Genomic DNA, 57,671 nt, shown 5'->3' with positions numbered 1-57,671 from the left:
AGTGAGCAAATTTACGATCAGAATAAATCAAAACGAGCAGGCAGCGACGTTAAGAATAAAAGCGTCGTCAGGTAATGGCATCAAAAGAAAAGGCTTTAAAAAGATAGCCCTGAAATGCGGCAGCATGGGGTTTAGCAAACTGGAAGTAGGTGTCCTTTTCTACGCCTTCGACAATGATAAACTGGCAGTAGTCTTTAATTTGCGTCAGCGTCTCTTTCCAGAGTGGACGATTATGATGTTCCCAGAAAAAGTGCTTATCGATTTTAACCGCCTCATATAATCCCTCCTGCAAACAGGGAAAATGAGAAGATGCACTGCCAAAATCATCCAGCCATAAAGTGTAATTATTATATAACTTTCGCAGTAAGGGATTATTTAGCCCTTCAGCCAGACTGGGGAAGCTTTCTGAGACTTCGATGCGAAGAAAAGAGTGCGCTGTGGCGAGCTCGTAAATATCCCGTTCTTCCAGCAGCGCAAAAGCCATCTCTACATCTACATTGACAGAACACAGCAACTGGTGACTTTCAAAAAAATGTCTTTTTTGGTGAATTAAGCACAACTGCTCTCTCAGGAGCCTTATTTTTTGTTCTTTATTCATTTTACTTATATGTAAAAAAGGCGTCCCTGGTGCGGCAAATCGGGTTAAGACTTCAACGGCAATACGTTCGGATTTCAGGTTTACGATGGGTTCAGCAATGAACCGCCAGGCACGGTTATTATTATCAAGATTCTGGATTTCCATTCCCATGCTCTGATTAACGATGTTGAAGTGGATTGATTATTGATCGCCTTTAGCTATCAATCAAATGAATTTTAACGGATTAAACTATGATTAAACCTATCAAATCCCAAAAATCGATCGTTAAACCCTTGTTATTTAATGATGAATGGCAAACTATAAAACTCCATTTTTCCATGGACCGCATTTTTCGCCGGTCATCCCTGTTAGGCAATGTGTCCCGATTAATTCCTTTCAGAGTACAGGGGAAATGGGAACAGGGCTGGGTTCAATCGTCCCGGCGGCCTTAAGGCCAGCGTTAAACAGAAGAAATTGACAGACCGATGACAACCGGATGCCAGCCAAATGAAAAAAAGCGGGTTAAAAACCGCTTCCGGGAAATACAGAGGTCAACCCAAATATTGGCGACTTGAAATACCGCGGTCCAGACGATAATGTGTTCCGACTCCACCGTCATGTTATACAGAACGACCATGTCTCTTTCCTTTTTTAAACTTGAACCCCGGCACCTTAAAGAAATATATGAAATACGCTTTTCAGTAACGGAAAACCGGCTTCACGCGCATCAAATTCACTATTTACAGCGTGAGCAAGCGCTGGAGGATATATGTCAGGGCGGCGGCTGGATTTGCCAGGTCGGGGATGATTATGCAGGTTATGGATTGGGGATCTATGCGCCCGAACCGCTAATTGGCGGACTGTTTGTTAAACCTGAATATCAGAAACAGGGCATCGGGACGCACCTGCTGAACGCGATCGTCCAGTGGTTTAGCGATCGGGGCGCAGAGACGATTATGCTGACCACCGATCCCGGCTCGAACGCGGAGGGGTTTTATCAGGCAAATGGCTGGGTCGCAGAAGGGAGTGATGCGTTTGGGCAGCGGGTGATGCGTAAGCGCTTACCGCGTGGCTGATATGACGCAATCCGCCGCCAACGAAACAGCAGCGTTCCCGCCGCGTTGGAGAGAATGCGCACAGGATACACAGGATGCCCTGCTCATCCTGTGCGCGGTCAGCGTTGAAGCCAGAATTAGTGCGACTGTGGTTTAAACAGCTGCTGCACAAACTCCACATACGCAGGTCGCCAGACGTCCATCTCATGTCCCAGCCCCGGATACTGGGTGTAATGGAACTTCACACCCTGCTTTTCCAGTTCGGTTTTCAGCCCGGCAATGTCTTTGCCTGTCACGATATCTTTATCGCCCACCACCAGCGTAAAGTTTTTCAGCTGTTTATTCACGGTCTGCGGCTGGCTCAGCTGACGCGTCACGAACTCATTAGGCACTGTACTGGTGGTTACGCCGCTAAAACTGGCCAGCCAGGCAAAGTCGTTCAGGTGCGTCATGCCGGACACCAGCGCCTGATAACCGCCCTGGGATAGCCCGGCTATCGCCCTGTCAGCCGGTTTGCGACTCACGGTAAAGCGTTTTTCCACCAGCGGGATAATGTCCTGCATTAACTCTTTATCCGCAGCAGCGGCATTCAGCGGATAAAAGTCCTTGCGGCGATCGGCTGGCGGGAAGTTTTCGGGAATAGCCTGCACGATGTCGGTTTCGGTATCGGGCACCACCACCAGCATCGGCTTAATTTTGCCTTCTGCCAGCAGGTTATCCATGATCTGCGGCAGGCGGAGCTGAGAGATGGCCGACAGCCCGGTATCGCCAAAGCCATGGTAGAAGTAGAGCACCGGGAGCGGCTTGCTATCGGCCTTGTAACCCGGCGGTGCCCAGACAAACACCTGACGTTCAGACTTCAGGGCGGTGGAGTGATAGGTCAGGGTCAGCACATCGCCGTGTGGCACGTTGCGCTCATCCAGAATACTGCCCGGCACCAGAATCATACTGGTGTTCACCTGGCGCTGCGGTTTCGGGAAACGGCTGCCGGTATCCGGCGTGCGGAAACCGTCTACGTCAAAATAGTACTCATACAGGTTGGGCTTCATCGGCTCGCTGGTCCATGACCAGATCCCCGTGCTGTCCTTTTTCATGTCATGCGACTGCTGGCTCAGCGGCGTGGCGCCGGTCACCACGGCAACCTGCTTCGCGGCAGGGGCAAAAAGACGAAAGGTAATGGAGTGATCCGGATTCAGCGCCGTAATGTAGCGGCTTACCGGGATGCTGGTGTCTGGCGTTAACGGCAAAGGGGCGGCAATCAGTGCAGGTGCATATCCCGTGAGCAGGCTGCCTGCCAGGAATGAAAAACAGGCTAAAGTTCTTTTCATCGTGGGTTCCGGTTTTGTGTATGGCGAGGTAGTTATTGCATCTTTACGTTCAGGAAGAGAGCAAAGGGATACGCAAAAAACGCAGGGTGTGATGGGGTTCAAAAAATTCAGGCCCTCTCTGGCATGAAAAGTCCGTCGCTTTTTCTGCAACAGTCGCGCAACGACTCGCATTTTTTTATCCGCCCGCCTCGCATTCGCGTTATCGTCGCAGCATGAACACTTTTCCCCCTTGATAAGGACTGAGTATTGATGCGTAAACTTCCCTTCCTGCTGGTCACGCTGGGCCTTTTGATGTCGGTTACCTCTCAGGCGCAAGCTGAAGGCTGCCTGAAAGGCGCGCTGGTGGGCGGCGTAGCGGGTCATCTTAAACATCATGCGGTTGCCGGTGCCGTGGCGGGTTGCGCAGCAGGCCATTACCTGGCGAAGAAGCATAAAGAAGACGACAGCAAACAGAGTCACTAAACAATCAGGGCTGCCCGGTGAGAACGTGTGGCCAGCCCTTTATGCCAGCCGCCGCAGAGTGGTCGCGCTCAACTCAAACGGCGTCGGCGTGCAGACCGCCAGACTCAGGCCGCCCACCTGCAGCGCGCTGACCGACAACGTAGTCGGTGCCTTGCTGTCGATGCAGGCCATCTGCCAGGCACTTGCGCCACGCTGCTTGATGATCGCCTCTTTTAACGTCCAGATGCGCCAGAAGGCCGCTAACTGCTGATCCGGAGCTTCCGCCGCTATTTGCGCCTGTTCCTGCGCGCTGAACAGGTTTTCCGCCAGTCTGCGCCAGCCCGCTCTTGGACGCAGTACCTCAATATCGCAGCCGACGTCCCCTTCATCGCTGAGCAGCAGGGCAATATCGTCGCCGCTGTGGCTAAGGTTAAACCAGAGCCGCACATCGGTGGAAAAAGCCGGTTTGCCGTGCTGGCCAACGACAATCTCCGGCAAGGGCGAAATCACAGAGGCGAGCATGACGCGACCGGCAAGCCAGCCTGCGCGGCGGGCGCCCAATGGGGCACGATCTTTCAGCACAGACGCTGTCGGGCCAGCGCTGAGCGAGGAGATTTTACCCAGAAAGATCTGATACATATCAGTACCAGCGTTTGATGATGATGGAGGTGTTGATGCTCCCGGGAGCAATTGTACCAACCGGGGATTGCTTGCAGGCCAGTCGCTCAACATGCGTCATCCGGCATTTCAGCTCGCGGCAAATGAAACGTTTAACCTGAATAGCGGAAAGCCCCTTCCGGGCGATGAACACTTACTCGCCCGGAGGGATCTTTTTCTTGAAGGACAATCGACGGGCCTGCCATCCTGAAACCGCGTCACAGGCAACCGGCCGTGCCTTTTGCGGTGGTGAGCCATTTCAGGTGCTTTGATTTCAAGGCGGTACACTATGACAACCTCGACGCCTCGCCAACGGCACCACTCAGCGTGCTTTTTCCATTAAGCCGCCTTGCCACCCTGGACCGTGGTTGGACTTTCTATCCTGCCTACAGCGGCTTACGCACAAACAGGCCGTAGCTCAGCGCGCCCAGCATCAGGAGCGCTGCACCAAGCAAAAATACATTGGTGAATTTACCGGTGGTATCCAGAATAATGCCGGTAACGATCGGTGCCATTGCCGCCCCCAGGAAACCGCCAAAGTTCTGAATGGCGCCCAGCGAGGCCACCTGCGACTTCGGTGCGATGTCACTGGCCAGCGTCCAGAGCGCCCCCTGCGGCATCTGCGAGAAGAAATAACCCAGCGCCAGCAGGCCAATGGCCAGCGGGGTGCTGTTTACAAACGGAATCGGTGCCACGAAGCAGGCCGCCAGGGCCGCACCCGATACGATTGGCACCTTACGCGCGGTGATGGCTCTGACGCCCCGGCGCACCAGGTTGTCTGAAAGCATCCCACCCACCAGCACGCCCAGAATACCGGCCAGAAACGGAATGGAGGCAATCCAGCCGGTGGCTTTGAGGCTAAAGCCCAGCGATTTTTCCAGATAGCCCGGCAGCCAGGTCAGATAGACCCAGATCGTGAACATAATGGAGAAGTTGCCGATCACCATAAACCAGGTGGTGCTGTGTCGGAACAGCGCACGCCAGCGAACCTCGCCCTTCGCTTGCGGCACTGCGACGCTGGGTTGTCCGGCATGCAGCAGCGCATCTTCCCGGGCATTGGGATCGCGATAAAACTTCCACCACGCCAGCAGCAGGGGAAGCCCCATTACGCCGATCGCCACAAACATGCCGCGCCAGCCTAAGGTCAGCAACAGCACGGTCAGAATGGGCGGCGCAATGGCGTTGGCAATTTGCGAACCGGTATTAATAATCGCAGTGGGTAAACCGCGTTCACTGTCGCCAAACCAGCGATGGGTGATTTTAATTCCCGAGGTAAAGAACGGGGATTCGGACACGCCCAGCAGCATACGCAGACCGTAGAAATAGCTGTAGCTGTTGGCAAACGCCGTCAGCACGGTAAAGCCCGACCACAGCCCCAGCGCCCAGGAGAACATCTTTTTGGGGCCTAACTTGTCCACCAGCCAGCCTGCGGGCAGGTTAGCCAGCGCATAGGGCCAGAGAAACGCCGACAACAGCAACCCCATTTCGGTTTGCGAAAAGCCAAATTCCGCCGCAATGGTGGTGTTGGCAATACTCAGGTTGGCGCGGTCCAGGTAATTCACTATCGCCGCCAGCAACAGCAGCGTGACAATGCCCCAGCGCAGCTTCCCTTTCAGCGTGCCCTGCCCGCTCAACGTTGTTTCTGACATCGCCGCAGAGGGTTTCATGATGCCTCCCGCCCGGCAAACAGATCGAGATGGATTTTAATCACCGCTTTACGGATAGTCTGCGCCACCGGCGACGCACAGCCAGGGCGATGAATATCGTGAGGGAAAAACAGCGCAAACTGCCCCGGCGTCAGCGCGATGCTGTACTCATCCGTGATGTCCTGATAAAACACCACGTCATTTTCCTCCCGCCGGTCTTCCGCTATCACATGCTGCGGATGGGCACGCGTCACGCCGATGGTTTCGCGTCCGGCCAGCAGGTACTGAATATCGACATAGCGAAAATGGGATTCGGCCCGGCGGGCGCTGGCGGGCTCGGTCGCCATTTCCTGAAGCAGGCAGAACATCTGGTTGTCGGGCAGTAAATCGTATTTCCCCGTTTCCATCTGGCTGAAATCGCTGGCCGCTATCCAGCGAATCGCCTGGTCAACGATGGGATGAAACGCGTGACGCTCACGCGCCCAGTCAAGTTGATCGCATACAATCATGGTGTTTTCCCTTGTGGTAAAACGGTGCAGGAACAGACGGTGTCCGGTTTTTTTATGAAAGACGGTGTTGCCACAGCGCACTGCCATCACGAATCTGGTCAAGCAACACGCCAAGCCCCCAGAACTTCTCCAGCACGTTGTCCCGGTTAACGCGGCAGTGCTCGCTGGCGAAGGTGCCGAGGCGCTGGTGATAAATTTTGGCGTTTTTGGGATAGCCGAGGGTTTCGGTAACGGCGCTCAGCGACAGGAACAGCGACAGCTCATGGGCTTTTTCAGGCTGCTGGGCGCCCTGGTGATAAAGCCAGACGTAGAGGTTCGGATGAAAGTTCGTGAACACGCCGCTGAAGCCGCGCGAGCCCGCCTGAATGGCCGGCCACGCAATGGCCGCATTGGCGTTAATCACCGCCAGCGGCGTGCCTTCCGCCAGCCTGACGCGGCGTTGCACCGTGGGCAGATCGCAGCTCACGTCTTTCAGCACCACAAAGCGGCCGCTGTTGGCACAGAAGCTGAACTCGTCGTCGCTCAGCAGACGACGATACGGCGCCGGGCACTCGTAGAGCCCTAGCGGCAGCCCGGCAGGCAGCGCGTCCAGAATGTGATTCAGGTGAGCATAAAAGGTTTCGCTTCCCTGATTGTGCGGATCGAGGTGATTGGTCACCAGCACCAGCGCATCAATGCCCGTTCCGGCCATCGCCTGCAATTCCTGAGTCTGCTCGCTTAACCCATCGCTGATGTGGCCGGAGGCAATCACCGGCACCCGGCCCTGTACTTTCTCCACCACAAAACGCGCCAGCGCAACGCGCTCGTCCAGGCTGAGAGACTGCATTTCGCTGGACTGGCACACGGCGAACAGCGCATCCACGCCCTGCGCCAGATACCAGTCGATCAGGCGTGACAGGCCGGGGTAATCGATCTGATTCTCTGCGGTGAATGGGGTCAGCATGACGGGGACAATACCTTCAATCTTTTTCATGGTTTCTCCTGCCAGCGCCAGCGCGCGGCTGTTGCGTTACGTCGGATTATCGTTGGTTAAGTCGGGTGATGACCTGATGCCGCTTGGGCATATTGCTTGCGCCTTCCCGCTCTACGGCCAGGGACGCAAAGGCTGATGCCCATGTGGCGGCCTGCAGTAACGGCTGCCCCTGCGCCAGCGCGGCGGCCAGCGCGCCGTTAAAGGCATCGCCCGCGCCGGTGGTGTCCACGCTGAGCGCAGGAAAGGCGGGAATGACGTGACAATGCGGCGCGTCGAACAGCAGCGCGCAGCGCGCGCCCATGGTGATGATCACTCGCTGCGCCCCCTGCGCCACAATCGCCTGCGCCGCCTTACGCGCACTCGCCATGTCACAGATTTCAATGCCCGAGAGCCGCGAGGCCTCGGTTTCGTTGGGCGTCAGCACATCGATCATCGGCAGAACGTTCACAACCTCAGACGAGAACGGCGCCGGGTTCATGATGATGCGGACGCCCAGTGCGTGTGCCAGCCGGATAGCGCTGCGCGTGGCCTCGACGTTGTTTTCCAGCTGCAGTAACAACACATCCGCATCGGTAAGTTCATGGGTCAGCTCGGCAATTTCGGCATCCGTCAGGGTTTTATTGGCACCGGGGTAGATGGCAATCATGTTCTCGCCGTTTTCCTGCGAGACATAAATGATGGCGCTGCCTGTGGGTTCGGTATCCGTCTGGTATAAACGGAAAGAGTGAATGTCCGATGACGAAAGGTGATCAAACGCAAACTGGCTGAACCGATCGGTTCCGACCTTGGCAACAAAATGGACGCGCGCTCCGGCCCGGCTGGCGGCCATGGCCTGATTGGCCCCCTTGCCGCCGGGCCCGAGTGTGCTGCCTTGCGCCATCAGCGATTCACCACTTTGCGGAAAACGCGCCACCCTGGCGACGATATCAACATTGAATGCGCCAAGGATGCAGACTTTTCCCTGCCTGCTGGTGGTCTTTACGGTGGTTTTACGCGCCTGCAACCGCTTGAGTAAAACATCAAAATGGCCACTTTCGCTGATGAGCTTTTCCTGCAGATTACGGCGTTGCACTATGGCACCGCCGTAGCAGCGCTGAACCAGCCCCTGCTCTGCCAGCGCACGCAGATCGGTGCGAATCGTCTCCCGAGTAACACGCAACTGGCTCGCCAGCCCGTTAACGGTGACGCGTTCATGTTCGTCCAGCCATTGCAAAATTTGATTGCGTCGTTCTTCCAGAAACATCATCCCCCCTCCTGCCTGGCCGTTAAGCGTAAGGGAGCGCACGCAGCGTGAAAGTGATGCAGATCTCAGCACCTGGGGAAAAACGGAAGTAAACGGAAGTGAAGGGTTGTGTCGCTAAAGCGTTATCAAAGCGGGCAGTGTGATGGCTGAAAAGCAGAAAATGTGAGTCGTGAAGGGCGCGAAACAAAGGGTCTGTGGACGGTAAACGCGTGTTGAATGCGGATGATCATCTTCAGGAAAGGCGTGGCTTATCGCGCTGAGCATCTGTCGTGCGTCCCCGCCAGGCACCTGAGCGCGGGCTAACGTTTTCGCTTTCTGTATCCCCACGAGGCCAGGACAGCCAGCACGAGAGACAGTACGAACTTCACCACGATGAACGTAAACGAATAGCTGTTCATCGCCTCTTCGCCATCGCCTTCAATAGTGATATGGCTCATGAATAACGTGTTGATCCAGCTATCCGGGATCAGCACAAAAGCCGCCAGCAACACAATAATAAATATCGCAATTTTCATCTCACACCACACCGACTAAAATCTGGAATGCCGCGCACATCAAGGCGGCCATAAGCCATCAGATCTTTCCCGCCAGGCACTTTTATCTTAGGTATCCGCAGCAAAGCATTTCTGAGGGTTTGAAAATCCGATGAACTGTACAGCGTTACGCAGCCCCAAGAAACCCCGGTGCCGTCGCTGTTCAATGGGTGAAGCCGAAAGCTGCCCCGACGTGTGCCATTGACGTAAGCATGATCACTCATGGTTTCTGCGTTATATAAACCAAACCATTCGGAATGATGATTTCTGTACAAATGATACGCATCAATCACTTCTGCACGCAGTTGATTTAGCACGCTTCCTTTCGGGCGGTCGACTATCCAGTATGTGCCCGGCGGGATCGCGGCCTTTTCTCTATCTGAACAGTCAGGATTGTTGAGATAACGGTCAATTCCTGACAAAACATCAAATGAGCCGATGCCGTAACAGTCAAGCTTAACCCTTTTTCCGTCTGGCGAGAGACGAGCATAGTCCATCGTACAGATTTGCATCTCACATCCTTTGCGGGTGGCACAGGGTGAAAATAATACTGAATCCCTGTTCAACATCAAACGACGACCTTTTAAGATTCCTCTTATAAAGTTGCAACATCTTCCTTCACGCTCGTATTTTCATGAACGCTGAACATCGCCATCATTCCTGTTTTTTCAGCAGGAATAAACGCTCCGCACCGGCAGCGTAAACGAACAAAAGAGAAAAGCGTCTGAGTAAAAAATATTTATAAAAGCGCGATCTTATTTACGTTAAAAAAGACAGGCTGCCTTATTGACCATCAGGCATCCAACCCGCTGTGGTGATTAACATCACGTCTGAATCAGTCGAAATAAAAATCGCACCTCGCCTCTCAACCTGCAAGGGATATGCCCTTATGCACGCCAGCAAGTGGCTTCAGGCATAAAGATTTGGCTGCAACGTCTTAGTGTTAACCTGATTCCAGGCCATCTTGCCGCTATTTAATCGCTTTACCTGTGTGGGTTACGTTGATCACATTATTTACCAAAAGTGATTTTCACGGTATTAAATAATGCGCCTTATCACACCACGCGATTTCGTGTTTATTGCAAAATCGCTTACCTAATAATAACAAGGTGCAATCACGAGATTTACTAACACTCAATTAATTAACCTACCTCTGATTTAAAAATCATGTCACCTGTTTAGCAAAGTCATAAGGAAAAGGTAACAATGAGGGAGCAATCATGAAAACAATCAAACATTACCGATGGCACATGATATTACTGGTGTGCTTTATTACGATTATTAATTACCTCGATCGCACTGCGTTGGGCGTTGCCGCCCCGACAATTATGAAGGAGCTGGATATTACCAAGGAGCAATATTCCTGGGTCGTCAGCGCCTTTCAGCTGGCTTATACCATCGGCCAGCCCGTGATGGGTTATTTCATTGATACCATTGGCCTGAAGCTGGGCTTTTTTATCTGCGCCATCGTCTGGGGGCTGGCCACCTTAGCGCACTCACTGACGGGTTCCTGGCAGGGCCTGGCGTTTATGCGCGCCATCATGGGCTTTAGTGAAGCCTCGGCGATTCCGGCCGGGGTGAAAACCGCTGCCACCTGGTTTCCGGCCAGGGAACGCGGCATTGCCACCGGCGTCTTTAATATGGGCTCCTCTTTTGGTGCCATGCTGGCACCGCCGCTGATCGCCTGGTGCATACTGTTTCACAGCTGGCAGTTTGCGTTTCTGGTGGCCGGTGGCCTGGCTATTGTGGCGGCCTTTATCTGGTTCATCTTTTATAAAGATCCCAAAGAGGCCAAACGGCTGTCGGCGGAAGAGCGCGCCTATATTGAGGGCGGTCAGGAAAAACACCTTCATACCGAGCAGAAAGAGAAGACCTCTAAATTAGCCATCCTCAAACAGCGTAATTTCTGGGGCATTGGCCTCTCACGTTTTCTGGCCGATCCGGCCTGGGGCACCATCAATTTCTGGGTGCCGATCTTCTTTGTGGAAACCCTGCACTTCAGCCTGAAAGAGATTGCGATGTTTGTCTGGCTGCCGTTCCTGATGGCCGATCTGGGCTGCCTGGCAAGCGGCTTTGTGGCGAAGTTCCTGAACGATCGCGGCATCGGCCTGATCAATTCGCGCCGTCTTACCTTTACGCTCGGGGCGGTGCTGATGACCACCATCGGCCTGGTCAGCATTGTTCAAAACCCCTATGTCGCCGTGTTGCTGATCAGCATTGGTGGCTTCTCGCACCAGTTGCTTTCTACCGTGGCCGCCACGCTGGGCGCAGACCTGTTCAGGAAGGATGAGGTCGCGACTGCCGTCGGCATGGCTGGCGCCTGCGCCTGGTCCGGTCAGTTGATCTTTAACCTGTTTATTGGCGCGTTTGTCAGCATCATCGGCTTTGGTCCGTTCTTTGTTGCGCTGGCGGTGTTTGACCTTATCGGTGCGGCGGCTCTGTGGATTCTGATCAAAGAACCAAAGGAACCTGGAGAACCGGATGCCGGGTTAGCGGTATCGCAGTAGTGTTGTCGCGGAATGTGTCCCGGGGCACGTGAAGGGACGTGCCTCCTTTTTCAGCTTCAGGCGACCAGTACGACGCGTGAACATTCTCATCGTCGAAAGTGCGGGATTCAGTGCTGAACAGCGTTAATCACGTGGGGTCGAGCATTGCTGTGCACGTCCATCCAATACAAGCCGTTATGTATATTTTTTAAAATTATGTTAATACATGCTTATGCTTTCTGTTGGGGTTGGATAGATGTGGGATATGTCTTCATTCTTTGCAGCATTACTGGTTTACAGCATAGGGACGGCATCGCCTGGCCCGGGCAATCTTTCCATTGCCAATGCGGCGATGAACTATGGTCGTAAAGCTGGTCTGGTGCTGGCCACCGGTGTGATTTCAGGTTCGATTTGTTGGGGCCTGTTAACCGCCTTTGGCGTGTCCGCGATTTTGGTTTCTTCCCACGGTTTTATCGTCTGGTTAAAACTGCTCGGCGCGGCTTACCTGCTCTGGCTGGCCTCGAAAGCGTTGCGCAGTGCTTTTCGCCCTGGAGAACTTTCGGCACGACCAGCCCAGGCCCACGCGCGTTTACGCGGCTATTATTTGCAGGGTTTGGGATTGCACCTGACCAATCCCAAAGCCGCGTTAACCTGGTTCACCGTGACCAGCGTGGGCCTGACGAACTCTGCGCCACAGTGGCAGAGCTATGTTCTGGTTGCTACCTGCGCACTGACCGGGGTGATGATATTTAGCCTGTATGCGCTGATTTTTGCTTCGCAAATGGCGGAGACGTATCTCAATCGGGCACGACGCAGTTTCGATCTGATCTGTGCGGGGTTTTATGCGTTGGTGGCGGTGGGGTTTTTGGTGTCGCTAAGGTGAACATTGTTTTCGCTACAGACAATATTCTCTCTGAAAAAAAATTACTGATATTCTTATTTACTCAAGAGATGAATACATCTCCTTTTCTGAGCGAATAAATAATGCCCTAACCCTCCCTACTGTTCAGAGAGGGTCAGGCATTGAAGATCAACTATTTAATTTAACATCGGACAAAAATTCTAGGTGGCGATTTCTTCGGATAATGTATAACTGCAAAATACATCCTAATACTGCCACAGCACCTGCTGCAACTGCCAGCATCCAGACAGGAATTTCGAATAAAAGCATGACCCCGCCAAGCGCTGCACCAATAGCGCTTCCTAAATAAAGTGCAGATTCATTCAAAGCAACAGCTAAATTACCGTCGCCTGCAGTCATTCTGGAACTAATCAATTCGTTATTCTGAGGAACTTGTAAGGCCCAGCCAACAGCGCCCCAAAGCGCAACAGGAACCATAAGTAACCATTGATTCATTCCCGCCAGTAAAGGAAGTGACAGCAATGACAACGCTAATATCAGAAGAATAGCAAATGTCAGCACTGGCCCTTTAACTTTATCAACAACAGGGCCGACAAGAAAACTACCTACCACACCGCCCAAACCCCACACCCATAAATACGAAGTTAAGCTCAAGTCGATTGAAAAGTCAGAAGACTTTACCAGGGGTGCAATAAACGTATACATACCCAGACTCGAAATTGCCGCCAGCAAGGAAACTGTTAATATCGTCACTACATTGGCATCTCTGAGTATTGATAGCTTTTCTCCGAGCGTGCTTTTATGACCTGAGGGCAACGTTGGTAATTTTACTGCCAGGCCAATAAAAGAAATTACACCGAGCAAGCTGATTAACCAGAGCGCAGACTGCCAGCCAAAATGCTGCGCCAACAACAGACTCAATGGAACGCCCAGTACGACACCACTCGCCATGCCTCCCATGATTATCGCAATCGCTTTGCCTTGATTACTAGGGCCGGAAATCGATGCTGACGCTGAGATTCCCATGGCTAAATAAACCCCTGCCCCAATACCTGCTAATGCGCGAAACACCAAAAGCCATGTAAAACTTGTTGCTAATGCACTGCCTGCGTTTGCCAGAAAGAAAAGCATCAACGCAATGAGTAAATTTGATTTCTGCTTTGAGGAAGGCATTATTGCGACAAATATTGGTGAACCTAAGCCATAAGCAAGCGTAAAAGCAGTCACAAGTTGTGCAGCCATACTCACTGAGACAGAAAAAGATGTCTCAATCATAGGTATCAGGCCCGCTGTAACATAAGAAGCCATGCCAAGAGCAAATGCCCCTATCGCGATAAGATAAACGGATGATTGAGCGTTATTTTTCATCAATACTCCTTAAAAAATCCAAAAAAAAATAAAATCCCGTGCCATGAATACACGGGATAGGGTTATTTAAAAGCTCAATTCAACATTATATTCTTTTAACCAAGAGTTTAACCCTACAGCTAATTCCATTCCCATGCGGTCATACATAGGTGAGTTTTCTCCTAACGACAGAGTCAGCTTATCCTTAACACGTCTTTGATCCAGCAATGGTAAGACGGGTGAAGATTTGTCATTAAGTATTTCAGTTACGGAACTGCGAAGCGCCGCTTCATAGGCAGGATCCTGAGTTGACGGATAAGGGCTTTTAACGCGTTGAGAAATTGACTCTGGCACCAGGTCAAGAGTTGCAGCACGAAGAATACTTTTTTCTCTTCCATCAAAAGACTTCATTTCCCAAGGAATGTTAAATGCATACTGGACAAGTCTGTGGTCGCAGAAAGGTACGCGAACTTCTAATCCAACAGCCATACTCATTCGATCTTTACGATCCAATAATGTCTGGACAAATCTGGTCAGATTGACATAACTCATTTGTCGCATTCGTTGATCAATCGCGTTTTCACCAGCCAGTACGGGCGCTTCAGCAATGGCTTGCGAATAACTATCTTTCAGGAACTCATTCATATTCAATTTTGACAACAAAGAATCATTGAATAAGGTTTTCCCATCAAAATATTTACCAGTAACTGAAGTCAGCCAGGGATAAGTTTCTGCTTTAATTGCTTCCGGATCATGAAACCAACGATAGCCACCAAAGACTTCATCAGCCGATTCACCAGAAAGAGCTACTGTTGAATGCTTTCTGATTTCTTCAAATAAACGGTACAGAGAGGGCCACATATCGCCCCAGAAAGCTGGCGGTAAATCAAGCGCTCTGATGATATTTTGGCGTAATTCGGGATCAGCCATCTCTTTACTGTCAAGAATAATTTCACCATGCGAAGATTTGATCATGCGGACCAGATCTTTTACAAAAGGAGCATCAGGAGTGCCACGTACTGCGTCGCTCACAAAACCAGCGCCATGATCTGCGAAATCAAGAGAGAAAGAGCGAATGTTTTCTTTTCCCGCAGCAAGTAATTTTTTAGATGCCAGTGCAGTGATAATTGAAGAGTCAAGTCCTCCTGATAGCAAGCTGCAGAGTGGAACATCTGCGACGACTTGCCTTTCCACAATATCCTCAAGAAGATCGCGGGTATGCTGAATAGTCTGCTTAAGAGAATCAGTATGTTCTTGAGCTTCTAACTGCCAGTAACGATGCTTGCTACTTCCCGAACCTGTAAACTTGATCATTTCACCAGGTAGAACCTCGTACATACCGTCAAAAACGGCTTGCCCTGGGGTCTTGACCATTTCCAGAATTTCTCTTAAACCATCGGATGATACTTTTGAAGGGACCAATGGGTTTGCAAGCAGTGCCTTAGGTTCAGAACCAAATATTACTCCGTCGGCAGTTGGATAATAATAAAGAGGTTTTACTCCCATTCTGTCGCGTATGAGGGTTAAACTCTTCTCATTAATATCCCAGATAGCAAAAGCATAAATTCCGTTCAACTTATCGGCGAAGTCCAAACCCCACTCTAAATAAGATCGAAGAACAACTTCTGTATCACTATTTGAATTAAAAACATGTCCCTTTTGAGACAACTCGGCTCTAAGCTCGCGAAAGTTATAAACTTCGCCGCTGTATGTTATAGCCGCATGAGCACGATTATTACGATGCCCAGCCACCATAGGCTGCAATCCACCTTCTAAATCAATAATCGATAACCGGCGATGTCCTAATCCAACAGGGCCATCAATCCAAATACCTTCAGCATCAGGACCACGTTTAGCCATTGTGTCCGTCATTTTTTGAAGAATATCTTTTGACTCAGCTAAATTTCTTTCCCAAGACAACCATCCGCTAATACCACACATTTTTATCTCCAAATTTAAAAGTTAACCAAGAATTTCCAAATCGGCATCTTTAGGTTGAATAATACGTTCACCGTCACAAATATATTGTGAAATAGGGTATTTATTAAAACCCTCGGCAATTTTGTTTAAACTCCTCTGTAAGTTTATAGAGTCATTTAAACTCGCAAAATCTTGGGAAGGCAAAATACCAGAATTACAGAATAGTAATACGTCGCTACAAAGTGCACTTAACTTATAAATCGTCTCTAATCCTTTTGGAATAGTGTCTTTGTTAGTCTTATAGTCTAGTAAGATTTCCTCTCTACCAAACTTGTCTTTAGTCCAGACTTGTAAGTGGTCGTTATCCCATGCTGGTGTGTCATAAGTTATACGAGCATGTATAATTCTGGAGCATTGATCATGAAAAGAAAAATCAACTGTTCGCTGGCGCACTATGTTTACAAAACTGCTATATCCAGTTATTACAGCACTTCCCGTCGATGCGTTAATGAAAGCACTATCCATTACGGTGTTACCAGATATAGAAAAATCCGAGTTAACACCAGAAACGTCCCTAATTTCCAGTGGAGGGTTGTCAGGCCAGATCCACGAAACTAAGTCCAGAGCATGAATGACTTCACTTATGACTCCACAAGTAGGCCTGTAATCATTAATTCTGTCTTTACCCCAATAAAAATGACCTCTGATAAGCCGACATTCATTCTTAATTAAAAAGTCTTTTAAAACACGTGTTGCAGAAGAATAACGCTCAACAAGGTCTAAGGCAAAACCCTTCAAATTAGTCAATCCATCAATACTTTCAGCAAGAGGATCATATTGAGTCAATAAAGGCTTTTCAGCTATAACAAATCCAGTGTAACCACTGAGTTGTTTAAGAACACTTGCGTGACTTTCATCATTTACAGCTACAATCACTATTCCTGGTTTAAATGACAGTAATGCCTTTTTAAGATCTGCATAATAAGGTATATCCACATCCTTCACAGAGCGACTTACATAAGCAAAATCTACTGCTATATCTTCATGTTTTTTATTTAAATATTGAAATGCACGCCAGTATCTTTTACCGGCATAACCTAAACCAACAATGAGAACTTTCATATTAGTCATATATTAAGTAATAGGATTTTTCATTACATTGCTGAAAACCAAATTTATTGTATAAGGATTCAGCAACAACTGTTGATTGCAGTGATATTTTTTTCACTTCTGCTTCATTAAACCATTTCAATAAAACTTCTAATAATGAAATTGCAATCCCTTTGTTCCTCATTTCTTTTTTTACGACCATAGACTGAACCCAACCGCTGAAGCCATTAATACAGTCTATAGTCGGAGCACGAGAATCTATGACTCCAGTAATGCAACCCACTGCATTTCCACTTAATGAATCTTTTGCAATCAGAATAGCTACTCTACCGTCGTGCTCTATTTTTTTTTCGAGCCAAGATTTGTAAGCAAACTTCCATTTTTTTTGATCCAATTCATTCTTACATCCATAAATGCCATCTGAATTATCCAGTAACTCGCTGCGCAACATGATGAGTGAATCAATATCACTGATCGTTGCCTCTTCTATCACAAACTTGTTATCTGACATTTTAACCAACCTTTAATGGTTCTTCTGTCGGTTGTAGAGGAATTGATAGATATTGAAAAACCTCAACGATTGCTTCAGCAAGTCGAGCAATATGCGTTTCCGTATGTGCAGGCGTCGCATTAATTCTGAAGCGCTCAGTACCTACTGGAACGGATGGATAATTGATAGGCTGAATATAGATACCATGGAACTTCAGCAATCTTTCGGCGGCAGCTTTACACTTTTCTGCATTGCCAATCAATACAGGTAAAATATGCGTCTCGGAACAAGCCATTATTGGTATTCCAGCTTTCGAAAATGCGTCCCTCAGTGACTGAGTATTCGCATGAAGTTTTTCTCTTAATATGTCATTTTCCTTTATGAACTTTATACTTGCCAAGCTTCCCGCTGCAATACAAGGTGGTAACGATGTGGTGAAAATGAAACCTGTAGCGAATGATCTTATGGCATCGATCATTAAAGTACTTGCTGTGATATAGCCGCCAATAATACCAATAGCTTTCGCCATAGTGCCTTGAATGATATCGACTTGATCACTCACACCTAAATCTTCTGCGATGCCAGCACCTTTAGAGCCATACATACCAATTGCATGTACCTCATCCAGGAACGTCATGGCGTTATATTTTTTCGCAAGCGCAACTATTTCTTTTACAGGGGCAATATCACCGTCCATTGAATACACAGACTCAAAGATGACTAACTTTGGCTTCGCTTGTTCAAATTTACTTAAGATGTTTTCGAGATCTTCGATATCATTATGCTTAAATATCACACGTTCATTTTTAGTAGCCCTGATTCCATTTACGATTGATGCATGATTTAGTTCATCACTAATCACGACTAAATCAGGAAAAAGTCTCAGAAGGCATTGCAATGTGGCATCATTTGAGCCGAATCCCGTCGGAAATACTAAAGCAGCTTCCTTTTTATGCCAGTGTGCAAGTTCTTTTTCAAGGTGCTGATAAATCTCATGAGAACCTCCAATATTCCTTGATCCACCGGATCCCGCTCCATGGCTATCTATAGCAGCATGCATTGCCTGTCGCACAACAATGTTTTCTGACATTCCCAGATAATCATTGCTGCACCATACAATAACTTTTCTTTCATTGTCGGTGCTTAAAGTTGCAACAGGATATTCACCACATCTACGATTGAGATAAGTAAATGTTCTATATTGCCCACTTGACTTAAGGTTTATTAACTTCTCTTGCAATTTATCTTGATACATGAATGCTTCCCTTCATTGATATATTCTTTCAAGTGACTGTTTTTAATGAATTAAAAACAAACACTCAACTTGAGACATCCATTCTCATACATAAGATTAAGTGATACAATCTAATCGATTATGCTATTACTAAAGGTATCATCGTGAAAAAAACCAGCACTCCACCTCGCACTCGCCCTAAACTCGAAGAGTTTCTACGTTCCAAAAGAGCCACAATATCTCCTGAGGAGGTTGGGTTGACTGCGTCATCGAGACGTCGTACACCGGGATTGCGCCGTGAAGAGATCGCTGCTTTGGCTGGTGTGGGTGTCGTTTGGTATACCTGGCTGGAGCAGGGAAGAGATATAAGTGTTTCCACGTCATTTTTAGACAATTTATCTAAGGTCTTAAAGCTTGATAGTACAGAAAGGAATTATTTATATCTTTTAGCTCAGCAGAGACTACCTGCAGAATTAGGAAAAACCTCAAGCACTGTGCCACCTCTGATATTAAGGTTATTGAAGGATTTGAGTTACAGACCTACTTATGTTCTTAATTTGCGCTGGGACATTCTTGCCTGGAATAAAGCTGCAGAAGCATTATTCAATTTTAGCTCTCATGCCGAGCAAGACAGGAATTTTCTTTGGCTACTTTTTAACGATGAACTTTACAGAAAATTGATGCAACCATTTGATGATCAACTTGTGCAAATGGTAAATAGTTTTCGAAGAGACTATGCGAAGTCTCCATATGATCATGAAATTAATGCACTTATCGAACGCCTTAATGAAAGCTCACTACTTTTTAGAGAGCTTTGGCAATCACATGATATTTATGGACCATGCAGTGGAATCAGAGATTTTTATATAAAAGATATTGGGCCTGCAAAATTTGATCATTATTCCCTAATTGTTGATGATCAGAAAAATATTCGTATGGTTTACTACGCTGTGCAAGATGCGAATATTGATGATAAATTTAACAACTGGATTAATCGCCGCTGTAAAACACAAATATTCGCCTGATGCTATGAGTCGTGAAATTGTTAGCTAAAAATACGGTTATCTTTAGCTAACAGTTCCTTCATTCTCTTTGACTAATGCAAAAAAAATAAAAAACTCTTTAATACACTTTTTTAAATAAATCCATTTAATGGTTGTAGTCACCTTTTTAGGTGGTTTTTTAAACCTAATCTATTTTAATGACCACTTTACCAATATGTTTTTTCTGTTTTATAATGATCCATGCTGCCTTAGTTTCTTCAAAACGAAAGACTTCACTAATTACAGGCTTTATTTTGCCAAACGAGATAGCTTTATTCATAGATTCGAAATCCTCTCTGGAACCCACACTTAAAGGTATTAGTTTAGCACCACTTGAATAAATAGTCATATAATCGATTTTGTAATCGCTTCCCGCTACAAAGCCTAGCATAATTATTTCACCGCCTGGTGAACAGCTTTTTAATGAGTTGTTAATTGTTCCTGGTCCACCCACTTCGATAATACGGTCAACACCTTTTCCATTAGTTAGCTCTTTCACCTGATTATGCCATTCTGGGTGCTCTTTGTAATTTATAATATGATTAGCATTTAGCTTTCTCAGCATTGCTTCTTTCTCTGGAGTTGATGTCAGCGCGATCACTTTCAATCCGAGTAATTTGGCAAATTGCAGACAAAATAATGAAACCCCTCCTGTTCCTTGTATCAATACTGTTTCACCGGCTTTCAAAGCGCGTGGTTGCAAAAGGCTATTCCACGCTGTAACAGCTGCACAGGGTAACGTTGAGGCTTCTTCATAGCTAAGATGAGAAGGAATACGTACAAGAGCTTCTTCACTAATGACTTTGTACTGAGTTAACCACCCATCTGATTCAAGACCCCAAGCTCCTCGAGCAGTTTGCTCACTAAGTTCGCCTCCCAACCAATTAGGGAAAAAGATCCCTGCCACTCGATCCCCTTTAACAAATCTCGTAACATCTTTACCTATCTCTACTATCTCACCAGCACCATCAGAGCAAGGAATTAATTCCTTTAAAGGGGATAATGTGCCTGTACCTAATAACATAGATATATCTCTATGATTTAAGCTACATGCTTTAATCTTGATAAGAACTTCTTTTTTGCCTGGTTGAGGTGTACATTCCTCCACCATTTCTAAAAAATCAATGTCACCAAATTCTTTTACGCGAAAGCTCTTCATTTCTACATCCTCATCATCCCTATTTAAATCTAATATAGTTCATGAAAATTAAATCCCACTATAATTTATGAAAAAAACACTACCTGCTAATGTCAAAGGCAAGATGTAGTTACCCACTGAGAGATAAACGTGGCTCTAGTTTTTTATGTTATTCGCTGATATTTTTCCAACACAGACCGCATTGAAAATTAAACTTTATTTGGAAACTCATGACACAAGCATTCATTATAACTACCTGTAAAACCGCCTTTATTTTAGTGTGGAATATTAGAACTTAATCACGCTAAAATTTCCTAATAGTGAGTACCTCAAAGATTTTATTTTTGCCCGTATTTCCTCACTATCCCTTCTTCCACAAAACACTGCTCCAGCGCCGTAATTACCGCCCTGATGCGTGCGACTTTTTGCAAATCCGGATGGAGCACTGATCCTACCCACGTAATGTGGACACAGGCCTAAGCGAGGTTTTCGTTTTCAAATTGTTCCGGGCTGAGACCGCCACAGGCACTGTGACGACGCCACCGATTGTAATCACACTCAATATAATTAAAAACCGTCGTCCGCATTATTTCCCGGCTGATAAAGCGTTCCCCGTGGATACACTCCACTTTTAGTGAATGAAAGAAGCTTTCCGACACGCATTATCGTAGCAGCAACCTTTTGCGCTCATACTGCCGTGCAGGCTATGCCGCTTCAGCAATGCCTGATAATCCGCTGAGCAGTACTGGCCACCACGGTCAGTATGAACGATAACGCTTTTCGGGCGTTTACGCCGCCAGAGCGCCATCCGTAAGGCATCGCAGGCCAGTTTCGCCGTCATTCCTGAGGACATCGACCAGCCGATAACTGTGCGAGACCACAGGTCAATCACCACCGCCAGATACAGCCAGCCTTCATCCGTATGAAGGTACGTGATGTCACCTGCCCACTTCTGGTTCGGACCACTGGCGTACTAATCCTGTTTCAGCAGGTTCTCTGACACAGGCAGACTGTGCTCACGGTAACTGACCGGCCTGAACTTCCGGCTGGCTTTCGCCCGCAGTCCCTGACGGCGCAGGCTGGCAGCGATGGTTTTGATATTATATTCAGGCAGTTCGTCGGCGAGACGAGGCGCACCATAACGCTGCTTTGCCTCAGTAAATGCCTGACTGACAGCAGTATCACAGACGAGCCGGAACTGCTGGCGTGGGCCGGGTTGATGGCGACGTTAGAGCCACGCATACCAGCCGCTTTGGGCAATCCGGAGGACGCGACACATGGCTTTGACGCTGAAATCAGCCTGATGATTTTCGATGAAGTCATACTTCATTTCAGGCGCTTCGCGAAGTATGTCGCGGCCTTTTGGAGAATGGCCCGCTCCTCTGCCTGCTCAGCCAGTTGGCGTTTGAGGCGGGTATTTTCAGCAGCCAGTTCGTTCTCCCGTTCTGAGGATGTCATTTGCTGCTGTTGTCTACTGCGCCAGTTGTAGAGCTGCGATTCATACAGGCTGAGTTCGCGAGCGGCGGCAGCGACACCAATACGCTCAGCCAGTTTCAGCGCCTCATCGCGGAATTCGGGTGTGTACTGTTTACGGGCCGTTTTGCTGGTTGATGCTGGTTTTGTCACGAGTAATCAACTCTGGTTGAGAGTTTACTCACTTCGTCGCGTGTCCACTAATGGTGGGTAGGATCAACACATCCTCATCGCTGATCACAATTACTATTGATAAAGGAATAGTAATCATGATTGCTATCAATTGTATTTCAGGCCACCACGAAGCTAAAGAGACAAACTACACACAGCGCTATGCGACCGTGGGTTATGTGACCCGCACTCCAGATTACCGCCGCATTCCGGCGATTACGCTTAAAGGCTGTTGGTTGAAAACAGCGGGCTTCCCCATTGGGGTGCAACTGGATGTGAAAGTGACCTGGGGGCGGATCATTATCAGCTTTAAGCCCAGGGACGTGATCAACGGGACGCGGGTGAGATCGATTGAGGAACTGGCGTCACTGCCTGTGCATATGAGAAAACGGGTGATGAAGGCGATTGGGTTGACTGACTGATAAGGGTTGATGGGCTTGCCCCTGCGAAGGTGGGGGCGAGTGGGGTTTTAGGTTCATTTTCAATTTGTGAGAAAACAAGTCGTATATTGTTGAATTAATTCCGTAGGAATTTATTAACAAAATCATTGTGCACGCCCTACTTAATCAACATCTTATTTTTAACACCCTTTATTTTCAAATAAATTTCATCAGGAACCGTAGAGTTACCTCAACCTTTTGCATCAGATCTACCCACCGACCAGACTAACAGGAAGCATAAAAACGCGTAAGGTAGCCACAATCAATATAAAAAACCACGAAATTAGATTACTAAAAAATAAATCAGCCACCCATCATTTTTCATTACCAATGATATAGCCAAGTCTCTAAAAAAATCATACCATAACATAAACTAAACAAAGGGTTGACTCATGTTTATATAAAAACCCCAAAAAGACAAACAGAGCTGATTACTTAAAGGACTAAAGCCATGATGAAAAAAAACAGCTTAAATACAATTAGAAAGTTTAAGTTTAATAAAAAAAAGAACAAAAAATACAGTCTTGATGAAACATTGAACCTGTCAACAAAAGCAGTTACAATCATTCCTTTCTTGCTTATTTGTTTTGGTTCGGCTCAGCTATTTACTTTTTCCATCTCGCATGGCATTTCCTTTACAGACTTACTTAAAGTCAGCATGTTGATGTCATTTGGAGCAATGTATTTAGTTATGATTATCTCCTTAATCCTCATCGCTTCATCAGTAACATTACTCAGCCATTCCCTTAACAGGATCGTTAATAAAGAACTTATAGGGAAATCAAAATTCGATTTTTTAAAAACGCATCCTAAAATTTCATTATCTTTTATCAGTTTAATGCTTGGCAGTTGGCCTTTTGTCTTTCTAATTTATCCCGACAGTAAAAATTTATGGGTAAATTTCCTCTACTATTTATTATCTTTAGCAGTAATATTAGTTTTCTATCATAACTGCTTAACAACATCATTTATTGGCAGCAGCAATTTACCTAAAAATAACCTAATTAGTAGAATAAAAGTAGCAGCATTAGCATTAATACCATTATTTTCCATGTATGCCGTACTGTTTTTTTATTTGACATTTGATGTCCTCATCAAAAAAAACAGTATATCTGACTATATGGGTATTATTTATCTTTCATTAGTATTAACTATAGTTAACTTCCTGTCATTATATCTCCCAACAATTGAGAAGAGAAAAGAGGCAATTCCGACAACAACTTTTATGTTAACTTCCATGTCGTTTCTTTTCTTATTAATGCCAGGTGAAATTTCTGACTATCCAGTTAATAAGTTAATCAGAAGTGTCGGGCTTGGGTTAGAGCATCGTTGCTATTTAAAAAAAGAAATAGATAAAACCTCAATCCCAAAAGCGTTAAAACGTGAAGAAGGCAATATTGTCGAGCTTTCAGTTGTAATAAACATTGATAATATTTATTACTTATCCTACCTCGACGATGATGACTTTAAATCCAGCCTTAGGTTTGTTGCTGCAGATCTGACCCGAGTGGGCTGCCCAAGAGATTTGACGCCATTGGGTGCAAACCAAATTTAATTCTATGTATTTCTTACGTCACTTTGACTGGCTCTTTGTTGATTAAGACACCGCGATGCAAGTGATGTTTTCATCGGCAATATGATGGTAACCGCATGAAGAAGCTTTTTTCGATGAACCACTCAACACGGAGGGCTGAATGAAACTCGCTGAGACAGAATTATTCGGAGTCGTTGTAGTACCAGAGGACTTTAGTGAAATATTAAATCTAGCAACTTTAGATATAGATAATGACCGAAACATTTATATGTGGCGAGGACAAGGTGATATTTCGTGGCCAATACATAGCTCGGCATATAGACGTCTGATGAAAGACAGAAGCTATCCACTTGGAGAGCATGTAATGCGAGACTACGAGCGAGAGCTATTACTCAATGCTCAACATCAAGGATACCATTTCGAAAATGGCAGAACATTAAGTGATTTTGAGTTGCTTGCAAAGCTTCAGCACCATGGTGCAGCAACACGATTGATTGATGTATCAAGAAATATTCTTGTTGCCTTATGGTTTACCTGTGATTCAATGCACGATAAAACTGGCCTTGTATTTGGATTACATTATTCAGCAATAAATGGATTTGAAGGACGGCCTGACCCCCGCTCTTATAATCAGGCATTCGCACGAGAAAGCGACTTATCGACGGATGAAGATGATTTTAATGATGGTCCAAAATTATGGCAACCTCCTGTTGTAACAAAAAGGATTGCTGCTCAGAGTGCACAATTTCTATATAGCCGGGTAAGTTACGATACATCAGGAAGCCTGAGCTTCAGGAAAGATGAAAACCTGGTCAGAATAATCGCTATAACGCCGGAAATGAAAAAAAAATGTCTAAAAATACTGGAAAATACCTTTGATATTAGGAGGTTGACATTGTTTCCTGACATTGATGGCTTTTGTTTTTCCAACAGTGTAAATTTTGGAAGTCACAGCAATGAAAGATGGTGAATATTCTAATCAGCAATCTACGAAAGACCGTGGCAGTGGGTGATTAATTTTTATTTAAATAATCATTTAAGATAAAAACCTGTTTAGATCATTTCCTTACACTTACACTGAATGGACACTACTGGTATTGCTGTAGAGGACACTATTAAGGACATTCCATTTTATCTTAATTTCGAACAACATAGCCCAGAAGTTATTGAGTTGCCATTGCGGTCTATTCGCAAAGGGGAACAGGTCACTAAAACAATTCACGCGATATTTTTATTAGACTTAATTTAATCTCGGCGCTCTCAGCTCATAATCTGAAAAGCAGAAGCCCACCCTATCCGTTATTATATTGAACGGCTGCCACATTGACGTTTATTACTGCGGGGTGAGCTTCTTATTTTTACGATTTTTTACGAGGCGTCAGATCACTGTCAGCGCCGGACGTACAGTGTTGAGACTCAATGTCATCCCCTGATTCTGATTCGAACAAAATTCAGGAGGCGATGGACTTTTCCATCACCCTCTGCAATGCATCCAGTACGGCTAATCAATTAATTAGAGCTGAGCAAGTATCGCCTCTACGCTCGCTTTTGCATCACCAAACAGCATGGCGGTGTTTTCTTTGAAGAACAGCGGGTTCTGTACCCCTGCGTAACCCGTATTCATCGAACGTTTGAACACCACCACCTGCTGTGCTTTCCATACCTCCAGTACCGGCATACCCGCGATGGGGCTGCCGGGATCTTCCTGCGCGGCCGGGTTGACGGTGTCGTTGGCGCCGATGACAAGCACCACGTCGGTATCACTGAAGTCGTCATTAATCTCTTCCATCTCCAGCACGATATCGTAGGAGACTTTTGCTTCCGCCAGCAGCACGTTCATATGTCCCGGTAAACGCCCGGCTACTGGATGGATACCGAATCGTACCTGTACGCCTAGCGCAATCAGCCGGCTGGTCAATTCCTGTACCGGATACTGCGCCTGGGCTACCGCCAGGCCGTAGCCGGGAGTAATAATGACTGAACGGGCGTATTTCAGCGCTTCCGCTACCTCCGCAGCGCTGCATTCGCGATGTTCGCCCTGCGGGGCGCTAGCGTCAGATGCCGTACCCTCGCTGCCAAAGCCGCCGGCGATGACGCTGATAAACGCGCGATTCATGGCCTTACACATAATATAAGAAAGGATGGCCCCGGAAGAGCCAACCAGCGCGCCGGTCACGATTAGCAGGTCGTTACTGAGCATAAAACCTGCCGCCGCCGCTGCCCAGCCGGAATAGGAGTTGAGCATTGAGACCACCACCGGCATATCTGCACCGCCGATTGAAGCAACAAGATGCCAGCCAAACGCCAGCGCAATTAGCGTCATCACACTTAATGCCAGACTCTGCCACAACAGGCTATCGCTGCGCACGAATACCATCATTAAGGCCAAAGAGGCCAGCAGAGCCGCAAGGTTCATAACGTGGCGGCCAGGCAACATCAGCGGTTTTGATGCGAAAATTCCGCGTAGCTTACCGAACGCCACCACTGAACCGGTAAAGGTGATGGCTCCGATGAAGATCCCCAGAAAGACCTCTACAAGGTGAATAGCCGTCATGGCCGTATCGTCGAGCGGCGCGTGGCCAAGGTAGCTATTGATCCCAACCAGTACCGCCGCCAGGCCGACAAAGCTGTGCAGAATCGCCACCAGCTCCGGCATTTCGGTCATTTCAACCCGCTGCGCGAGAAAGATACCGATGCCGCCCCCAGCCATCATCGCGACCAGTATCCATGCAAGATTGGCCGCCTGGGGGCCGAGGATGGTCGCCGCCAGCGCAATCGTCATCCCGGCGATGCCGAAAACGATCCCTGCTCGCGACGTTTCGTGCTTCGATAAGCCAGCCAGGCTAAAAATAAACAACAGCGCGGCAATAATGTAAGCCGCAGTAACAAGACCTTCAGACATAACGACTCCTTAGTTTCTGCGGAACATTTTCAGCATGCGACGAGTGACGTAAAAACCGCCGAAAATATTAATACTGGCGATAAAAACGGCGACGATCGCCAGGGCAAAGATCCAGCCTCCCTGGCTGATTTGCAGGACCGCACCGACAATGATGATCCCTGAAACCGCATTGGTGACCGACATCAACGGCGTGTGCAGGGCGTGATTGACGTTCCACACCACGTAATAGCCCACCACGCAGGAGAGAGCGAAGACGGTAAAATGGGCAAGAAAGTCCGCCGGTGCGCAATGCGCAAGCCAGCCAAAGAGCACAATAACCAGCGCCAGAAAAAGGTATGGACGCCACGGTGAAGCGGGCGCGCTTTTCACCTGCTCGGTTGGTACGGGCTTAGGCTGCTGCGGCTGGGCCGAAACCTGAATCGGCGGCGCGGGCCAGGTGATTTCACCCTCGCGAACCACGGTAACGCCACGGATAACGACATCATCAAAATCGATGACGATATTGCCGTCTTTTTCTTTACACAAAAGCTTCAGCAGATTGACCAGATTGGTGCCGTAAAGCTGGGATGACTGGGCCGCCAGCCGGGCTGGCAGGTCGGTATAGCCGATGATCTTTACGCCATCATCGCTGGTGATGCATTTGCCCTGTACCGTCAGCTCACAGTTGCCGCCGGTCTGGGCCGCCAGGTCGACGATAACGCTGCCGGGTTTCATGCTGGCGACCATCTCGCGGGTAATGAGCCGCGGCGCAGGCTTCCCGGGAATGAGCGCGGTAGTGATAATAATATCGACTTCTCTGGCCTGAGCGGCGAACAGCGCCATTTCCGCCTCAATAAACTCGGCAGACATCTGGCGGGCATAGCCATCTCCGCTGCCGCTCTGTTCATCAACATTGAGTTCCAGAAACTCCGCGCCCATGCTTTGGATCTGCTCTTTGACTTCCGGGCGGGTGTCGAAGGCGCGCACGATGGCGCCGAGGCTGCTGGCAGCGCCAATTGCCGCCAGCCCGGCAACACCTGCGCCAATCACCAGCACTTTCGCCGGGGGAACTTTACCGGCCGCGGTGATCTGTCCGGTAAAGAAACGACCAAAATGGTGGGCGGCTTCCACCACCGCCCTGTATCCGGCGATATTAGCCATTGAGCTTAAGGCGTCCAGCGACTGGGCGCGAGAAATGCGCGGCACAGCATCCATTGCCATGACCGTCACGCCGCGGGCGGCGAGTTTCGTCATTAGCTCGGGGTTCTGTGCAGGCCAGATGAAGCTGATTAACGTGCTGCCCGGCTGCAAAAGAGGAATTTCATCCTCAAGAGGCGCATTCACTTTCAGGATAACATCGCTCTGCCAGACCTCATCCTGCGAACAAAGCGTTGCACCTGCGGTCTGCCATGCATCATCAGTAATATTTGCCGCTGCACCCGCGCCGTGGGCGATGGAGACCGTAAAGCCCAGCTTCAGCAGCTGTTCAACGGTAGCGGGCGTGGCGGCGACCCGCGTCTCACCCGCCAGCTGTTCCTGGGGAATCGAAATGTTCATATAAGGGTTCTCGTTCAGATAGAGATCGAAAGCGATCGCCTGCACATCAAGAGAGGCGATCGGCCTTTGGTAAGCAGGATCGCAATCAGGCGCTAACCGGCTGCTGGCGTATCAGGCCAAGCATGGCGCGGGTTTCATCCGGCGTGGCGATGGTTTTATCCACTTCTGCAGCCAGCCGCTTAACGCGCTCAACGAACCAGGTATTGGACTGCGCCAGTTCACCTTTGCGATAGAGAATGTTGTCTTCCATGCCAACCCGAACGTTGCCCCCCAGCGCCAGCGCGGCGAGAACAACCGGCAGATGACCGCGACCAATGCCCAGAGCCGACCAGGTGAAATTATCGCCCAGATGCTGTTTGCAGGTATCGAGCAAGAACATCAGGTTACGCACTTCCGCCGTCATTCCACCCGGCGCACCGAGGACAAACTGAAAGTGTGGATTCCCCTCGATCAGTCCTTTCTTCATGTAGTACAGGACGTTGTAAATCATCCCGGCGTCGAAGATTTCAAACTCCGGCTTCACCTGGCACTCGTTCATGCTGACAGCGAGTTTCTCCAGAAAGCGCGGGCTATTTTCGAATATGGTTGAGTGGGCCCAGTTCATGGTTCCGGCATCGAAAGAGGCCATTTCGGGCCGCAATAACTGGAATGGCTTCATGCGAATGTCGTCACTTAGTCCAAGTCCGCCGGAGGTCGTCAGATTAATGACGATATCGCAGCGCGCCCTTACCAGGCGCACGGTCTCGGCGAATTGATCGAAATCCATCGACGCCTGACTTTCCTCATCACGCACATGAATGTGGGCAATGGAGGCTCCAGCCTCGCAGCAGCGGACAATTTCATCAGCCTGGTCCTTCGGGGTAAGCGGAATATACGGGGTATCGCTTTTCTGCGGCCAGGCCCCGGTACAGGCGACGGTCAGGATAACGCGGTTTTCTACGGACATAATTAACTCCTTGATCCTTATTCTTTTTCAACCACCATGGCTAATCCCATGCCGCCGCCAATGCACAGCGTAGCGAGACCGTAACGAGCGTGGCGACGCTGCATTTCATGAACCAGCGAGACCAGAATGCGTGCGCCGGAAGCGCCGATCGGGTGACCGAGGGCAATTGCGCCGCCGTTGACGTTGGTTTTTTGTGGGTCCAACCCCAGCCCTTTCATGACGCTCAGGCACTGGGAGGCGAAAGCCTCGTTGGCCTCGATGACGTCGAGGTCACTCACCTGTAAACCCGCGCGGGATAGGGCCCTGCGCGTTGCGGGTACTGGACCGTAGCCCATAATGTTGGGATCGACGCCGCCGCTGCCCCAGGCGCGGATCGTTGCCAGCGGCTGAAGCTGGAGGGCGGCGGCTTTTTCACGGCTCATCAGTACTAGCGCGGCGGCGCCGTCATTAATGCCAGAAGCGTTCCCTGCTGTGACCACACCATCAGGCCGGAAAGCGGGACGTAGCCGGGCGAGGGTTTCACGCGTGGTGCCGTGGCGGGGGAATTCATCGGCTTTGACGTAACGCTCTTCTTTACGCGTGACGATTTTTATCGGCACAATTTCATTGTCGAAACGACCGTTTTTCTGCGCCCATTCAGTGCGCTGCTGGCTTTCCGCCGCATAGGCGTCCAGCGCTTCCCGGGTGAGCTGATATTTTTGTGCCAGGTTTTCAGCGGTGATCCCCATATGCTCGCCGGAGAAAGCGTCGGTCAGACCGTCGCTAATCAGGCTGTCAATCAGCGCGCTGTCTCCCATGCGCTTTCCCCAGCGGGCCGCGGCGGATAAGTACATGGCGTTGCTCATGCTTTCCGTCCCGCCGGCCACCACGATGTCCGCATCGCCCAACGCGATGGCCTGCGCACCGAGAATGGTCGCCTTGAGCCCGGAACCGCATACTTTGCTGACGTTAAAGGCGCTTTTTTCTACCGGGATCCCGGCGGCGATAGCGACCTGACGAGCGACGTTCTGACCCAGCCCGGCCCCCAGTACGTTGCCCATGATGACTTCGTCAACATCGTCCGGTTTGATAGCGGCGCGGGCAATAGCGGCGGTGATTGCATATTCACCAAGCTGGATAGCTGAGAGATCCTTGAGCGCGCCGCCAAAGCAGCCGATGGGCGTACGGGCGGCGCTGACAATGACAACATCTTTTGTACTCATGTGGTTGCTCCTCCGATGCAGAGCGGCATTGATATTTAATAATGTAGAAATATCGCTATAAGATTATTTTGGCGTAAAAGTGTTATGCGCCCGGAATGAATTAAACTATTATTTCGGGCACAGATTAGCTTTCGCTAAATAGCAAATGAGTCAGCTACGTTACTTATTAAAAATTAATTCAGGAGGAATTCTATTAAATGCAACCTCCGTAGCTATAGGTTCTTTCCGGCACATTATTCATATCATCTTCATCAATTTCCGCCACGCAGCGCACCATCGAGCCATCGCCTAAATACCAGCGCAGCGGGAAACAGAAGAAACGAAAACGCTTGCCGGAAACTTTATCCAGATTGCCGCCGAGGTTTTCAACGCCGACAATACCGTGGCCGAGCATCTGCTTATGGCAGGGTTCCCAGGTGCCCCAACAGCCAATAGCCTCCAGATCGCCGAACTTTTCATCATAGGCGGACTGGCCGTGAAGTTTGATATACAGCTCTTTATCAAATTCGGCATAGGCTTCTTCACCGAACTGTTGAATATATTCTTCGGTCAGTGGGCGTCCGGATGCGCCGAGTAAATTCATACGTGTGGCACCGTTATTCCCCATCGCAGTATGTAGCGGGTGATCTAATGCCTGCATATCCATGGCGACGCATTTAACTTTATTTTTGACAAACCATTTCCCGGCTTCCACGCCAGTCCCGCAGGAGTAGTGATAATACTCTTTTGAGTCATCAAATTTACGGTGCATCCCGGTATTCAGGCATACCACCATTCCGGCTAACGCTTCCGGTTTGATATTCGCACGGAGACAGGCATCTTCCAGATGATGTGGCTGAATTAATTCCCAGCGTCCGACGTTAATTTCCAGGCATATCGCCTCGCCGGTATAAGCATCGACCGGCATTTCATGCGTATAGCGCGCTCTTTTACCGTCGAACTCTGTTTCCATCACATGACGCGGGGCATCGCAGTGGGTGCCGGTGTGCATGGTGCAGGAAATACGCTGGGTTAACACGCCGCCTTTTGCCATGGTATGCGCACTGTCGATCAGCGGCTTATCGAAGTAGGGCCAGCGCGGAGTGTCGGCGCTAAATGGATGCGTTAAATCGACAAAAACTTTCTTACCCATAGTGTTACTCCTCAGATTGCTGAGTGACGCGCTGCAGATAGTTCAGGAGGCGCTCACGGCTTTCGTTAATCGATGCGTCGTTCCAGGTCTGAAATCCGCTACCGGATTTGAAGCCCAGCTTGCCTTCGCTCACCAGCTGACGCAGCAGCGGCGAAGGAGTTGTCGCGTTATTCAGATGCGGGAAAATATATTCATGAATCGCCAGGGTCAGGTCCGTCCCCACCATATCGGCGTTTTCCAGCGGGCCGAGGGTCGGCAGCCGGATACCAAAGCCGTAGCGGATGCCTTCGTCCACGGTGCGCGCGTCAGCGATGCCCTGCTCCACAAGGTAAATCGCTTCACGCCACAGGGCGTGCTGGAGGCGGTTTACCAGGAAACCGGGTACATCTTTATTCACCCGCACCGGGCGTTTCCCAGCCCAGGCGAGGATGTCGAATGTGCGTTCGAATAGCACATCGTCGGTCCAGCGCGTGCGAATAACTTCCACCAGCGGGATCAGAAAGGCCGGATTCCAGAAATGGGTGCCCAGTACGCGCTGTTTGTGGGTCACGTCGCGGGCGATCTCACTGATGCTGATGACCGACGTATTGGAGGCGAGAATAGTTTCTGGTGGACAAAGCGTGTCCAGCTCGCAAAACAGCCGCTGCTTAAGGGCCAGCTGTTCAGGTACGCATTCAAAGACGATTTGCGCCCCCTTAACGCTCTCCGCCAGCCGGTCGCAAAAAACGACGCGGCTGACAACTTCTTCGATGGTGGCCTCGTCCGCCTGCATACGCTGCAGATTGCTGCGAATGGTGTCCGGTGCGGTCCAGGCACCCGCGTCGATATCATAAATCGTGACTTCCACACCGCGGGCGGCAAAGATCTGCGCGATACCGCTGCCCATCAGGCCGCCGCCGAGAACCGTGATGCGTGTGACAGGATTGTTCATCACCCTCTCCTTAGCCCGCCGTACAGCCGCCATCGATGTAAATGACCTGGCCGGTGATAAAATTTGCGGCAGGTGAGCAGAGGTATACGACAGTGCCGACCATATCTTCCACAACGGCAGCCCGGCCCATCGGGATGCGATCGAGGAAGATCTTTTTCAGCTTTTCGTCTTCCAATACTTCCTGGGTCAGCGGCGTCCAGAAAATGGTCGGTGCGACGGCGTTAACGTTGATGCTGTATTTCGCCCATTCGGTAGCCAGCTGTTTGGTTAACAGATTGATTGCCCCTTTCGATGTGCCGTAAGCCGCGTAGCCGCCGGGGTGTCCGGCAAAGGCGCGCACCGATGAGGTATTGACGATTTTCCCGAATCCCTGCTGGATAAACAGTTGGCCAAATACTTTGCAGGGAATAAAGGTACCAGTGATGTTGACGTCCATTACTTTGCGGAAATCATTAACGTCAAAGGCCTCCGCTGGATGCCGGATAGCAATGCCGGCAATATTGATCAGAAAGTCGACTTTTCCCCAGACTGCGACCACTTGATCGGCCAGGGCTTTAACCGCCACTTCGTCGGTCATGTCGCCAGCGATAGCGAGGGCCTCGCCGCCCGCTTCCTGCACCTGCTGAACGGTTTTTTCCAGGGTGGCGATGGTACGGCCGGTTACCGCGACTTTAACGCCGTAGTTCGCCAGGCCGCGGGCGACACCTTCACCGAGCGCGCCTGCACCGCCGGTGATAACCGCAACTTTGCCTTCAAGGTTGAACAGCGCTTTGACTTTGTTATCCCATGTTGTGTCCATAATGATCCCTTACAGGTTACGTATTGCTGGCGATGACCAGCATACTGGTCGGATAATTGGTGTGGTTAACCACTTCACGCCCCTCAAACGGCGCGAGGAAAACGGCTTCCCCTTTGCTGACAACACGCGTTTCTTCTTTGGTACGGATGGTGATGGCTCCCTCCAGCACGACGTAGAGCTTCTCCGTGGGCGAGTCGTCATAGGCCCACTCGGCACCGCCGCCGGGTAAGAAGTGTGAAAGTCCACACCAGAATTGTTTTGCCTCACAGAGCGCAGCGTCGCACAACTTCAGCGCCACCATGGCGTGATGCAGTGGTGGGTTGTAAGGGCTGGCTTCACTAATCGGTATCACTTTCATTGATGGTGTCCTTTTAGGAAAACTGGGTTAATGTTTCAGAGATGCGTAGCGGTGCGGCGGTTTGCGCAACCACTTCCTCCACGCTGGTATCGGCAGCGATTTCGCGTAAAACCAGGCCGTTATTGACTTCAATGACCGCTTTTTCCGTCACGATCAGATTGACCTGGCCGACGGCGGTCAGCGGAAGCTGGCAGCGAGGCAAAATTTTTGACTGGCCTCTTTTATCGCAATGTTCCATGGCGATGATGACGCGGCGGGCACCGTTCACCAGGTCCATAGCGCCCCCCATTCCGGGCACCATTTTGCCCGGGATGATCCAGTTGGCGAGATTGCCTTCCTGATCTACCTCCAGCGCCCCCAGAACGGTCACATCGACGTGACCACCGCGTATAATGGCGAACGACAGGGCGCTGTCGAAGAACGCAGCACCGGGTACGGCGGTGACCGGTTGACCGCCAGCGTTAGTTAAATCGGCGTCGATACTGTCGCTATCCGGCATGGGGCCGAGCCCCACCAGGCCATTTTCAGACTGGAAGATGACGCCAAGATCGTCGGCGACGTAGTTGGCGACCTGCGTCGGCAGGCCAATCCCCAGATTCACCAGGTCCCCTTTGTGAAGCTCTTTTGCGACCCGGCGCGCAATGCGTTCTCTCATGGCGTTTTTATCCACGGTGATCTTCCCCCTTAACCAGGTAGTCGATAAAAATGCCGGGCGTGTTGTAACGGTCGGCGGCGGTACAGTTCATCGGCACAATGGATTCGCACTCGGCGATCACCAGACGTGCGGCGGTGGCCATCACCGGGTTAAAGTTTTTGGTGGTTTTATTGAACATTGCGTTACCGGCCGTATCGGCAACGGAGCAGTGGATCAGGGCGATGTCAGCCTGCAGCGGCCGTTCCAGCAGCCAGGGCAGGCCGTCAATGATGACCTGCTGCTTGCCATCCTCCACCACCGTGCCCAGCCCGGTGCGGGTCAGTACGCCGCCCAATCCGGCTCCGCCTGCGCGAATACGCTCAACCAGCGTGCCCTGGGGGACCAGCTCCGCTTCCAGCTCGCCGCTGGACATCTGGCGTCCGGTTTCCGGGTTCAGGCCAATATGGGAAGCGATGATCTTGCGAACCTGCTTATTGACGATCAGCTTGCCGATCCCCCGATCGATAAACCCGGTGTCATTCGCGATAATCGTTAAATTACCCACGCCTTTTTCCACCAGCGCATCAATAATTTTTTCTGGCGTCCCAACCGCCATAAATCCGCCAATCATGATAGTCATGCCCTCTTCCACCATGTCGGCTGCGCGTTGCGGCGAAATATTTTCTTTTTTTAGCATGGTATGACTTCCTGAATAAGTGACGTTACTATTTGTAAACCGATAGTTAACGAAAACAGTTTTCCCTGGTGAGGAACTGTAAAATTGTTATCCGGCGACGACGGAATCTGTTTTGCCTTTGCATTTGTCGTTAATCATGAAAATTAATACGGCGGCAATAATATCCAGCACGATAAATGAAATATAAGCTGCGTCGTAATCGCCGGTATATTTCAGGCTAATAGCCGCCACCGCAAAACAACTGACCCGGAATAAACACGCAATGGTTGAAACCAGACGGTTAGCGGCGGAGAAGTCATAGCGACCATAAACGGTGCCGACCATTGATGTGCAGAGCTCTTTGATACCGGCGATACTGGCCCCCACCATTAATAGCGTGAAATAGGTAAAGTAATCGCTACCGCGAACCAGCAGGCAGGCGTGAGTGATAGCAAAGAAAAAGGCGTAAGCGATGCTGGCTTTTCGGGTACCGACTTTGACATCCACCCATCCCCAGAAGTAGCTGAACACGGCGCAAATCAACGCGGCGGAGGTAAACATCCAGACGGCGGTTTCTCTCGCATAACCCACTGAAATCAGCCGGGGGATCAGCTGACTGACAACGCCGATATCCACCAACCACAGCAGGCCGAAACCGACGGAAATCAACCACATTTCCCGGTCGCGGAACAGCACGCGGTAGGTAAAGGGGCTTTGGTAATCGGTCTGCGCCGCCAGATTAGCCGCCTGCTGCTCGCGAGAAATCGGCTCGTTATCGGGGTACAAACCCAGCTCTTCCGGCGTATTGCGGATCCAGAATATCGAGATGATACCGAGGGTAATTAACGTTCCTCCGACGACGGCATAAGCACCGGGGACGCCGAAACGATCAAAGAGGAAGAACATGATAGGAATAAGCGTTGCGGTACAGAATGACATCCCCATGGTTGCCCAACCCAGCGCCAGGCCTTTTTTCTTTGGAAACCAGCTATTCAGCAGGGTAGCGGGAACGTTGAAACAGCAGCCGGTGGCCAACAGATTCATCAGCGCCAGACCAATAGCATATTGGGTGTAAGAGGTGACGCGGCCAAACCAGATCATCGTTAATCCCAACGCCAGCAGGCCAAAAATGGCGACGATTTTTGCCCCTCTGCGCTTGATCATTTCGGCGATGACCAGCGCACCGATAACGCCAATCCAGCCCGCGGGCGTTGAGAAAGAGAGAAGCGTGGCGAAATCCCAGCCGTGAAGATCGACAAAGCTCTGGACGATAACGTTCAGGCCGTCTGCGGTCCAGGCGGCGAAGTTGTAATACATCAGCATACTGAAGCCGACCATGCTCCAGCCCCAGCCGCCGAAGTTACTTCGGGTGCTGGAATGGTTTGCCGTTTTGTCGGCAATGTTATTTGTATTTTTCATAATTCTCACCCAGTTAATAAATTTAACCCTCCCCTTAACAACTGGCTCTGAATAATAAGGGGCGATGCGGCGCAAAACATTTTCGAGGGGCAATGTTATTATCGAGAAAACCAACTTACTAAGATCAGATTAACAACAGGTTTTTTGGGTTTGAAGACTATAAATAAAAAGTGCATTTGCAAATATGAAAAGAGGCACCGGCGATTTTTCAGGATTTTTTCTCGCGCATTTTCTGAAAGGTATCGGTGTGTTGTTCAATCAAAAAATGTTTAAAAGAAGATACGCATTCGGTTATTTGGCTGCGGGCCGGATAATAGAGGTTTAATAACCACTTCGATGTTTGCATCTCCTTAAAAAGGCAGGTGAGTTTTTCACTGCGAATATCACGCTGGACAACATACTCCGGCAGGTAGGCAATGCCGGCCCCTGAAAGCACCGATTTTCGTAACAGCGTGCTGTCACAGACCTCAAGCGATTTGGGAATTTTGAAAAAGTGACGTTCGTTATTGATCTCGTAAGCCCAGTCGTTGCTGCCGGTCAGCGAGCTGGCGAACAGACAGCGATGATGCACCAGCTCCGACGGATGCTGCGGCGTGCCGTTCATCAGTAAGTATTGCGGTGAGGCGACGGTCACGAACGGCTCGGCGATCAGATTACGCTTCACCAGCGGAAGCTCCTGATCCTGGGGATGGCTATAGGCGTTGACGGCGCCGATGATGATATCGTGATCTTTCCAGTTCTGAATACCGAAGGCTGAGACATGAACGGCGATATTCACCTGACGGTTACCGGCCAGATAGTTAGCGACGATGGGCATCAGATATTGTTCGGCATAGACCGGCGTACAGCAGATACGAATCGTTCCCCGACGCTGGGTGGAAAAATGCGTCAGCTCATTTTTGAGCTGACTGACTTTCTCACCGATTAAACAGAAATTGCGATACAGATAATCACCTGCATCGGTCAGCGGCATGGCTTTGTTGTTGCGCCGATAAAGCGGGCAGCCAATTTCTTTTTCCAGATCGGACAGCCAGCGCGATCCAGAGGAAATGGAGATTCCCATTCGCTCTGCCGCCGATGAAATGGAACCGGTAGTAACCAGATTCACGAAGAACATCATTCTGGTCATGATATGCGGATCTGAAAGGGTGACATCCTGCGGCAGGACGGGGGCGGACGCCTCGCTACGATAGTCTTCACTGTACATAGTCGGTTTCTCGCTTCAGATTGGCCTGGATTTATCCTGGCAGCTAACCTGATGAGCAAATGGCAAGCATTCACATTTGCCGCGCGCCACGGTTCACAATTTACACAATCTCTCGGTTGGCAACCTTCCTAAGCCCATCCAGATCCAGCACTTCGATATTGCCGTAGTGAAGCGCCACCATCTGGCGCTGCGCGAAATGTCTGAGTGTTTTGGCAACAAAAGGACGTGACAGGCGCAGGCATTCGGCCATGAACTGCATCGTGAAAGGAATGTGGCGTTCGCGACAGGGGCCGCTTTGTCCCTCTTCACAATCCACCAGAAAAGCCGCCACACAGGCTTCCCTGGAGGCCACTTTATGTGTGTAAAGCACCCGATCCAGATCGTGAAGTCGCTCGGTAAGTGAATCAACCACCTGCATTTTGAATTCATCAAACTGGGCCAGCAGCTGCGTGGCGCAGGCGCGCGGAAGAAGCAGTAATTCCACATCGGTCATGGCGATGAAGTTACGATCTAACGGCGTGTGCTTCCAGACGAAGTCAAACAGGATCATGCGGCCGACCGGAACGTGGGTGAGCAGCGTCTGGTTGCCGTTAGCGTGGTGAACATTCGCGAACAGATGGCCTTTTAACGTCCAGGCTATCGCCTCAACGTCGGCGCCCTGATGAAACACGATGCTGCCGGCTTTTTCGCTACGAATACGCGACTGGCGCAGTAAAGCCTGCTGAAGCGCCTGAGGAAAGGCGTTCCAGCCGGGGATCATCATTATGGCTTCTTCGGCGAGCATAAACGCTCCTGTCTGAGGGGGAGAGGAACGATTGTCAGCAAACGGAACGGGGTTTTTAAGCCGGGAATAGACAAGATGTGATAGCTATCAAAGAGAGCCGTCAGGAGCAGGAAGCACTTTTTCTTTCTGCTCCTGACGCGCTGAGGTATCACGCCGGGTGATGACGTGAGGGAGTAACCCCGGCTACAGCGGCATCGACATCCCGATATGGAAAAAGGTCATTCCGGCATCGTTTTCGCTATGCAAATTAAACAACAGTCGGCTGGTAACAGTTACGCCGCTAAAGTCATAACTTATCATTGGACCGGCTTTGATGTGCTCGACGCGCTTACCGGTGGAGTAGATCCCCTCCACGGCCTGTACCGTTCTGCCGTTTACCTTGTCGTCAGTCACCTGCTTCGTCCAGTTGCCGATAAGCCCCGCCGTGAGGTTGTTGCTGATGCGATGGGTGGCGGTAACGTCCATGTACCAGGTACTGCCGGAGCGGTAGTCGGTTTCGCTGTTTCTCGTGTTGAAGTCAAAAATATTATTGAGCGTAATGCCCCAGTCATCGGTCAGATAGCTGATGGCGATATTGGGTTCAAACGACCAGTAATCCCAGGCGACATTATCGCCGGAGGTCTCTTTTTGACCGGTTACCGCATTGCGGGTATAGGCCGTTTTGCCATCCGGTAAATAGATGGCTAACCCGGCGCCGATGTGGAAATTGTTATGGAGATCCCAGGAGAGCGCGAGGGGCGTAATGCTGGTTCCCATCAGGCCATTGGTGTGGTCAGTGGTGTGCTGGCCTGTATTTTTCACCTGAATAAATTTATAGGGCTGTACCACCATCGCCGCATAGCGCGCGCCGAAAAGTTCCCAGCCAGGAACCCATGTGGCAGACATTACCAGCCCGACGTTGGAGAGCTTATTTTTCCCTCCGGCGATTTTCGCCGTATCACCGCTGCCGTTTCGCACGACGCCGGTTTCATAGGTGGATGTCATTGACAGATACAGCCCGTCGGGCGGAAGCGCGCCTGTATGGGTACCGGTGGTGGCGCCGGGCTGTAACGGCGTTAATCCTTCGGCAGCAAAGAGTGGGCAAGGAACAACCAGAGAAGCGGTAAGGGCCAGGGTAAGAGGTAGCGTTCTGATTTTCATTTTAATCGTCCATTTTATGACCAGTGCCGGAACGATTAAAAGCAAAAATCACGCGACCTGGAATAGCATAAATAAGAACGTCTTTTCGGAATTTGCAAAAGCAGTTGGAAATGTTAATCCGTGCTGCTTTTCAGACTTGATGCCGGCAACGCTGCTGCAAAACCTGTAGGGGCCACGACCGTTTTCACCGTGGGATGTGAGAGGATTTTGGGGGCGGGGTTTGGTGACGCTGAGCTCATCGGACCATGCCATACGGCTTAATCGCACACAAAGCCGCAGCACACAGGTCAGATAAGCCAGCGCCATTCGTCATCGCCTTAATAACTGCTTTTAACAACTTTTTCGGTCACGTTTGCTTTAAACATCGCCAACCGGCGATCCAGCGCTTCGGTGTAAAGCATGGTGTCGACACCAACAGCAACGAAATTTGCCCCCCAATGCAGGCATTTCTTCGCCATCTCCGGGTCAACGGCCAGGAACCCCGCCGCTTTCCCGGCCGCACGAATGCGCTGGATGCTCTCCTGAATGATCTGCTGCACCGCAGGATGTCCGGCATTGTCAGGATAGCCCAGCGACGCTGACAGATCCGCGGGTCCGATAAAGACGCCGTCAATCCCCTCCACGTTCAGAATGGCATCGAGGTTTTCCAGTGCCGTTTTGCTTTCCACCTGCACCAGCAGGCAAAGGGAGGCATTGGCCTGAGCCATGTAGTTTTCGATACGTCCCCAGCGCGCAGCGCGCGCAACGCTTGCCCCAACGCCACGCTCGCCCAGTGGCGGATAACGCGTGGCGGCGACCACCTGGCGCGCCTGTTCAGCAGTATCAACCATTGGGATGAGTAGCGTCTGCGCCCCGATATCCAGTACCTGCTTAATCAGCGCCTTGGTGCCCTCTACAGGACGGATCACTGGCTGGCTGGCATAGGGGGCGATGGCCTGCAGTTGATGATAGAGATCCTGCACCGTATTGGGTGCATGTTCACCATCAATAAGCAGCCAGTCGTAACCCGAGGTCGCGGCAATTTCCGCCATGTAAGACGTGGTTGAACTCAGCCACAATCCGATTTGCACTTCTTCTTTCTTCAATCCTTCCTTAAAAGGATTGGCTAGCAATGCGTTCATAATGATCCTTACTGCGTGGATAAACTTATTGATGCGCGGCATCCGGCTGCGACCGGGTGCGGTTCACGCTCAGGGTAAAAATAATGAATGAGCCGATGATGGCAATGCCGGCCAGCGTCAGCAGACCTGCTGCATCGCTGGCAAACAGGGTTTCGGCTTTCACGCGCAGAATGGGCGCAATAAATCCGCCCACCGCGCCGAACAGGTTTACGAAACCGATGCCCGCCGCCAGCGCCGTGCCGGAAAGTAACTGCGTTGGCATGGTCCAGAACACAGGCTGTACGGCAATAAAACCAACTGCCGCGACGCAAAGCGCCAGAATCGCCAGCACCGGAGAGGCAAGGCCAGAAAGACCGATGCCAATTCCTGCCGCCAGCAACGTCAGGGCTGCTACGTTACGGCGATCGCCAGTGCGGTCGGAATAACGTGGGATTAGCCAGGTGCCAAAGAGCGCAGCGACCCATGGAATGGCGCTGACAACCGACGCAGTGAACCCCACTTTGGTGCCCAGCAGCGCGGCAACCTGAGTCGGCAGAAAGAAAATAAGGCCATAAACCGCGACCTGAATCGTCATATAAATGATCGCCAGTTGCCAGACGCGCCCGTTGCGCAGGGCATCGGTGAGTTTCGACGTCGACTTTTTCTCTTCTTCGTTCGCCAGCTGGCTTATGAGCGCGGCCTTCTCTTCTGCATTCAGGAACCGCGCCTGCTGTGGCGAGTCATCCAGCCAGAAGAAGGTAAATACACCTGCCCCAACCGCCAGTAAGCCTTCGATAACGAACATCCAGAACCATCCCGGATGCCCCATAAAGCCGTGCATCTCCAGCAGCGCCCCGGACAGCGGCGAGCCCAGTGTCAGCGCCAGGGGAGCGCCCATGTAAAATAACCCCATGATGCTGGCGCGGGTGCGCTGCGGGAACCACTGAGAGGTGAGGTAGATCATACCGGGAAAGAAACCGGCTTCTGCCGCCCCCAGCAGCGTGCGAACAATCAGGAATTTCGCCTCTGTATCTGCCCACGCCATCGCGGCGGAGAGAAATCCCCATAACAGCGTCGTGGTGCCGATCCAGGTTCTCGCCCCCAGTTTGCGCATCAGCAGGTTGGCAGGCACGCCAAGAAAGGCGTAAACCACAAAGAATATCCCGGCACCCAGCGCATAGGCTTCATTGCTCAGTCCGGTATCGATCTGATAGGTCTCTTTGGCGAAGCCGATATTAGAACGGTCAAGAAACGCCAGCACGTACAGTGTCAGCATGAACGGGATTAAGCGGGCACGGTTTTTCTTCACCACGCCGTCAAGTAAAGTGGTACTCATAGCAGACTCCTCAATAAAATGAGGGCGTTGCACGCAAAGCGCAACGCACGGGTGATTAGTGGCTATAAGGGCGTTGGAGGTTACAGTCGCGGTTAAGCTCGACGCCAAATCCCGGTTTATCCAGTACGGATTTATGAATGCGCCCTTTCACCGGCACGGGCTCATCCAACAGGATCGGGTCAAACTGTGGGCGCATTGATGAACAGTCAGGACTGGTCATCAGGAACTCACTAAACGGCGTGTTGGTGAAGGTAATAACGGCATGATGCGAATAAACAGAGGATCCATGCGGCACCACCAGCTGCCCGCGCGATTTCGCGATGGCCGCAATTTCTGTCAGCGTGGTTAGCCCACCGCACCAGCCCACATCCGGTTGCATAATATCGATGCCGGTTTCCGACAGGGTGCGGAAAGACTGCAGCGTACCGTGATGCTCACCGCTGGTGACCATCATTCCCGACGGGGCATGACGTTTCAGTTCGCGATAGCCTTCGTACTGTTGTGGCGGCAGGCACTCTTCGATCCATTTGAGATTGTAAGGCGCACAGGCATGGGCCAGTTTAGTCGCGTAGTTCACGTCCTGACTCATCCAGCAGTCGAGCATCAGCCAGAAATCCGGGCCGCATTTCTCCCGCATGTCTGCGACCATGGCAGCATCTTTGCGGATCCCGGCATCTCCGTCGTGCGGGCCCCAGTGAGTCGGCATCTTGCCGCCGATAAAGCCCATCTCTTTCGCCAGATCGGGACGCGCACCGGTAGCGTAAAACTGGATCTCATCTCGTACCGCGCCACCCAGTAATTTGTAAACCGGCAAACCGACCACCTTACCGAACAGATCCCACAGCGCCAGATCCACACAGGAAATGGTGTTCATGACCAGCCCACCCGAACCGGAGTAGTAAAGGGTTGCACCCAGCATTTGATCGTGAATGAGCTTAATATCGCTGACGCATTTTCCTTCGATAAAGCGGTTGAGATGCTTTTCAACAATAAAGCAGCCCATTTCTCCCGCCGTGGAGACGGCAAAACCGATCTGGCCGTTATCTGCCTCGACTTCTACTATCAGCGTTCCCAGCACGTTAATGCCGAAAGACTGGCGGGACTGCTCATACTCGCGATATTTGCTCATCGGTGTGGCAATGTGATCGTCGATCCAGTGATTTTTACCCTGATCGTGGTAGTCACCGCCGCCAGCGCCCTTTTGCGCTGTGGCTCCTCCGATAAACCAGGCACGAACATGTTTAATTTTAGGTAGGGTCATAACATTCTCCATTTATGATTAAGATGCGATTGAATCGAATGGACTTTTCCAACCCAGAAGACGTGATATCTCCTTCGCACAGGCAATGGCTTTCCCGGCCAGGTAGTCACGGTTCTCATCGTTGATTTGCAGTCGGGTACCCACCACCGAGATAGCGGCGGCGGGTTCCTTGCTGGCATTGAAAACAGGTGCAGCGATGCAGCGTACATCCGGGTAATCTTCCCCGTTGTCGAAGCTCCATCCACGCTGGCGGATGCGTTCCAGCTCATCGCTTAACTGCAGAGGATCGGTAATGGTCGTTGGCGTCGCTTTTTCCCATACCAGTTGCGCAATAATGGCTTTTCTTACCGGTGCAGGTTGCCAGGCCAGCAGGCATTTGCCGATGCCAGAACGATAAAGCGAGAGTCTTTTGCCTTCGTGTGAGCGGACACTGATCGTGGACGAGGACTCCACTTTGAGGATGTAGTAAGCGCTTTCGTGATCGATAATGCCCAGATGACACAGTAACCCGGTCTCATCCATCAACTGCGTCAGACGCGGGCGCGCCAGTTCGCGTAAATCCATTTTGCTGAGCGCGTGTTCAGAAAGCTCGACCAGTTTCGTCCACAGGCAAAAATTATCCTGATGATCGACGCTAATAAAGCGCTGCCGCTTTAACTCATTCAACAGCAGATACGCGGTGCTTTTTGGGATCCCCAGCGTTTCGATGATCGTCGCCGCGCTGCATGGCCCTTTTCGCGCAATCAAATTAAGAATATCAATCGCCCTGGTAAGAGCCGGGACTTTGCTTGATTCCAACATAATGGACTCCAGTCTGAGCTAGTGGAATCAGTGTGAATGCCAGGCTGGGCGAAATGTTTGAAGTGCGTCATAGCTCGCCTCTCTTCCAACTGAGTGGAAAATTAATGCGAAAAAACGTGAATTTGCGCACAGACTTTTTCCGAGGCGGTGCAACAGGTTGGACAAGAATGAGGGATATCGTGTGCCTTCTCACTGTCCTGCTCTGCAGAAGAGGTTTTCCGGCAACAGACGTGGCTATAAAACGCTTATAAAATAAGTGTGCCTTTCCATTATTGTGACGCTACGTTGATACTTTTTGTTGTCATAATTAGACGCTTTAAAGCAAGACGAGATATTTACGCTTGTCCGCCTGTCCGGGATGGGGTTTAAAAAAGATGGGGCCTGACTGGCAGTGAAACAGAGAAAAAGGCGTTCAAGCGAGTTTATGTAAAAAATGTCATGCCGAAAAAGAGGGCAAATGCGTGCCCTCTTTTTAAGTAAGTGGCTTAGCACTTAGGGTACAGCGCTAAAAAACTCGCCGAATTTGACAGCCAGCCAGCCGACAGGGGTGGTTGCACCGCCGACTAAATTGGTAATTTCAGACATCCCTTCCGGTACCGGAATATTGGAATTGACTGCCGCTTGGGTGTACTCCTGTGAAATGTCGGTTCCGACATACAGGATGCAAGTTACGACAAGCGTCCCGGTAATGAACATGCGGAACATATTACGCTTACAGAACGGCGTGACCATCGCCAGAAGGAACATCAGTGAAGCGAGATCAACAAAAGGCAGTACGCGATTACCGGGTAAAATGACAGACAGCACGACAGCCATAGGAATTAACAGCAGGCCGGTGGCCATTACGGAAGACTCACCAATCAATAGCGCCGTATCCATACCAATGTAAAAATCGCGGTTCGGGAATTTTGCCTTTAGCTTTGCCTCTGCGGCATCACGAACAATCAACAATCCCTGTACCAGAATTTCAATCATCTTAGGCAGCAGCAGCATGGCGGCTGAAACCTTAATAGCCAGTGAAACGGCTGCGGAAACGTCGTACCCGGCAAGAAACGCCAGCAGCAGTCCCAGCACAAAGCCCAGCGTGACAGGCTCACCGAAGACGCCAAATTTTTTATTAATACTTTCAGGATCAAAATTAATCCTATTGATCAGCGGGATCTTATCAATGACGTAATTACATGCAATGCCAAACGGAACGTAGGCTATACATGTAAGATGCGGGAATGAAATCCCCTCAAGGTTATAATTTTTTTGTAAATAGGGCGCTGTTAAATCAGCGGCCAGTAATGTCAGGACAAAAATACCGAAAGTAATCCCTACTGACAGCCAGTAGTTTTCCGTTCCCGCATACACTACCGACCCCATAATCAGGAATATCCAGTAGTTAAAAATATCAATATTTACCGTTTTGGTTAGCTTCAACAGAAGCATGGCAAGATTGATGACTATAAACCCCACCACGACGGGCAACATTAGCGGTGAACCCCAGCCAATCGTTGACGCGGTCGGCCATCCGGTATCGACGACAGTTAACTGCAGGCCGATACGTTCTACCATTGCCTGTGATGCCGGCCCCAGGTTTGTCAGCAGCAGGCCAATCACCAGCCCAACCCCTTCAAAACCAATACCGACCAGCATCCCCGCTTTAAATGCCGTACCGATTTTAACCCCAAAACAGAGTGCGATAATAAAGAATATTACTGGCATCATTACTGATGCCCCCAGACTTATAATGCTGTTGATAATATCCATAGCAATTCCTTAAAAGGCGGGCAAATTGGGCACGAGCGATCCCGTGCCCTCTGGGCCCTGTTAATACCTTTAATGGCTTTTTTGTCTTTAACTGAGTTTCTTTAAAAGGATCTCAGCGAACAGTTTTGGTGAATGGCTAAATGCGTCAATGGTACTTCCGGCAATATGCGGCGTAAGGGTGACGTTATTTAGCGTATAAAATTCACTGTCATCAGGCAGTGGTTCGTCATCGAACGTATCAAGCGCTGCGCCCATGATTTTTCCGGTTTTAAGCGCATTAATCATTTCTTTTTCATTGATTAACCCGGACCGCGCCGTATTAACAATGATGGCGCTGCTTTTCATTAGCGCGAAATGGTGTGCATTGATCAGATTTTCGGTTTCCGGCGTCAGGCGAGCGTGCAACGATATAATGTCGGCACGTTGTACCAGTTCATCCAGAGAGTCGACTTTTTCATAGCGTTCATGGCCTGACACGTACTTATCGTAAAAAATAATCTCTGTACCAAAGCCACTCAGAAATCCGGCGACTAACCGGGCAATATGACCCAGGCCGACCAGCCCCACAACTTTCCCTCCGAGCTCTGGGATCGCCTGATGGTTCGGGCTCTCTTTACGCCAGTATTTGTCACGCAGGGCATCGTGTGAACGGGCGATATTGCGCATTTCTGCAAGGATCATAGCGACGGTGAATTCTGCTACGCTGCGAGCATTACGCCCCGGGGTGTTAATCACCTCAACGCCCCGCGCTTTCGCCACTTCTTGATTCACATTTTCAACTCCACCGCGGAGCACGCCAACATATTTCAGCTTTGGCAGTTTATTAAATACCGCCGTATTGACGGGGGCAAACTGAGTGATCAGGATTTCAATATCATCAGCGCCCTGAAGCAGCCTTTCAGGTAAGGCAACAGCCTCTGCGCCTTCCTGTTCAACACACAGATTATCCTCCTGAAGTTTCTCGACAGAGTCATGTGACCACTCACGCACTTCAACCTTAATCCCCTTATCCTTGAGCGCTTTTAGTCCTGCTTCCATCATCGCTGCATTGATAAACAGATCGGCAATTGCCAGACATTTCATAATGATTCTCCGTAGATTAACGCATCAACATACCGCCGGTAACATCCAACGTAGCTCCCGTCATATAGCTGGTTTTAGGCGAGACCATGAACACACCGATATCGGCAATTTCGTGAGGCTGGGCAACGCGGCCCACCGGAATACGGTTGACGTAATAGTCAGGGTTCTGCTCAAGATTTTTGCGGATCATCGCGGTATCCATGATCCCCACGGCGATATTGTTCACATTGATTTTTTGTTTTGCGACTTCCCGCGCCAGAGAGATAGCGAAGGCGACAAGGCCGGCCTTACTTGCCGCGTAGTGTGCATGCCCCGTTGTGGAGCCGTGAAATGCAGCCTGGGAAGTGATATTCAGAATGCTGCCCATCCGATCGTGTTTCAGGCAGTGGTTGATAAACAACTGGCAGAGATGGAAGACGGCTTTGAGATTGACATTCATTACCCTGTCCCAGTCCTGCGGGCTGATTTCTGTTACATAGCCACTCAGCCAGATCCCGGCGTTATTCACCAAGATGTCAGCTTTGCCCAGCCTGTCGATACAGGTAGCAAAAAGATTTTCCCGGCTCTGTTCGTCACCGAGGTCAGTTTTAACCGCGATAATCTCAACGTTAGCGCTGGACTTCACCCTTTCGACCAGTTGTTCGGGGCACTCTTCTTCACGCAGATAGGTAAAACAGATATTGACTCCTTCTTTTGCCAGCGAAAGGACAAACTCTTTCCCCAAACCGGTCGCACCGCCTGTCACGATGGCCGTACGATTCGTCAAATTCAGGTCCATTCTTTCCTCACTTAGTGCGAAATGTAGTTGCTGCAGCTTTTCCAGGGAGACTGCATTTCAGATAACAGGTTTTTATAGAGCTGGTATTTTTGCTGGTAGACCCTGTGGCTTTCTGGATCGGGAGACACGGTACGTGAGACATGGACCATTTCATTTGAGGCCGCAAATACATCTTCATACCAGCCCACCATCACGGCGGCTGTCATCGCGGTACCCAACGTGCCGTGCTCTTTGACGTCAACGATTTCCAGCGTGGACTGGAAGATATCCGCAAATATCTGCAGCCAGACCGGGGAGTGAGTGACGCCGCCGGCAATACGAATCGTGCGGCTTAATTGCGGGTTAATATTGCGTAAGCGCTCGGTGTGATAGAGATGGCTAAAGGCCACGCCCTCATAAATCGCCCGCAGGAAATGCGCTTTTCTATGGAAACTGTTCACGCCGATAAAGCCTGCCGAGGCGTCGGGAATGGTGTTGGAGCCAAACACGAACGGAAAGAACAGCAGATGGCTTTCATCCGGCGTCGTTGATGACACCAACCTATTGCACAGGTCATAAACGGACGCTCCCTGCACGGCGGCGGCTTCACGATCGCTCTCCATAAAGTTATTGATAAACCACTCAAGGTTGCTTGCGGAGGTAGGACTGGCCTCGGTGATTAACCATTTCCCCTCAATGGGATAAATGGAGGTCATAAACAAGTCTTTATCAATAACCGGGTGGTCAGTAACGTATTCGTTAATGCTCCAGGTTCCCGTGACGATCGCCATCTTATTGAGGCTGTTAATTCCCGAGGCAATAGAAGACGCCGAAATATCGAATACCCCGCCAGAAACCGGTGTTCCGGCGCATAAACCGGTCAGGCTGGCTACGGCGTCGGTGATTTTTCCACAGCATTCTGTTGAGCGTTTGACAGGGGGCAGTCTGTCTCGCAGTTCAGCAAGCCCCCACCATGCAAGCAATTCCTCGTCATATTCGCAGTCGCGTACGTTGATCAGGTTAGTCCCTGAGATATCGGTAAGTTCAAGAAAAGCTTCTTCCGTCAGGAAAAAACGAATCAGGTCTTTGACCATAAAAATGTAACGCGCTTTTTGCAGCGTTTCGGGTTCGAAGTCCTTCAGCCATGCCAGCAAAGCCACAGGCTGGCCAGCCCAGATTGACTGCATCGTTTTTGGCAATATGTCGGCAAGAAATTCAGGCGATCGTTGCCATTTTTCAACATATTCTCTTGCCCGATTGTCGGTGGAGATAATGCCGTTACGCACCGGCTTGCCGGCTTCATCAACCAGGTACAGGCCGTTACCATGGCCGGTCACGGCAACACCTTTAATCTGGCTGGCGTTGATCCCTGACTTTTCAATCACCTTTTTGATGACCTCGACATTAGCGGCCCAGAGTTCATCGATACTCCGCTCTGTATGAAACTCCTTGGGGGTGATCATCTGCGTCGCTTTTGAGGCGATAGCGAGTACATTTCCTTTACGGTCATAAATGGCTGCCTTGGTGACGGTTCCACCATTGTCGATGCCCATTACGTATTCATCATTCATTAGCGTGGACTCCTTATTGGTTACCATAAGCCGGGATCACTGGTGGTTATTCCTTTGAATCCGGCATGGAATATTTTGTCTACAAGGTATTTCCGCTTAACAAAGCCTCCGGCGATGAATACCACATCAAAGCCTTTCAAATTTCGGCTAATCAACTCCAGACACTGGCAGGCATATTCAGCAGGTAAGATTTCAATTGCGTCCGGTGGACTGTGTTTAACAATATTGAGCGACTGATCAAGCGATCGTGAATCGATAAGTAAAACCCGATAAATGGTCAGTAACCCCTCTTTTTTTGCATAGCGTAGTGCAGAGAGATTGGAAGAAATAACACCATCAACTTTATAATAAATTTTCAGTAGATTTATCCCGACCTGATCGGGTTTGAACCCCCCGAGCAATTCAAGATGAACCAGTACCTTCTTACCGCTTTGATGACATTTACCAATAAGTGACTGTAGGTTTCCAATATTTGCCTCGGACAACAGAACATATTCGGACTGACATGCTATTGCCTTATCAAAGTATTTATATTTCCTGACAGAAGGAATGATGGTGTTATTTGCAAACATATTAATTTCCGAGGTTATTTAGCCATGTAAAGACTATATGCATCTTCCGATGTCGCGTTTTCATGGATGATGGCATTCAGACCTGCGACTACTTTCGCGGGCTGCGGGTCCTGGGTAATGTTACGCCCCACCGCTACGCCTTTAGCCCCCATCTGCATACAGTGCTGAACAAATTTGAAATAACCATCGATACCGGTTTTTGGCCCTCCCAGGGCAAGCACCGGCACGCCAGCGGCTTCAACGATCAGCCGGTCGTCGGGTGTACCGGTGAAACGCGTTTTGATAATGTCTGCCCCCAGCTCAACGGCCGCGCGGGCCGATGCGGCAATGATGGCTGGATTATTCGAGTCATCACTGGTGACGGGATAACCATAAGGGAGTGATTCAACAATCAGCGGCATGTTCCAGCGATCCGATGCCTGCGCGAGCTTCATCGCCATAACGTGTGTCTTTTCTTCGTTGAAGGCCCCCGGGAAGGTCATGCAAACCACCCCCTCGGCCGCGACTTTAAGTGCATCTTCAATAGAAAAAACGGGGGTCGTATCGGGAACGGTATTGTTAAAGATATTCACCGTACTATCGACGCGTAACACGACGGGCACGCGATCCAATGCTTTCCGGTAATTTTTCAACATTCCGTATGTGACGAGTGCACAATCCAGCCCCTGCTCAACCAGCGCCGGGAGTTGATTGATGGTGTTATCAATACCTTCTGTTTTCGTTGAAAAATAGTATCCATCCAGCGCTAAGGTGACGGATTTACCGTCTTTTGCGAATATTCTTGAGAGACGACGTTCTTTGGACATTAATTTACTCCTGAGATAAAAAAACAAAAAAAGCCCTCAGAGACTCACGTCTCTGAGGGCTTTCTATTCACTTACCCTTTTGATAATGGTTCAGTCACCCAAAGCATTATCAATAATGATTTTTTAGCAAAATGAGAGGGGTTTATTGTTTAAATTAAATCCGTTCTCTTGCTTTATTTAATAACTAACATGCGTGATAACTTTCTGTCCAGCCTGTATCTTTGAAATGGGACACTCATCACATCGGCATTAACTATTGCACTGCACCGCCCCGGCCAAATACGGAAACCAAACCCATTGAAAGATAATAATTAATTCCTCATACCTATGGCGAGACTCATGCTGATTGTTTTTCCTGAATCAATCCTGAAAAATACCTGAACTTACCGCGGGATTTGATACACCGTTGAGTGAATCATCTCTGTGTTTTAAGTATCCCGCTAAAGCGAACTGGAGATCTTTCGACATACTCAACGCGCTAATGAAGGGGGCAACTCTACGTGACAGGCCGTTTTTGCTGAGCATCAGATTATCGCCGCGTTCCGGCGATTACCCTGAAAGGCTGTTGGCTGAAAGAAGCAGGGGGTTTCTATTGGTGTGCAACTGGATGTGAAGGTCACCTGGTGCCAGATTATTATCAGCTTTAAACCCAGAGACGTGATCAACGGGACGCGGGTGGGATCGATTAAGGATCTGGCTTCGCTGTCCGTCCAGCAGAGAAAGCGTGTGATGAAGGCTATTGGGCTGACTGAGTGGTAAAGGGTTGAGGCGGCCTGCTCCTACGGGGTTAGGAGCAGGCTAGATTTGTTACGTTAAAAGTAAATGCAGAGTTACTATGACCGACGCCGATATAGCGAAAATGGGTAGTGCCCGCGTAAAACGACTTGAGGATGAAGATGGTAAGCCCTGTGCCATTGAGAAAGAGCCGGTAAGTGAGGTTGAATATGCTTTCTATCACAATGCCGCTCCCCTTCTGGCTCAGCTTGGCATTCTGACGCCCGTGGTGAAATCAGCCTGCTACGAACAACGAAAGCTCGTACTCGAATACATTCCTGAACCCATCCAACAAGACGCTGTTATGAGCGATGCGTTCCTGTCCGTGCTTGCGCGATTACACATAATCGAGCCTGATTCCTCATGGAGGTTCAGCACACATCAGTGGGATGAGGCAGCACTTGAAGGCTGCCTCGCTCTGCTTCGCCTGCCTGCTCAGGCGGAACGGCAGTTTCGGGCAATGCAGAAGCACAGCAATGTTCTTTTTGAACCGCATTGCGTGATCTCCGGTGATACCAATGCAGGTAACTGGGGAAAGAGAGAGAATGGCGAACTGGTGCTGTTCGACTGGGAACGCTTTGGCCTAGGTAACTCAGCGATAGATTTAGCGCCTTTGGTCAAAGGGATGGGCGGAGAAGAAGACTACCGGGCGATAGCGCGACGCTATTGTCAGTTGAATAGCAGGTTCAATGCGGATGTGCTGGCAAAAGAGATAGCTCTTGCTAAAGCGTGGATTGTGAATGAGGTGGTGCTGATATTGAGTGAGCGGGGAAAGCCGGAACTGGCGCAGTATTTGGGATGGTACGGGGAGGTGCTGCCTGAGTGGTTGGCATCATTAAGATTAACGATTAAACCACGGTTATTTTAGTAGTTACCAAAAAATGAGAAAATAAAGCGTTTGAAATGGGTAAAACCACCATAAAATAGGATGGTAAAATGCTAAAATACCTCAATTAACATATTTAAAATTTTAATAAAATTACGCAAAAGGCATTTCTATGTGAGATAAATTCCATCCAAAAATATAACAACACCCACATAACACGCAATAATTAAAAACATTTTAAAAAAGTTTAAATAAGTATATAAAAGTGGCGAAATAAAGATACGCCACTCACATTTTAGTTCGCCAGATCTAACTGCTGAATGCGCTTTTCAATAACTAGCTTTTGCTCAGCATTTTGCATCGCTTCAATTAATTTTTCGGCTACAGCTCTAATGACATTTATACAAACAGAATTTCCAAACTGCTTATAAATTTGGCCCTGAGATACAGCATCAACGATGTACTCATCGGGAAAACCTTGTAATCGAGCACACTCGCGTGGGGTCAACTTCCTCGGATTTTTTCCAAGATGAGATTGATCAATTAAAATTTCAGATCCATCTTTATAATATCGAGCGCTAATTGTATTGGTATATTTACTCTCACTATTGAAAAGAGAATATCCAAAGCCATTCCCTTTCTTGCCATGTTCGAGTTTTCTTTTTTGATGACCGACCCATAGCCTATCAGAAATAGTATATTTATCTTCGAATGAAGACAAATTACTTAAATCTTCAAGAATATTACCAACTCGAGTTTCTTCCATCGTTGGTTTGGGCCACTGGAATAGCTCTTCGATATTAACACCGCTAAAATAATCCATATCAAAACCTACAATAAAAATTCGCTCGCGATTCTGTGGTGCGCCAAAATCACCAGCCCTCAAAACTTTATAATCGACCCAATAGTTAAGTTTTTCTGAAAGAGCCTTTCTGGCATCGTCACTTATAGGAAAATCATTTGGAACTGTATCACTATTATTACCTCTCAATATGTCAAGAATAGTGTTTAAAGTCCGTCCTTTATCATGACCTTGCAGTTGTTTAACATTCTCAAGCATAAATGCTTTAGGCCTTTTAGCCGCGATAATTCTTTGAATTTCAAAAAACATGGTACCGCGAGTGTCACTAAAACCTTTTTTTAAACCAGCTTGAGAAAATGCTTGACATGGAAATCCCCCGAGAAGTACGTCATGCTCAGGTATGTCTGTTGCCTTAATTTTAGTAATATCTCCATGTGGCATTTCTCCAAAGTTAGTAAGATAAGTTTTTTGAGAAAACTTATCCCATTCAGATGAAAAAACGCATTGTCCGCCCTGTTGCTGAAAGGGAAGTCTTATCCCACCAATACCCGCAAATAAGTCAATAAATGTAAAATCACCTTTTTTTTCAAGGGATTGGCTGAAAGGTGCATTTTTCAAATATTCGTTAATCTTTTCTTCAATGTCGAGAATGGCTTGCCACTTCGCTTTAGAAGGAGAGTGCTCGCCTTCCTCCCATCCGCGAATGGTGCGTTCACCTGAGCTGCCTAGCCCCAAAAGGTTTGCTAACTCCGTTCGCCCAAGGCCTAATCTTTTCCTCAATTCTTTGATATATTGTGGTTTATGAGAGTCGGTCATTCAAAATTGCCTTATCCGGTTTTTCACCCTGCAAAACTATCAGTCTGTTGATAATGAGTCAACATAGTTCTGATCTTATAAGCATTAAATCAGCAAAAGAGGAAAATATGTCTCAGATTTCGATTGAGCAACTTGAAAACTTAAACTTAATTTGGAACGAATCTTCTGATTTTAAAGTGTTTTTTTTAGGCACGGGCTCTTTTTTTGAGGTTACTAATTCGTCAGGTAAAACTCATGACGTTTCATTTCAATGCATCCTGCAATCATTGATTGACATTAGCAAAAGTAACAAAGCAAAACAATTTATAAACTATTCGACTCAACAACCATCCAAGATCACTAATGTGCAAGCACTGGACCAAAAAACTTTTGATGACATTATCGAAACTGGTCCTGCAGAATGCACTGAGTGGAAATATTACGAAAAGATGGTTCGCGTTCTAGCAATACGTGTTCTTACACATCCCCGCGCTCGAGTAGTTGCATCAGAACAAACTAAACTTTTTTTTAATATTGCATCCAGAATAATTCATATTGCCAATAACTTGGATCCTAAGAATCTTGACAACTACATTCCTTTTAATAATGAACAGCTTAATGTTGCCATTTTATATCTCGAACAGATAATTAAAGTTTTCAGCTCAATAACATACCAGAAAAAAATCAATTCGCATCAGTCATTTCTCGAAAAGAAATTAAATACCATTTTCTTTGGTGCACCTGGGACTGGAAAAAGCTGGGTGATAGAGCGTGAGACGGTAAATGCCATTAAGATTAGAACAGTCTTTCATCCTGATATGCAATATAGTGATTTTGTAGGTGCATTAAAACCTCGAATGATTAAAAGCGATAACAATATAAGAGTGGGCTATGAATTTCGTCCTGGACCTTTCACCAATGCTTATATTAAAGCTCTAAATAATCCACGTAATTATGTTTATTTGATAATTGAAGAAATAAATAGAGCGCCGGCAGCAGCTGTTTTTGGAGAATTGTTCCAACTTATAGACCAAGATAATGCCTATGAAATTGATATTGATCCAGATATGTTAGATTATATAAATGAGAATATTGAAAATAAAATAGAAAAAATCTTTCTCCCCCCTAATTTCACAATATTAGCAACAATGAATAGTAGTGATCAGGGAGTTAATTTACTTGACACTGCATTTAAAAGAAGATGGTCAATAAAATATATGCCTATTGATTACAACAACGCGACTCCAGGGGTATTTTTAATACCTGTTACGGGTGCTACTTGTGAGATAAGCTGGGCTAATTTTTCAAAAATTATAAACGAAAAACTCACAAATTTAGGTATACCCGAAGACAGACTTTTAGGTCACCGTTTCATTTCAACAAATGAAATATCTAGCAAAACGGCTGCTACTGATACTTTACGTTTTAAAATTTTTGCTTATCTCTGGGATGATGTTTTACGCCACGGAAAGCGCCAACTGATATTCTCCCCTGAGGTGTTAGGAGAGAACATTAGCAATTTTGGCAATCTCATTTCAGCTTTTGATGCCGGCATGCCTATCTTTAATATTAATGTTGAAGAATCTATTTGTACAGCAGGAAATATAACTTTATCGACGAATCAATTATGAAAATAAATATCCATGAAGACAGATGTATGCTTAGCCTTTTATCAAAAGATGTAATTGATATTTTGAAGGTTAGAAACATAATTAGAAATGAGCAAGAAAGAATTGATTTTTGCGGCATGGTTATTAGGAGAGAGGAAATTGACGTATTTATTCCTCGCAACAGTTCTATCAATAAAAACAACAATACTAAAAGTATTTGTTCTTTGCTAATGCGAGCAATCCATAAATTTTCACTTAGACGAGAACGCTTTTCTTTATCGGATGGAGATACTGAGCATATTACAGGTGAATCTCTACTCAATCTGGCTTTCAGGATCCTTACAGATTATATTTCACATGGTATTTATTCTAAAAGAGTTTATGAAATAAAGAAAAACCCATCGAAAACCGACTGGAACAGAACGATTAAAAAAAGTAAAATCTATCCTTCTTTTGAGTCTTACATATATTTAGATACTTATGGAAAACGAAAGAAAATATTTTATAATGATCCAATCACACTAATTCATGTCAGTATCATACGTGAAATATATCATTCTTATGGATGGATATTTTTCAATTTTGATTCCAACACAGAATCAAATTTATCCGAATTTGAAAACCCTGTTAGCGATATAAAAATTAAGCTAATGATTTTAGAAAATGAACTTAGACATGTATATTCTGACCGCGAAACAAAATTAATTAAAGATATGATGGATTATCTATCAGAAGTTAATGGTCATCCAGGTCAAGATTGTGTTATTGGCGTTAATAAATTTCAAACTGTGTGGGAACACATGATAGATGCCTGTCTTGAATATAAATTTGATATTAATAATAAGTTAGCAAAGCCATGTTACAAAATTAATGGTCTTTATGAAGTGGCCAAAAATAAAGGTGGTCGTACAGACACAGTTCTCAAAGATGAAACTGGAAAAAAACTTGCAATCGTAGATGCTAAATACTATGGTGCGACTAACCCTAATGAACTTCCTGGATGGCCCGACATCATTAAACAGTTTTTTTATGCCATGGCCCTCAAGGATATTTATCAGAATTCAATAATCTATAACTATTTTGTTTTCCCGGGCGGTTTAAAAAATATCGAGTCAATACATTTGCAAGATCCTATTACTAAAGTTTTAAAAGATGAAAGTTATGAGCCTATAAGGTGTATTTTTATTGAGCCATTTTCTTTGATGAAAGCCTATAATTCAGACAGTAAACTAAAAGATTTATCAAATACTCTTCTTCATATTTAAACCATACTATTTCATTGCAAATAAAGATATAAAGGATATTTTAAAGCATCATATAAATATTGATGCTTTACGTTTTTTTAGGATTATAGATTCTTCGGATAAAAATATTTAAATACGGTGCCAATCATTCGGATGCATATAACCAACGGTTAGTAAATTGTCACCTCTACCATGATAAATAAACCATATACTCCCTGCAGGCGCATAAAAATCCTTACCATTTGCCATGTACAAACGCAATTCATTTTTTTCAGGCTTGGGAAATACTAAATTTAAACGAACAATGCCATTTTGATAGAGTTTAAATTCTTTGGCCGCCAAATCAGGATTACTTTTTACAGGCCCCCGACAAATTTTATCCGGACCAAAAAAATTTATCGCTAAATTTTTTTCATGATCAGTTAAAGTTATTTGGCTTTTTGTCGCCTCATCTGCTAAAGATATTTCAGAATAGGCTCCATCCAAAGCATTAAAAAAACTTAAATGATTTTGATTAAATCTCATGGGAAACTCCTTGTGTGTATAATGTATAAATTTAACTCTTTAACTCTTTAACTCTTTAACTCTTTAACTCTTTAACTCTTTAACTCTTTAACTCTTTAACTCTTTAATTCTTTAATTCTTTAATTCTTTAATTCTTTAATTCTTTAATTCTTTAATTCTTTAATTCTTTAATTCTTT

At 48.5% G+C, this 57,671-nt stretch carries 55 protein-coding genes and 1 pseudogene; 12 read left to right on the top strand and 44 right to left on the bottom strand.

Going from position 1 to position 57,671, the window contains the following annotated elements; translation table 11 throughout:
• Positions 1–67: 67 nt before the first annotated feature.
• A complete protein-coding gene (locus tag QLG08_RS17630) occupies positions 68–742 on the bottom strand; it encodes an EAL domain-containing protein (RefSeq protein ID WP_238493242.1) in 675 nt (224 codons plus the stop codon).
• 295 nt (positions 743–1,037) lie between these two features.
• Positions 1,038–1,214 carry a hypothetical protein gene (locus QLG08_RS17625; RefSeq protein WP_165971855.1) on the bottom strand — a complete coding sequence of 59 codons (177 nt, stop codon included), beginning with the start codon at positions 1,212–1,214 and terminating at the stop codon, positions 1,038–1,040.
• Here QLG08_RS17625 and QLG08_RS17620 point away from each other — a divergent pair.
• Positions 1,174–1,653: a GNAT family N-acetyltransferase gene (locus tag QLG08_RS17620; protein ID WP_013024463.1), complete on the top strand. Its 480-nt coding sequence runs from the start codon at positions 1,174–1,176 to the stop codon at positions 1,651–1,653. The genes QLG08_RS17625 and QLG08_RS17620 overlap by 41 nt on opposite strands.
• 116 nt (positions 1,654–1,769) lie before the next feature.
• Here QLG08_RS17620 and QLG08_RS17615 read toward each other — a convergent pair whose 3' ends face one another.
• Positions 1,770–2,960: an alpha/beta hydrolase-fold protein gene (locus tag QLG08_RS17615; protein ID WP_042677850.1), complete on the bottom strand. Its 1,191-nt coding sequence runs from the start codon at positions 2,958–2,960 to the stop codon at positions 1,770–1,772.
• Positions 2,961–3,209: 249 nt separating this feature from the next.
• Here QLG08_RS17615 and QLG08_RS17610 point away from each other — a divergent pair, with 249 nt between their 5' ends.
• Positions 3,210–3,422 (top strand): hypothetical protein, encoded by a 213-nt coding sequence (locus QLG08_RS17610; protein WP_078828919.1) that lies wholly within the window; start codon positions 3,210–3,212, stop codon positions 3,420–3,422.
• A gap of 39 nt (positions 3,423–3,461) precedes the next feature.
• Here the strand turns inward: QLG08_RS17610 and acpT are convergent, their stop codons facing one another.
• The 7 genes from acpT to QLG08_RS17575 all read right to left on the bottom strand — a co-directional run bounded on the left by acpT (position 3,462) and on the right by QLG08_RS17575 (position 9,474).
• On the bottom strand, positions 3,462–4,040 hold the full coding sequence (gene acpT, locus QLG08_RS17605) for a 4'-phosphopantetheinyl transferase AcpT (protein WP_126843140.1): 579 nt from the start codon (positions 4,038–4,040) through the stop codon (positions 3,462–3,464).
• Between the two features lie 404 nt (positions 4,041–4,444).
• Entirely contained in the window at positions 4,445–5,725 is a 1,281-nt protein-coding gene (locus QLG08_RS17600) for an MFS transporter (protein WP_282473047.1), read from the bottom strand.
• Positions 5,722–6,213, bottom strand: coding sequence for a YhcH/YjgK/YiaL family protein (locus QLG08_RS17595; RefSeq protein ID WP_105080514.1), 492 nt, complete (start codon positions 6,211–6,213; stop codon positions 5,722–5,724). The genes QLG08_RS17600 and QLG08_RS17595 overlap by 4 nt, the downstream gene beginning before the upstream one ends.
• 52 nt (positions 6,214–6,265) lie before the next feature.
• Complete coding sequence (locus tag QLG08_RS17590) at positions 6,266–7,186, bottom strand: dihydrodipicolinate synthase family protein (protein WP_014606677.1); 921 nt, start codon at positions 7,184–7,186, stop codon at positions 6,266–6,268.
• A gap of 46 nt (positions 7,187–7,232) precedes the next feature.
• Entirely contained in the window at positions 7,233–8,429 is a 1,197-nt protein-coding gene (locus QLG08_RS17585; protein WP_238493293.1) for a PfkB family carbohydrate kinase, read from the bottom strand.
• A 299-nt stretch (positions 8,430–8,728) separates the two neighbouring features.
• Entirely contained in the window at positions 8,729–8,944 is a 216-nt protein-coding gene (locus QLG08_RS17580; RefSeq protein ID WP_014606679.1) for a hypothetical protein, read from the bottom strand.
• On the bottom strand, positions 8,941–9,474 hold the full coding sequence (locus QLG08_RS17575; RefSeq protein WP_022622305.1) for a DUF2778 domain-containing protein: 534 nt from the start codon (positions 9,472–9,474) through the stop codon (positions 8,941–8,943). Before QLG08_RS17575 ends, QLG08_RS17580 begins: the two co-directional genes overlap by 4 nt.
• A 708-nt stretch (positions 9,475–10,182) precedes the next feature.
• On the opposite strand from QLG08_RS17575, the gene QLG08_RS17570 reads away from it, so the two are divergent.
• Positions 10,183–11,469, top strand: coding sequence for an MFS transporter (locus QLG08_RS17570; RefSeq protein WP_238493244.1), 1,287 nt, complete (start codon positions 10,183–10,185; stop codon positions 11,467–11,469).
• Between the two features lie 235 nt (positions 11,470–11,704).
• The gene (locus QLG08_RS17565; protein ID WP_105080471.1) at positions 11,705–12,331 is read left to right on the top strand and encodes a LysE family translocator; all 627 of its coding nucleotides are present in this window, start codon (positions 11,705–11,707) and stop codon (positions 12,329–12,331) included.
• A 147-nt stretch (positions 12,332–12,478) separates the two neighbouring features.
• Here the strand turns inward: QLG08_RS17565 and QLG08_RS17560 are convergent, their stop codons facing one another.
• From QLG08_RS17560 to hemA, 5 genes are all read right to left on the bottom strand, one after another.
• Entirely contained in the window at positions 12,479–13,678 is a 1,200-nt protein-coding gene (locus QLG08_RS17560) for an MFS transporter (RefSeq protein WP_238493245.1), read from the bottom strand.
• A 66-nt stretch (positions 13,679–13,744) separates the two neighbouring features.
• On the bottom strand, positions 13,745–15,598 hold the full coding sequence (gene asnB / locus QLG08_RS17555) for an asparagine synthase (glutamine-hydrolyzing) (RefSeq protein ID WP_089517624.1): 1,854 nt from the start codon (positions 15,596–15,598) through the stop codon (positions 13,745–13,747).
• A 21-nt stretch (positions 15,599–15,619) separates the two neighbouring features.
• Positions 15,620–16,699 (bottom strand): Gfo/Idh/MocA family oxidoreductase, encoded by a 1,080-nt coding sequence (locus QLG08_RS17550; RefSeq protein ID WP_089517625.1) that lies wholly within the window; start codon positions 16,697–16,699, stop codon positions 15,620–15,622.
• A gap of 1 nt (position 16,700) precedes the next feature.
• On the bottom strand, positions 16,701–17,198 hold the full coding sequence (locus QLG08_RS17545; protein ID WP_105080470.1) for a GNAT family N-acetyltransferase: 498 nt from the start codon (positions 17,196–17,198) through the stop codon (positions 16,701–16,703).
• Position 17,199: 1 nt separating this feature from the next.
• Positions 17,200–18,432: a 5-aminolevulinate synthase gene (hemA, locus tag QLG08_RS17540; RefSeq protein WP_089517627.1), complete on the bottom strand. Its 1,233-nt coding sequence runs from the start codon at positions 18,430–18,432 to the stop codon at positions 17,200–17,202.
• Positions 18,433–18,575: 143 nt separating this feature from the next.
• On the opposite strand from hemA, the gene QLG08_RS17535 reads away from it, so the two are divergent.
• Complete coding sequence (locus QLG08_RS17535) at positions 18,576–19,436, top strand: helix-turn-helix transcriptional regulator (protein WP_089517628.1); 861 nt, start codon at positions 18,576–18,578, stop codon at positions 19,434–19,436.
• Positions 19,437–19,599: 163 nt separating this feature from the next.
• Here QLG08_RS17535 and QLG08_RS17530 read toward each other — a convergent pair whose 3' ends face one another.
• Together QLG08_RS17530 and QLG08_RS17525 are read right to left on the bottom strand one after the other, a co-directional pair.
• Positions 19,600–20,613 carry an NAD(P)-dependent alcohol dehydrogenase gene (locus tag QLG08_RS17530; RefSeq protein ID WP_282473046.1) on the bottom strand — a complete coding sequence of 338 codons (1,014 nt, stop codon included), beginning with the start codon at positions 20,611–20,613 and terminating at the stop codon, positions 19,600–19,602.
• A gap of 455 nt (positions 20,614–21,068) precedes the next feature.
• Positions 21,069–22,218 (bottom strand): annotated as a pseudogene (locus tag QLG08_RS17525) (IS3 family transposase).
• Between the two features lie 116 nt (positions 22,219–22,334).
• On the opposite strand from QLG08_RS17525, the gene QLG08_RS17520 reads away from it, so the two are divergent.
• From QLG08_RS17520 to QLG08_RS17510, 3 genes are all read left to right on the top strand, one after another.
• Positions 22,335–22,658: a SymE family type I addiction module toxin gene (locus QLG08_RS17520; protein WP_126843144.1), complete on the top strand. Its 324-nt coding sequence runs from the start codon at positions 22,335–22,337 to the stop codon at positions 22,656–22,658.
• Between the two features lie 469 nt (positions 22,659–23,127).
• Positions 23,128–24,231, top strand: a complete 1,104-nt coding sequence (locus QLG08_RS17515; RefSeq protein WP_126843145.1) for a hypothetical protein — start codon at positions 23,128–23,130, stop codon at positions 24,229–24,231.
• 139 nt (positions 24,232–24,370) lie between these two features.
• Positions 24,371–25,180 carry an FRG domain-containing protein gene (locus QLG08_RS17510; protein WP_126843146.1) on the top strand — a complete coding sequence of 270 codons (810 nt, stop codon included), beginning with the start codon at positions 24,371–24,373 and terminating at the stop codon, positions 25,178–25,180.
• A gap of 543 nt (positions 25,181–25,723) precedes the next feature.
• Here the strand turns inward: QLG08_RS17510 and pntB are convergent.
• The 25 genes from pntB to QLG08_RS17385 form a co-directional block, all read right to left on the bottom strand.
• The gene (gene pntB / locus QLG08_RS17505; protein ID WP_089517633.1) at positions 25,724–27,112 is read right to left on the bottom strand and encodes a Re/Si-specific NAD(P)(+) transhydrogenase subunit beta; all 1,389 of its coding nucleotides are present in this window, start codon (positions 27,110–27,112) and stop codon (positions 25,724–25,726) included.
• A gap of 9 nt (positions 27,113–27,121) precedes the next feature.
• Complete coding sequence (gene pntA / locus QLG08_RS17500; protein WP_105078967.1) at positions 27,122–28,648, bottom strand: Re/Si-specific NAD(P)(+) transhydrogenase subunit alpha; 1,527 nt, start codon at positions 28,646–28,648, stop codon at positions 27,122–27,124.
• 85 nt (positions 28,649–28,733) lie between these two features.
• Complete coding sequence (locus QLG08_RS17495) at positions 28,734–29,594, bottom strand: 3-keto-5-aminohexanoate cleavage protein (RefSeq protein WP_174261189.1); 861 nt, start codon at positions 29,592–29,594, stop codon at positions 28,734–28,736.
• A gap of 17 nt (positions 29,595–29,611) precedes the next feature.
• Complete coding sequence (locus QLG08_RS17490; RefSeq protein ID WP_024472343.1) at positions 29,612–30,796, bottom strand: acetyl-CoA C-acetyltransferase; 1,185 nt, start codon at positions 30,794–30,796, stop codon at positions 29,612–29,614.
• Between the two features lie 193 nt (positions 30,797–30,989).
• Positions 30,990–31,928 carry a cyclase family protein gene (locus tag QLG08_RS17485; RefSeq protein ID WP_238493246.1) on the bottom strand — a complete coding sequence of 313 codons (939 nt, stop codon included), beginning with the start codon at positions 31,926–31,928 and terminating at the stop codon, positions 30,990–30,992.
• A 4-nt stretch (positions 31,929–31,932) separates the two neighbouring features.
• Positions 31,933–32,859, bottom strand: coding sequence for a 3-hydroxyacyl-CoA dehydrogenase NAD-binding domain-containing protein (locus tag QLG08_RS17480; RefSeq protein WP_238493247.1), 927 nt, complete (start codon positions 32,857–32,859; stop codon positions 31,933–31,935).
• Positions 32,860–32,869: 10 nt separating this feature from the next.
• A complete protein-coding gene (locus QLG08_RS17475) occupies positions 32,870–33,658 on the bottom strand; it encodes an SDR family oxidoreductase (RefSeq protein WP_024472346.1) in 789 nt (262 codons plus the stop codon).
• Positions 33,659–33,674: 16 nt separating this feature from the next.
• A complete protein-coding gene (locus tag QLG08_RS17470) occupies positions 33,675–34,016 on the bottom strand; it encodes a cupin domain-containing protein (RefSeq protein ID WP_064373138.1) in 342 nt (113 codons plus the stop codon).
• Between the two features lie 13 nt (positions 34,017–34,029).
• Positions 34,030–34,671, bottom strand: a complete 642-nt coding sequence (locus tag QLG08_RS17465; protein WP_164886575.1) for a 3-oxoacid CoA-transferase subunit B — start codon at positions 34,669–34,671, stop codon at positions 34,030–34,032.
• A gap of 7 nt (positions 34,672–34,678) precedes the next feature.
• A complete protein-coding gene (locus tag QLG08_RS17460; protein WP_024472349.1) occupies positions 34,679–35,347 on the bottom strand; it encodes a 3-oxoacid CoA-transferase subunit A in 669 nt (222 codons plus the stop codon).
• A gap of 87 nt (positions 35,348–35,434) precedes the next feature.
• Positions 35,435–36,745: an MFS transporter gene (locus QLG08_RS17455; protein WP_238493248.1), complete on the bottom strand. Its 1,311-nt coding sequence runs from the start codon at positions 36,743–36,745 to the stop codon at positions 35,435–35,437.
• Between the two features lie 208 nt (positions 36,746–36,953).
• On the bottom strand, positions 36,954–37,952 hold the full coding sequence (locus QLG08_RS17450; protein ID WP_105080460.1) for a LysR family transcriptional regulator: 999 nt from the start codon (positions 37,950–37,952) through the stop codon (positions 36,954–36,956).
• A gap of 100 nt (positions 37,953–38,052) precedes the next feature.
• Entirely contained in the window at positions 38,053–38,736 is a 684-nt protein-coding gene (locus QLG08_RS17445) for a Crp/Fnr family transcriptional regulator (RefSeq protein ID WP_064373132.1), read from the bottom strand.
• 183 nt (positions 38,737–38,919) lie between these two features.
• Positions 38,920–39,876, bottom strand: a complete 957-nt coding sequence (locus tag QLG08_RS17440) for a transporter (protein ID WP_024472353.1) — start codon at positions 39,874–39,876, stop codon at positions 38,920–38,922.
• Positions 39,877–39,924: 48 nt separating this feature from the next.
• Entirely contained in the window at positions 39,925–40,182 is a 258-nt protein-coding gene (locus QLG08_RS17435) for a hypothetical protein (protein ID WP_238493250.1), read from the bottom strand.
• Positions 40,183–40,193: 11 nt separating this feature from the next.
• Positions 40,194–40,997 (bottom strand): 2-keto-3-deoxy-L-rhamnonate aldolase, encoded by an 804-nt coding sequence (gene yfaU, locus QLG08_RS17430; RefSeq protein WP_064373130.1) that lies wholly within the window; start codon positions 40,995–40,997, stop codon positions 40,194–40,196.
• 25 nt (positions 40,998–41,022) lie between these two features.
• Positions 41,023–42,312, bottom strand: coding sequence for an MFS transporter (locus QLG08_RS17425; RefSeq protein WP_238493251.1), 1,290 nt, complete (start codon positions 42,310–42,312; stop codon positions 41,023–41,025).
• A 55-nt stretch (positions 42,313–42,367) separates the two neighbouring features.
• Entirely contained in the window at positions 42,368–43,573 is a 1,206-nt protein-coding gene (gene rhmD, locus QLG08_RS17420; RefSeq protein ID WP_105080459.1) for an L-rhamnonate dehydratase, read from the bottom strand.
• 18 nt (positions 43,574–43,591) lie between these two features.
• On the bottom strand, positions 43,592–44,374 hold the full coding sequence (locus tag QLG08_RS17415) for an IclR family transcriptional regulator (protein WP_024472358.1): 783 nt from the start codon (positions 44,372–44,374) through the stop codon (positions 43,592–43,594).
• A 492-nt stretch (positions 44,375–44,866) separates the two neighbouring features.
• Positions 44,867–46,129 (bottom strand): PTS transporter subunit IIC, encoded by a 1,263-nt coding sequence (locus QLG08_RS17410; RefSeq protein ID WP_110286518.1) that lies wholly within the window; start codon positions 46,127–46,129, stop codon positions 44,867–44,869.
• Positions 46,130–46,216: 87 nt separating this feature from the next.
• Positions 46,217–47,212 (bottom strand): 2-hydroxyacid dehydrogenase, encoded by a 996-nt coding sequence (locus tag QLG08_RS17405; protein ID WP_110015250.1) that lies wholly within the window; start codon positions 47,210–47,212, stop codon positions 46,217–46,219.
• Between the two features lie 16 nt (positions 47,213–47,228).
• The gene (locus tag QLG08_RS17400; protein ID WP_110286519.1) at positions 47,229–47,990 is read right to left on the bottom strand and encodes an SDR family oxidoreductase; all 762 of its coding nucleotides are present in this window, start codon (positions 47,988–47,990) and stop codon (positions 47,229–47,231) included.
• An 11-nt stretch (positions 47,991–48,001) separates the two neighbouring features.
• A complete protein-coding gene (locus QLG08_RS17395) occupies positions 48,002–49,540 on the bottom strand; it encodes an FGGY-family carbohydrate kinase (protein WP_110015248.1) in 1,539 nt (512 codons plus the stop codon).
• A gap of 20 nt (positions 49,541–49,560) precedes the next feature.
• Positions 49,561–50,112: a glycerol-3-phosphate responsive antiterminator gene (locus tag QLG08_RS17390; RefSeq protein WP_110015247.1), complete on the bottom strand. Its 552-nt coding sequence runs from the start codon at positions 50,110–50,112 to the stop codon at positions 49,561–49,563.
• 14 nt (positions 50,113–50,126) lie between these two features.
• Positions 50,127–50,918 carry a phospho-2-dehydro-3-deoxyheptonate aldolase gene (locus QLG08_RS17385; RefSeq protein ID WP_238493252.1) on the bottom strand — a complete coding sequence of 264 codons (792 nt, stop codon included), beginning with the start codon at positions 50,916–50,918 and terminating at the stop codon, positions 50,127–50,129.
• A 597-nt stretch (positions 50,919–51,515) separates the two neighbouring features.
• Between QLG08_RS17385 and QLG08_RS17380 the strand changes: the two genes are divergently transcribed.
• A complete protein-coding gene (locus QLG08_RS17380) occupies positions 51,516–51,677 on the top strand; it encodes a hypothetical protein (RefSeq protein WP_233255855.1) in 162 nt (53 codons plus the stop codon).
• Between the two features lie 76 nt (positions 51,678–51,753).
• Positions 51,754–52,560: a phosphotransferase gene (locus QLG08_RS17375; RefSeq protein ID WP_238493253.1), complete on the top strand. Its 807-nt coding sequence runs from the start codon at positions 51,754–51,756 to the stop codon at positions 52,558–52,560.
• Positions 52,561–52,813: 253 nt separating this feature from the next.
• Here the strand turns inward: QLG08_RS17375 and dcm are convergent, their stop codons facing one another.
• Positions 52,814–54,136, bottom strand: coding sequence for a DNA (cytosine-5-)-methyltransferase (gene dcm / locus QLG08_RS17370; RefSeq protein WP_110015244.1), 1,323 nt, complete (start codon positions 54,134–54,136; stop codon positions 52,814–52,816).
• A 107-nt stretch (positions 54,137–54,243) separates the two neighbouring features.
• Here dcm and QLG08_RS17365 point away from each other — a divergent pair, with 107 nt between their 5' ends.
• Positions 54,244–55,746: an AAA family ATPase gene (locus QLG08_RS17365; protein ID WP_282473045.1), complete on the top strand. Its 1,503-nt coding sequence runs from the start codon at positions 54,244–54,246 to the stop codon at positions 55,744–55,746.
• Positions 55,743–56,990 (top strand): LlaJI family restriction endonuclease, encoded by a 1,248-nt coding sequence (locus QLG08_RS17360; protein ID WP_110015242.1) that lies wholly within the window; start codon positions 55,743–55,745, stop codon positions 56,988–56,990. Before QLG08_RS17365 ends, QLG08_RS17360 begins: the two co-directional genes overlap by 4 nt.
• A 108-nt stretch (positions 56,991–57,098) precedes the next feature.
• Here the strand turns inward: QLG08_RS17360 and QLG08_RS17355 are convergent, their stop codons facing one another.
• Positions 57,099–57,494 (bottom strand): hypothetical protein, encoded by a 396-nt coding sequence (locus QLG08_RS17355; protein WP_110015241.1) that lies wholly within the window; start codon positions 57,492–57,494, stop codon positions 57,099–57,101.
• Between the last annotated feature and the right edge of the window lie 177 nt (positions 57,495–57,671).

The sequence above is a fragment of the Pantoea sp. V106_11 genome, assembly GCF_029967885.1.
GTDB classification, from domain to species: Bacteria; Pseudomonadota; Gammaproteobacteria; order Enterobacterales; family Enterobacteriaceae; genus Pantoea; species Pantoea ananatis.
The sequence above is the reverse complement of the archived record's forward strand: the minus strand, read 5'-3'. Positions and strand labels throughout refer to the sequence as shown.

What these genes read in the sequence shown, in the direction of transcription:
- QLG08_RS17625 (WP_165971855.1), bottom strand. Translation starts at nt 1,214, where the DNA reads ATGGTCGTTCTGTATAACATGACGGTGGAGTCGGAACACATTATCGTC.
- QLG08_RS17360 (WP_110015242.1), top strand. Translation starts at nt 55,743, where the DNA reads ATGAAAATAAATATCCATGAAGACAGATGTATGCTTAGCCTTTTATCA.
- QLG08_RS17400 (WP_110286519.1), bottom strand. Translation starts at nt 47,990, where the DNA reads ATGGACCTGAATTTGACGAATCGTACGGCCATCGTGACAGGCGGTGCG.
- QLG08_RS17440 (WP_024472353.1), bottom strand. Translation starts at nt 39,876, where the DNA reads ATGAAAATCAGAACGCTACCTCTTACCCTGGCCCTTACCGCTTCTCTG.
- yfaU (WP_064373130.1), bottom strand. Translation starts at nt 40,997, where the DNA reads ATGAACGCATTGCTAGCCAATCCTTTTAAGGAAGGATTGAAGAAAGAA.
- QLG08_RS17425 (WP_238493251.1), bottom strand. Translation starts at nt 42,312, where the DNA reads ATGAGTACCACTTTACTTGACGGCGTGGTGAAGAAAAACCGTGCCCGC.
- QLG08_RS17545 (WP_105080470.1), bottom strand. Translation starts at nt 17,198, where the DNA reads ATGTCAGATAACAAGTTTGTGATAGAAGAGGCAACGATCAGTGATATT.
- QLG08_RS17565 (WP_105080471.1), top strand. Translation starts at nt 11,705, where the DNA reads ATGTGGGATATGTCTTCATTCTTTGCAGCATTACTGGTTTACAGCATA.
- QLG08_RS17405 (WP_110015250.1), bottom strand. Translation starts at nt 47,212, where the DNA reads ATGAAATGTCTGGCAATTGCCGATCTGTTTATCAATGCAGCGATGATG.
- QLG08_RS17620 (WP_013024463.1), top strand. Translation starts at nt 1,174, where the DNA reads ATGTGTTCCGACTCCACCGTCATGTTATACAGAACGACCATGTCTCTT.
- QLG08_RS17520 (WP_126843144.1), top strand. Translation starts at nt 22,335, where the DNA reads ATGATTGCTATCAATTGTATTTCAGGCCACCACGAAGCTAAAGAGACA.
- acpT (WP_126843140.1), bottom strand. Translation starts at nt 4,040, where the DNA reads ATGTATCAGATCTTTCTGGGTAAAATCTCCTCGCTCAGCGCTGGCCCG.
- QLG08_RS17415 (WP_024472358.1), bottom strand. Translation starts at nt 44,374, where the DNA reads ATGTTGGAATCAAGCAAAGTCCCGGCTCTTACCAGGGCGATTGATATT.
- asnB (WP_089517624.1), bottom strand. Translation starts at nt 15,598, where the DNA reads ATGTGTGGTATTAGCGGATGGTTGTCTTGGGAAAGAAATTTAGCTGAG.
- QLG08_RS17510 (WP_126843146.1), top strand. Translation starts at nt 24,371, where the DNA reads ATGAAACTCGCTGAGACAGAATTATTCGGAGTCGTTGTAGTACCAGAG.
- QLG08_RS17610 (WP_078828919.1), top strand. Translation starts at nt 3,210, where the DNA reads ATGCGTAAACTTCCCTTCCTGCTGGTCACGCTGGGCCTTTTGATGTCG.
- QLG08_RS17385 (WP_238493252.1), bottom strand. Translation starts at nt 50,918, where the DNA reads ATGTCCAAAGAACGTCGTCTCTCAAGAATATTCGCAAAAGACGGTAAA.
- hemA (WP_089517627.1), bottom strand. Translation starts at nt 18,432, where the DNA reads ATGTATCAAGATAAATTGCAAGAGAAGTTAATAAACCTTAAGTCAAGT.
- QLG08_RS17470 (WP_064373138.1), bottom strand. Translation starts at nt 34,016, where the DNA reads ATGAAAGTGATACCGATTAGTGAAGCCAGCCCTTACAACCCACCACTG.
- QLG08_RS17475 (WP_024472346.1), bottom strand. Translation starts at nt 33,658, where the DNA reads ATGGACACAACATGGGATAACAAAGTCAAAGCGCTGTTCAACCTTGAA.
- QLG08_RS17390 (WP_110015247.1), bottom strand. Translation starts at nt 50,112, where the DNA reads ATGTTTGCAAATAACACCATCATTCCTTCTGTCAGGAAATATAAATAC.
- QLG08_RS17465 (WP_164886575.1), bottom strand. Translation starts at nt 34,671, where the DNA reads ATGAGAGAACGCATTGCGCGCCGGGTCGCAAAAGAGCTTCACAAAGGG.
- QLG08_RS17590 (WP_014606677.1), bottom strand. Translation starts at nt 7,186, where the DNA reads ATGAAAAAGATTGAAGGTATTGTCCCCGTCATGCTGACCCCATTCACC.
- QLG08_RS17410 (WP_110286518.1), bottom strand. Translation starts at nt 46,129, where the DNA reads ATGGATATTATCAACAGCATTATAAGTCTGGGGGCATCAGTAATGATG.
- QLG08_RS17615 (WP_042677850.1), bottom strand. Translation starts at nt 2,960, where the DNA reads ATGAAAAGAACTTTAGCCTGTTTTTCATTCCTGGCAGGCAGCCTGCTC.
- QLG08_RS17365 (WP_282473045.1), top strand. Translation starts at nt 54,244, where the DNA reads ATGTCTCAGATTTCGATTGAGCAACTTGAAAACTTAAACTTAATTTGG.
- QLG08_RS17515 (WP_126843145.1), top strand. Translation starts at nt 23,128, where the DNA reads ATGATGAAAAAAAACAGCTTAAATACAATTAGAAAGTTTAAGTTTAAT.
- QLG08_RS17490 (WP_024472343.1), bottom strand. Translation starts at nt 30,796, where the DNA reads ATGAGTACAAAAGATGTTGTCATTGTCAGCGCCGCCCGTACGCCCATC.
- QLG08_RS17480 (WP_238493247.1), bottom strand. Translation starts at nt 32,859, where the DNA reads ATGAACAATCCTGTCACACGCATCACGGTTCTCGGCGGCGGCCTGATG.
- QLG08_RS17460 (WP_024472349.1), bottom strand. Translation starts at nt 35,347, where the DNA reads ATGCTAAAAAAAGAAAATATTTCGCCGCAACGCGCAGCCGACATGGTG.
- pntA (WP_105078967.1), bottom strand. Translation starts at nt 28,648, where the DNA reads ATGAACATTTCGATTCCCCAGGAACAGCTGGCGGGTGAGACGCGGGTC.
- QLG08_RS17600 (WP_282473047.1), bottom strand. Translation starts at nt 5,725, where the DNA reads ATGAAACCCTCTGCGGCGATGTCAGAAACAACGTTGAGCGGGCAGGGC.
- QLG08_RS17450 (WP_105080460.1), bottom strand. Translation starts at nt 37,952, where the DNA reads ATGTACAGTGAAGACTATCGTAGCGAGGCGTCCGCCCCCGTCCTGCCG.
- QLG08_RS17395 (WP_110015248.1), bottom strand. Translation starts at nt 49,540, where the DNA reads ATGAATGATGAATACGTAATGGGCATCGACAATGGTGGAACCGTCACC.
- QLG08_RS17570 (WP_238493244.1), top strand. Translation starts at nt 10,183, where the DNA reads ATGAAAACAATCAAACATTACCGATGGCACATGATATTACTGGTGTGC.
- dcm (WP_110015244.1), bottom strand. Translation starts at nt 54,136, where the DNA reads ATGACCGACTCTCATAAACCACAATATATCAAAGAATTGAGGAAAAGA.
- QLG08_RS17355 (WP_110015241.1), bottom strand. Translation starts at nt 57,494, where the DNA reads ATGAGATTTAATCAAAATCATTTAAGTTTTTTTAATGCTTTGGATGGA.
- pntB (WP_089517633.1), bottom strand. Translation starts at nt 27,112, where the DNA reads ATGTCTGAAGGTCTTGTTACTGCGGCTTACATTATTGCCGCGCTGTTG.
- QLG08_RS17580 (WP_014606679.1), bottom strand. Translation starts at nt 8,944, where the DNA reads ATGAAAATTGCGATATTTATTATTGTGTTGCTGGCGGCTTTTGTGCTG.
- QLG08_RS17560 (WP_238493245.1), bottom strand. Translation starts at nt 13,678, where the DNA reads ATGAAAAATAACGCTCAATCATCCGTTTATCTTATCGCGATAGGGGCA.
- QLG08_RS17375 (WP_238493253.1), top strand. Translation starts at nt 51,754, where the DNA reads ATGACCGACGCCGATATAGCGAAAATGGGTAGTGCCCGCGTAAAACGA.
- QLG08_RS17445 (WP_064373132.1), bottom strand. Translation starts at nt 38,736, where the DNA reads ATGCTCGCCGAAGAAGCCATAATGATGATCCCCGGCTGGAACGCCTTT.
- QLG08_RS17455 (WP_238493248.1), bottom strand. Translation starts at nt 36,745, where the DNA reads ATGAAAAATACAAATAACATTGCCGACAAAACGGCAAACCATTCCAGC.
- QLG08_RS17630 (WP_238493242.1), bottom strand. Translation starts at nt 742, where the DNA reads ATGGAAATCCAGAATCTTGATAATAATAACCGTGCCTGGCGGTTCATT.
- QLG08_RS17435 (WP_238493250.1), bottom strand. Translation starts at nt 40,182, where the DNA reads ATGGCGCTGGCTTATCTGACCTGTGTGCTGCGGCTTTGTGTGCGATTA.
- QLG08_RS17550 (WP_089517625.1), bottom strand. Translation starts at nt 16,699, where the DNA reads ATGAAAGTTCTCATTGTTGGTTTAGGTTATGCCGGTAAAAGATACTGG.
- rhmD (WP_105080459.1), bottom strand. Translation starts at nt 43,573, where the DNA reads ATGACCCTACCTAAAATTAAACATGTTCGTGCCTGGTTTATCGGAGGA.
- QLG08_RS17585 (WP_238493293.1), bottom strand. Translation starts at nt 8,429, where the DNA reads ATGTTTCTGGAAGAACGACGCAATCAAATTTTGCAATGGCTGGACGAA.
- QLG08_RS17530 (WP_282473046.1), bottom strand. Translation starts at nt 20,613, where the DNA reads ATGAAGAGCTTTCGCGTAAAAGAATTTGGTGACATTGATTTTTTAGAA.
- QLG08_RS17575 (WP_022622305.1), bottom strand. Translation starts at nt 9,474, where the DNA reads ATGCAAATCTGTACGATGGACTATGCTCGTCTCTCGCCAGACGGAAAA.
- QLG08_RS17485 (WP_238493246.1), bottom strand. Translation starts at nt 31,928, where the DNA reads ATGGGTAAGAAAGTTTTTGTCGATTTAACGCATCCATTTAGCGCCGAC.
- QLG08_RS17495 (WP_174261189.1), bottom strand. Translation starts at nt 29,594, where the DNA reads ATGTCCGTAGAAAACCGCGTTATCCTGACCGTCGCCTGTACCGGGGCC.
- QLG08_RS17595 (WP_105080514.1), bottom strand. Translation starts at nt 6,213, where the DNA reads ATGATTGTATGCGATCAACTTGACTGGGCGCGTGAGCGTCACGCGTTT.